We start from the raw sequence: 57,361 nt of genomic DNA, 5'->3' as shown, positions 1-57,361 counted from the left end.
TTTCAGAACTTTTCTCTTGAATTTTCAAGGTTGTCACTGTTCAATTATCAAGGTTCATCTTTTCGTTTGTGCCGTTCGCTACTCGCGTCGGCTTTTTTATTTTAGCACATCTCTTTGTGCTTGTCAAGTACTTTTTTAAACTTTTTTCGAAGCTCTTTCGAACTTCTTAAGTCGTACCAGACCGTGTTGCTTTGTCTCTTCCGCAGCAACTCTGATATTTTATCAAAGTCTTTCCGGTTTGTCAAGTACTTTTTTCATCTTTTTAATTCCGTCCCCGGATCGTCTGGATGATTCCCTGACTGCCTGTATCTCTCAGGCCCCGTCGTTTCTGCGTTTCCGCCGCAACAGTTGGTATGATACCACTGTTGTGCGGATCTGTCAACAGTTTTTTTCAAAATTTTTAAAGTTTTTTCTTAGAAGTCAAAACTTTCGTGTTTATTACTTTTATATCTATAATTCAAGCAATATGTTCAATCCAATCTTGTCCCTATATAAAAAACAAGAGCATACGGAAAACACGGTTTCCAATACACTCTTGCTGTCTGAACTTTATTTTTTCGCTATTATCTAATTATATGTAGAAATCTTTTCTGAATCTCTATTTTGTTTTAAGCATATATTTCTGTGACCACTTGCCATAAACTGTTTTTTTGCCAGATTTCTTATATGCCCGAACCTGAACATAATACCTCTTTCTTCTGGACAGTTTGCTGATTGTCTTCTTATACTTACGCTGTCCTTTAACAGTCATCACTTTTACACCGCTCTTCATAGATTTTTTCTTACAGTAACGAATCTGATAACCTGATGCATCCGATATTGTATACCACCGAAGATAGATTTTTCCCTTTCCACTACTTGAATACCAAGAAGAAATGCTTCCCTGATCCAGTTGTCTTTTCGCAACATAATCATCCTTATATTTCTTACCACACTTCTCACATGTATAGAGACGGTATCCTTTCTCAAAATAAGTAGCATCTACCCATTTGCTGCTGTAATCATGATTACAATTTGCCTGACTCAAAGAAGAAACAGAGAAAACATATTTTCCGGTGGATTTATCCCAGTCATAAACCCGATATCCATTAATCTGAAGATAATATTTTCCGGCACTCAGGACAACATTCTGCGAGTCTTTACGATATCCGACATTACTGTTCCATTCGTTATAATGTGTGTCCCAGATTTCTTTTCCATCCGCATCAAAGATTTTTATACTGTAATATTGCATATATGATGTTATATCAATTGCTACCGTCTGATCTTTCGAAACGTTGAAAATATAGTTATCAAAATCATCATTTTCCGAAATCTGACCTACATATGTCTTATTCCATGATATCTGCTTTGCAGTTCTGAAATCATTATCATCTCTATCAAACGATACGCCTGATGCTGTAAAGGAAGTATTGCATACATATCTGCCAGTAGCTTTATCCCAGTCATAAACCCGATATCCATCAACCTGAAGATAATATGTTCCCTTTTCCAGATATAAATCATACGTGTCGCTGCGATAGCCAACCGTTTCATTCCATTCATTCTGATTACTATACCAAACTTGTTCTCCATCTGAATTAAAAAGTTTTATACCATAGTATTTCATATAGGATGTCATTTCAAGTTTGACGCAGCCAACCTGCGATAATGTAAACTTATATGTATCAAAATCATCATTTACAGATATCTGCCCTACAATTTTATCTCCAATCGTAATATTATTTGCATCCGCAAACGAATTATCATCCTCTCGATTTGTCACTCCAGATGAGGTAAAGGATGTACGACAAGTATACTCTCCGGTAACTTTATCATAATCCTCTCTTCTGTACCCATTGATCTGTATATAATACGTTCCTTTTTCAAGATAAATATTATACTCATCACGGCGGTAACCAACTGTTTCATTCCATTCATTAGAATCTGTATACCAGATCTCTGTACCATCCGTCTCATAAATTCTGATACAATAATATCGCATATATGCTGTCATATTAAGAGTAATACATCCGGCACTGTCCAGCTGGAGCTGATAATTATTATAATCTTTGGTTTCTGTAATACTGCCATTCAACGTATCACCCATGTTGATCCTGCTTGCAGTAGCAAACGTATTATCGGATGTCGCACGCGGAACATCCAATGCTGATGCATGACTTGTATACGGCACTGTACTCATTGCACAAAAAGCTGCCGCAAGTACAAAAGCTTTAAAAAATCTTTTCCCTTTTCTCATGTTTTCCTCCTTTATTTGTTGTCCTTTCAGTTTATTTTTATGCCGAAATTTTCAGCACATTTATACAAAATATGATAGCATATACGCATTTCTTATTCAATTCTTTTCTGAATTTTTATAATGCTTTATCATCAAAGATTTTAAATGTGCAAATAAACGTCATAAAAATAGTTTTGTAAAAAAAGTGTGTTCATAGAAGTGTTATATTTTATTTGAGAGCAAAAAAGACCGACTCACAGTGACGGCAACAAATTTCCATCACTATGATTCGATCTCTTTCGGTTTCACATTTTGTATTCTGGCCGGAAACGCATTTCCGCTTAAGAGACCCCTGGCAAGCCAGGAGCTTTTGGCAATGTGCAAAATGAACAATTCCCAAGAAGGCACTTTCACGTGCCCTTTGGGGAATTCGTTCATTTGCACACACAATAATACTATTCACTTGCAAACAGCATCTTAATAAAACATGCGATATTTCCATTCCTTACATCCGCCGGGAAACTACCGGTAATTCTCTATTTTTTCTTGTATTTAATCTTCTTCCCTGCACTCTTCATTGCTTTTTTCAGCTTGCCAAAATTCTTTGCCGTCATTTTCTTCGGAACGGTCACTTTTGCAGTTACTTTGATTCCTTTGAATGCCTGCGAGCCAATCTTAACTGCATTTTTGTTCTTGAAGGTGATACTCTTCAGTTTGCTGTTTTTATAGAAGCTCTTTGTTCCGATCTTGCTGATATTTGTTCCGAGAATCAGCGTCGTCAATTTTTTATTGTTCTGGAATGCTTTTGCTGCAATTTCCGTTACTTTAAAGGTATAGCCATCTTTCGTAACGGTTGCCGGAATGGTGATCTTATTTCTTTTTTTCCTGGTTCCGGTTACTGCAACCGTTCCTTTTTTTGCATCGGATTTGGTCACTTTATAGCTGATTCCTTTTCCGTCGGTAAATACCATTCCCTTTTTCGGTACCGTTTTGACAGTATCCGGTGCCGGATTTGGATTTGGTGTCGGCGTTGGATCTGGTTTTTGCTGTTCTGCTTTTTCCGTCAGAGCTTTTCTTGCCTCTTCCAGTTCTTTCTTTGCTGCGTCCAACTCTTCCGGTTGTGCATCTGCTCGATCCAGCATCTCTTTCGCCCGTTTCAGTGCTTCCTGATATTTGGCTGCACTTTCAGAAGTGTATTTTGAAAGATCGATTTTTTCAGACACCTTTATCTCTTCCGTCAGAGTTTCTTTGCATCCTGTAACTTTTTTCAGGTAAGCATTCTGTGCACTTTCCAGCTCAGCTTTTGCCGCATCCAGTTCTTCCTGACCAGCCATGACATCACCGTATACCGCTTTTGCTCTCACAGACGCATTCCATAATTCTGCCAGTTCATCTGTGTTTGCAGATGCATAAGCAAAATCAGCTTTTGTATTTTTCAAGATCGTTTTTGCTTCCTCATATGCATTTTTCAGGGCACTTCTGTCAACGCTCTGGTATACTTTCATTTCACAGATTGCATATTCACTTGCTTTTCGCTGTACACCCTTCATTCTGACATAGCGTGCGGATGTTTCTGTAAAGCTGTCCTCAGTCCATGCTTTTTCATTTCCGCTGACGGATTTTACTGTGCTCCAGTCGGCACCATCGTTTGACACCTGAATGTCGTATGCTGTCGCATAACGTCCTGCTGCCCAGTCGATCACAACCTTGGATACCTTTCTTTCTCTTCCAAGGTCAATCATCAGGAAATCATCATTTCGGTCAGAAGAGCACCATCTGGATTCGTAAGAGGTACTTACTCCGCTTGTTCCTGTTACATGTCCGTCTCCGTCGGTTGCCTTCCATGCCGGATAGAGACGCATCTCATCCCCTTTGTAGCCTTTGTTGCCAAGATCGGCATATGCTCCCCGGTTTCTCGCCACATCCACAAGCGTTGCACCAACATTTTCTGCTGCCAGTTCTTCTGTGGACAGTGCTTTGTTATATGCTTTGATATTTCCAAGGTAACCGGAGAAATTCTTTCCGATCTCATTTAACGGGAACACAAAGGTGCTGCGGTAATTGTTGTCTGCATCTGTCCAGGTACTTGCACCGAGTGCACCATTGTTCTCCGGATCGCTGGCTGCCGCATAAAGAATCTTTTTAAACACACCGTCTACATACAGTTTTGTTGTCTGATACGTTCCTACGACCGTGATCCGGTGCTTTTTATTCTTTTCTACCTGATACTCAAAGGACTGATTAAAATAATCGCGGTTCAGGCTCAGGGAACCATTGATACCCGCAAGCTGCAGTCTTCCGTCATAACCGGAGAACAGAGAGGATTCTTTCGTATTCTTTTCTGTACCGTCCAGATATACATCAAAACTCATCGTATATGGATAACCAAGTGTCGTCAGTGGTGTACGGATAACCGTATTGCCATCAAATTTCAGATAGGTTTCGCCGTCTTTTTCTGCTTTTTCTCCACCGCTCACCTGTCCGTTGTAAGCATTCCCGCTGGCATCATAAATGATTTCTCCATCCGCGGATAAGTTTGCAAAATCATAGTCCAGCACTACATCTGAAACACTTTCCATATCATAGGAAATAGCAGTTCCAGGTCCCTCGCGTAATGCATCAAAGGTCTGCTCATAGTTTACAAAGCTTGTTTCTTTATTGCTGCCCCAGGTTTTCTGTGATACCATGGCTACCGCACGCAGATAACGCTCATTCAGATCGGCTTCTGTGATACCCTCGCGGTTCTCATCGCCCCAGAGTGCTGTCTTGGCTCCAAGTACCTGCGGATCACCTTTATCCGTCTTCACTCCGCCGCTGAACACAGACGGATCCCAGTTATAGAAAAGATTATTTTCCTGGATCATATCTTTGTGATAACGTCCAGGTGTATTATAAAGATATGTCTGCGGTACATTGATAAGACGGAAGCCTTCTGCCAGTCTCGCACTCGGACTGTCCTCTGTAGCAGACCACATATTCAGGATAATATTATTATTTACCTTTGTATTTCCCTTTAAGACTTCCATCGCTCCCCACATTTCCACTTCGACATCATACTTATCATGCAGATAGCTGTACATTTCATTCATGTAACGGCGGAAAGCTTCTTTATTTGCATCGGTTCTGTCCCAGTATTCATCAACACCTGCGTTGACATTTTTCGCATCAAAAACCGCATCAATTCCGTCAATTCCTCCGAGATATTCATCAAACAGTGCTTTCATAAAGATTCTTGCATTGATCGCATTCTGTCTGATCTGTGCATTGCTGCTCTGATCATCCAGTGCCAGGAGTTCCCAGTTTCCAGGGTTGTGAATGTAGAAAGAAGCTCCCTGTTTTACATTTCCGTCTGCGTTCAGATAATCTGCCGCCTTCAGATAGCCGTATTTTACAAGTGATTTGATCACTTCTTCCTGATGGTCATGAACATATTTGGTGTAAGCTGCGGAATGTCCCGGTGTATCTAACTCCGCTACAACCTGAATACCGCATGCCTTTGCTTCTTCGTTCATCTTGCGGAATTCTTCTTTTGTATAGTAAAGCTCACCGCTTTTACCGGTATGTACATTATAATAGTAGTCATAGCGATCCTCACTGTCTCCTGTTTTTACAAATTTGGACTTTTGTGTTGCAAGAGACGGAAAAAGTTCTGATTCCAGTCTGTGAGAAGCCTCGGTATCTGCCCAATCCTCATATTTTGCAGAATACGCTGGATCTGACCACTGATTATCATTGATATGAAGCTGCATCTCATTCAGTTTGTACCATTTCATGATTTTTGTATAATCATTCAGGAATGATATTCTTGTAGGGATACGGGCAATGTCAAACATCACGCCTCGCATCTCATATGCCGGATAATCACGAATCACACCTTTTGGCACATTTGCATGTTCACTGTCCTGATAAAGGATCTGTTCTACGGTCACAGTACCGTAAAGAAGTCCTGTTTTGGTGGAAGAATAAATTTTCAGTCCAGCATCGCCATTAACCATCAGATAACCTTCTTTTCCGACATCATAGACATCTTCTGTCTGTGATTCCAGATAAATATCGTTTGTGCCGGCGCTTGTTCCTTTTACAATCTCCAGATCTAGACCACAGATATCGTGGATATCACTCTGCATTTCTTTTGCCGCTTCTTCCGCATCAACCCCAGCCGCATCATTTACCACGATCCTGGACTGCTCTGTCAGTTTAAAATTGCCTTCGTAGCCATACCATTCCTGAATGGTCGGCAGGACTTTTGGCATTGGATTTGGATTGCTCACTTTTTTGAACAGTTCCGGATACTTGTCCGTGTTGCCTTTGACAGTTACCGTCACATTTTTCTTTGCTGTATTCTGCGGGTCATTTTTATTGGTCGCTTTTAAAATAACATTAAAAGAGCGGTCACCAATTCTCATTGCAGATGCTTTTCCATCTTCCGTGAGCAACTGATCCAGCTCACTTCCATATATGGAAATATCATACTGTTCAGAAGTATTTGGAATCACCAGTTCTTCCTCATTTGCTTCCACAGTCAAGCTGGACAGGTTCTTCAATACAGAAGCTGCCGTCTCAATCATTCCGGACTGTGTTCCCATGATCTCGATCTCACGCACGGAAATACATTTCCAGCCATTGATATTTCCTTTTTTAAAATAGAAACGTACATATCGTTTTAATTCTGCCTTACTCAGATCCGAGGCATTGATCACATCCGGATCGTTTCTCTGTACATTTGCACTGTCACGCGACAGTTCATAAACCGTTTCCCAGTTGGCATCTGCCCCGTTGGAATCACTGGTCTGGATCTGATATTCTGTACTCCATGCCTTCAAATTAAAATAAATATTGATCGATTCAACGTTTGTTGTCGCTGCGGAAAGATCGATCACCAGCCACTGTGGATTGTCACGGTTTGTACCCATATCACCGGAAGACCATCTTCCGGAGTCTGATGTTTTATCGCCGTCAACGGCTTTGTCTGCACTCCATGTTGCTGATTCATTTGCAGAAGAAGTAACTTCTTTATTGAGTGCTACGTTTGCTGCCGCTGCCTGCACTTTCAAAAGACCGGCTCCCATTCCGGCAAGATTCGGTGTAAACAGACTTTCACACAACAGAAATGCTGCCAGAGCACCTGCTGCTATACATTTTTTCTTTTTCATTCTGTCTCCTTTCTTATTTCCTCTCTGTTTTTTTATAACGATACCGTATTATTATATCTGATTTTGTCTATTTTGTACATGGTTTTCGCTGGTTTTCTAAAAAGCAGAAACAAAATGCTTGTTCCCCATTTCCACACTCGACGTTTTTTTGCAAACACAAAGGCTCCCATTCCATCCAAGGAACAGGAGCCTGCATCTCTTTTCATTTCTATTCTTCTTCCAGATCTTCCACGTAGCTTTCAATCAGCAACGATATCAGATCTTTGCACTTAATACACTGCTTTCCGACACCAAGCCTTGCTTTCACATCATCAAATGTTCGATCTCCCTGCTGTACCGCCTGTTCGATCTGTCCGGCCGTCGTGCCGGTACATTCACATACTACATAATTACGGTTCATTCTGCTCGGTTTTCTCCCCTTTCACTTCCACTGGTTTTGCAAATTCTTCTGTCATCTCACTTTTCATTTCTCTGCCATTGTCTGCTTCCAGTTCAAACCAGAATTCTACGCCATTGTCATAATTTTTCACGCCAAATTTCTGATGCATGGAGTCCATGATCGCCTTGACAATAGAAAGACCGATTCCGCTTCCGCCGTATTCTCGCGTCCTTGCCTTGTCAACCTTGTAAAATTTGATCCAGATTTTATCGATATCTGCCTCCGGAATCGGTACACCGGTATTAAACACACTGGTGTGCACTTTTCCGTTTTCTTTTTTTATTTTGATCTCGATCACTTTATCAAAATCCACATGATTGATTGCATTGGATACAAAATTTGTCACAACTTCTTCGGTCTTAAATTCATCTGCCCATACATAATGGCTTTCCGTCTCTTCAAACAGAATTTTAGCACCTTTCTGATCAGCCAGAAGTTCCGCTGAATGTACAACCGTCCGAACCAGTTTTGTCAGATCAAAACGTTCAAATACAATGGCATCTTTTCCGGATTCCAGATGATTGAGTGTCAGCAGTTTTTTAACCATATTGTTCATCTTCGCCGCCTCATCCATAATGACCTCACAATAGAAATCACGGCTTTCTGCATCGTCATTGATACATTCTTTCAGTCCTTCTGCATATCCCTGGATCAGTGCGATCGGCGTTTTCAGCTCATGCGAGACATTGGAAAGAAATTCTTTTCGCATCTCGTCGATCTGGATCTTTTCTTCGATATCATTCTGCAGCTGATTATTCGCTGTTTTCAGCTCCGAAATCGTCCTTTCCAGCGTCTCTGACATCTGGTTGAAATGCTCGCCCAGCTGACCGATCTCATTCTGACCACCGCTGGTATATTTCGCATCAAAATCCAGGTCTGCCATGCGTTTGGAAAGCTCCGTCAGCTCTTGAAGCGGTGTCGTGATCTTGCGTGACATCCAGGAGATCAGGATCATGCTGACTACAAGACCGATCACAATAAAATAGCCAAGGAATTCATTGGAAGTCCGCACACTGTCACGGATGCTCTCCATCGGGATCCGCATCATAAAATAATAGCCGGTGTTAAAGGCTCCCCAGATTTCCAGATAATCCACTTTGTCTTTAAAATCCTGGGTTTTCTGAATAACATAATTATCATTTTCTTTAAGTACTTCCGTCTCAGACTTGTCAATCCCCATCAGATAGCCCCAGAGCCGTCCCTGAAGTTCCTGTTTCTGATAATTTTCGGTTCCATAAAGAAGCGGCACAAACTCATCCGTCAGAATAATCGCACTCAAATTATAGCGTGTACAGTATTCGGAAAGGGTGTTTTCGAAATCATCCATCAGGTAATCATCTACATCTTCTACTTTATTCATATTATCATAAATACGCTGAAGTGCCGCTTCCTTTTTTGCCACATAATAACGCTCCAGCAAAAAATTATTGGTACACCAGTTTGCCAGAAACACAAATCCAATCAGGCCGATAAAAAGTACCGCGATCTGCGTTTTCAGCGATTTTCTCATGGTTCATCCACCTCAAATTTATATCCCATACCCCAGATGGTCTTGATATAGTCTGCATTTTTTCCAAGTTTGCTTCTCAGCTTTTTCACATGCGTATCGATGGTTCTCGCATCACCGAAATAGTCATAATTCCACACACTATTCAGAATCTTTTCTCTGGAAAGTGCGATGCCCTGGTTTTCCATAAAATAGCTCAGAAGTTCAAATTCTTTGTAACTCAACTCCACACTCTTTCCGTCTACCAGAACCTGATGTGCTGCTTTGTTTACCTCGATCACGCCGGCTTTTAAGATTTCTTCTGCTGCCAGTGTGTTGGTTCTTCGAAGAATTGCCTCTACTCTTGCAACCAGAATCTTCGGGCTGAACGGTTTGGATATGTACTCATCGACACCCAGTTCGAATCCCAGCAGCTCATCTCTCTCATCTGATCTTGCTGTCAGCATAATGATCGGCACTTTTGAATACTGCCGGATCTCACGGCATACCTGCCATCCATCCATTTTCGGCATCATAACATCCAGAATCACCAGTGCAATATCTTTTTTCGAAAAGAAAACATCGATCGCATCTGCCCCATTTTCTGCCTCCAGGACTTCAAAGTTTCGCTTTACCAGGAAGTCTTTGACCAGTTTTCTCATCCTGCTTTCATCATCTACTACTAAAATCTTCAATTTGTCCATTGTTTTCTCCCACCTGTCACTTTTTCTTTCATCGTAGCAGAGAATTATGTCCGTTTTGTGAATATCCATCTCAAAACCAGAAGAACTTCCACTGAATGCGACTGCATCTGCATACAGAAAATGCAGACAGAATTATCTGCCTGCATTTTCTGCTTTCCTATTTTTAATATGGTATTACAATGTCTTTCCTTTTAATTACTACTTTCTTTCCTGCACTCTTAAGCGCTTTCTTGATCTTATTCAGATTCTTCTTACTGATCTTATAAGGAACCGTTACTTTTGCATTTGCTTTGATTCCCTTGAATGCATTTTTTCCTGCTTTCACTGCCTTATTGCCTTTGAAGGTAATATTTTTCAGTTTTGCATCTTTGTAGAATGCTTTCGCATCAATCTTGGTAACATTTGCACCGATCACAACCTTGGTCAGTCTTGCTTTCTTCTGGAATGCTTTCGCAGCAATCTGTGTTACTTTGAACGTATATCCATCTTTGGTTACCGTTGCCGGAATGGTTACTTTCTTGACATTTTTCTTTGCAGCTGTCAGACCCGTTACCTTTACTGTACCATTCTTTGCATCCGATTTCGTCACTTTGTATACAAGTCCGCTCTTCTGATCGGTAATCTTGCTTCCCTTGGCCGGTACTTTTGCTGTATCATCTTTACCCGGTGTAGGATTTGGGGTAGGGGTCGGATTTGGTGTCGGGGTCGGATCTGGCGTTGGAGTTGTCTTCTTAACCAGAGCATCGGCTGCCTGTTTCAGAGTATTAACTGCCGCATCGACTTCGGCCTGTGTTGCGTAAGTATCTTCCAGTACCGTTTTTGCTGCTGTCAGAGCCTGTTCAAAGCTTTTTACGCTGTCATCGGTGTAATCCGCTTTGTTTACTTTTTCTGCCTCAGCAACTGCTGCTGTCAGTTTTGTCTTGTCTGATTTTGCCGGTTCTTCCGTGCTCAGTGCTGCTTTTGCTTTTTTCAGGTTCTCCAGTGCTCTGGCAAAATCTGCTCCTGTTGCACCTTCTTTTTTCAGCAGTTCTTCTGCTTCTTTTACCTGTTTCTGATAGTTTGCAATGCTTCCTTCGCTGTATCCTGTGGTATCAAAGTTCTGATATCCGGTAAGGACTCTTGTCAGCTTGTCTTTTGTTGTTTCCAGCTGTGCTGCAACATTGGTCAGGTTTGTGTATGCCTGGGAATATGCTGCTGCAGTGCTGTCTGCGTTATCCAGTACCTTTTTTGCATTTGCCAGGGCATCTGCAAAGAATGTCCAGGTTTTGCCGGTGTAGTCTTCACTCTTGTAGTTTACATAAGTATTATATGCTTTCTGTACATCTGCTTTTCCATAAGCAGCATACAGATTCAGTTCTGCGATAGTTCCGTGTTTTCCGGCATTATCACTTCCTGCATCTTTAATGACGAGTTTCACTTTCTTTGCTTCAATCGGATCAAAGTCTGCAAATTTTTCAGATGCATCATTTGCCCAGGTACCGTCTGTTGCAACGGTTATCTCGGTTCCGTCTGCTTTTGTAACAACGATGTCATATTTGAAGATACGGCCGTTTGCACTATTCTGTCTTGGCAGACAGGAAAGTCTGCTGATCGTCTGAACTTCCGGCAGTGTTACTTCAAAGTAATGATTGTGTGTACCGGAAATGACATCCGGTGTACGCCAGTTTGTATGCCAGAATGTAGTGTCATCTCCGTCGATTGCATTCTGTGCCGATCCTTCGGAACTCTCCTGGCTGCAGGCAGATACTGTCCAGCCCGCTCTGGAAAGAGCATTTCCGCTTTCGGATACGGTGGTCGGATCTGCACTTACCGTCAGTTCGTCTACCAGACCTTTGAAACTATTGGTCTTGCTTCCGATGTACTCAACCGGAAGTACCAGTGTGGCAACTTTCGAACCGCTTGTCTTTGTCTCGTTGTCCAGAGCTGCGGATGATACATATTTATTATTTACATAAAGCTCTGCTTTGTCTTTGTAACCATTGATGGTCAGGTATACCCATTCATCTTTTGGCAGTTTATAGTTAAAGGAATAATCATATCCTTCTCTTGAGAATCCGACTTTTCCGGTATTCTTCTGGACTGCTTTGATCGCATAGGTGTTGAATTTTGTGTTGGTCTCGCAGAGAACCTGCTCACTGTTGTCGCTGGCTGCATCTCTCTTGACCCACATGGAAATGCTGCTGCCGGCTGTCTTTCCGCTTGTCGGTCCGACCATGTCAACCGGAGTCTCTACGTAGCTCTCGCCGCCGTTCAGTTTCAGTGCATTTCCGCTCTTGCCTGCTACTTCTTCTACGTTCTTCTCGCTTACAGAATCATTGTTGTTTCCGGATTCATCGTAAACTTTTTCATCATCGAAGGAGTAATCGATCACATCATTTCCTACAGAATCTGCTTCGTAGTATGGATTTGTGTTCGGTGCAGTATCCACTTTTTCTGCAACGGCACGCATCTCACTGTAAGTCCTGTCGGTTCCTTCGCCCCACATCTTCTCACTTAAGGACGGCAGCGGCTGGAAGAAACGATCAAAGTCATCGTATTCTGTGATACCGTTTCCGCGTGTACCGATCTGGTCATTCCAGATTGCATAAGTACCGCCGAGTACCTGTTTGTCTCCGGCTCTTAAAACAGTACCGCTGAAATTATTCGGTACCCAGTTGTTGTAAAGGTTCTGGGAATTCAGGTAGTCTGAATAATATCCTGCAGAAGGTACAATGTAAAGACTTCCTTCCAGAGTATTGATCAGGTCATATCCCAGGTCATACATATTCTTCGGATTTGCATATCCGGTGTTCCAGATGTTCAGCTGTACATCTTTGGATGCAACCGGAGTTTTACCGTTTTTGTTGGAAAGGCTTCCCCACATACGGACGTCACGTCCTGTTCCCTGGATGTACTTGATCATGGAATCAGAGAAGCTTCTGAAATATTCATTTCCGCCGTTTCCGTGGAATTCATCGGTTCCGATATGTACCGTGGTGTCTTTGTCAAATACCGGATCATCACCTTCGAAGTACTGTGCCCATACGGATTTGGCTGCATCCAGTGCACCATCTTTTCGGATGTCCAGTTCTTCGATCAGGTATCTGTGGTTTCCGCCTGCCTCTTTGGTCATAAGGTTCGGGAAGGCTCTTGTGATCGCCAGGGCATGTGCCGGCATATCAAATTCCGGAATGATGTTGACACCCATGGTTCTGCTGTCTTTAATGAAAGAACGGAACTCCTCTTTTGTATAGTATGTATCTTCTGATGTCAGATTTGGAATTTCAGATTCCAGACGGAAACCTGCATATGCATTCTCTACCGCTTCATCAATCGTAGCGTAATCTTCCAGGAAGATCAGGTTGTCGGACAGGTGCAGATGGAAGTTATTCATCTTGTACCATGCCATGTTCTTTGCAAATTCCTTTACGGTATTGAAATCAAAAGCTTTTCTTCCGACATCGAGCATAAACCCACGCACTTCGTACTTCGGATAATCTCTTGTGATACCTTTCGGAATCGTTGTTTTGTTCTGTTTTAAAATCTGCAGTGCACTGATCACGCCCCAGTATGCACCGGTTGCTTTTTCTGCTTCGATCTTTACGCTGTCACCGATCGTCATGATATAGCCTTCTTCGTCAAGACCCTGGTCTGTGCTGTTCAGTGTCAGATAAAAATCACCTTTTTTGGCATCGGATTCGCTGCCTTTTACGGTCTGGATATCGTTTCCTGTGATATCTTTGTAATCTTCTGCAAACTGTTTTGCCGTTGCTTCCAGTCCGTCTGCATAAACAATCTTACTGCTGCTCTGGATCACGAAATCACCGGTCTCGCCATGCCACTCCTGCAGTGCCGGGATGACATCCGGTTTTGCATTGGCTCCTTCTGCATCTGTATAACGTCCCGGAACCGTAATGGTAAACTCTGCGGACTGTGCTTTATCTGTGCCGTCTGCATTGCTGATCTGGTAAAATCCTTTTACGGTCTTGGTCTGCAGCGGTTTGTAAACGGTGCCGTCACTTCCGATGATCTGCTCATAATCTGCATCAAACTCTACCGTATATCCTTCCGGAACGGTCGGCATCGGAATCTTTGTCGTATCTGCTGTAACGGTCGGAGCAGTCATAGAATCCGCAATCTTTGCAGCCTGTGTTCTGGTATCTGGAATATCACCTTCGTATACCTGCAGTTCCCATACAGAAATTGCATTCCAGGTAACTCCTGCATTGGTCGGTTCAATCTTTGTAACATTTAACCGCAGGAATTTTCCGGTAACTGCAGTATCCAGTGTAATCTTGTCCGTTGTCGTTGCCGGTGCCTGTGTTGCAGTGTATACATCTCTCCATGTCTGACCATCATCAGATACCTGCAGTGTATAATTAACTGCATTGTTTCGCTGCCAGTTGATAACAAAACTCTTCATGGTTTTGCTCTCAGCCCAGGCAAGCTGTGCCCATGAAGTATTACTCTGATCATGTGACCATCTGGTGTTCATATTACCGTCATTGATCTTTGCGATTTCGTTTCCGCCTTCTGAGTTGGATGCTGTTGCCGTTGCACTCAATGCCAGGTTGGTATTCTCTGCTGCATTTGCTGCAAGCGGCGGGAGCTGTACAGAAGCAAGGATCATGCTCGCTGCCATGGCCATAGCACCGATCTGTTTCATTTTTTTCTTAAACATAAACTTCCTCCTTTTAGTTATGTTGTCAAATGTTGCTAAAAACATATCTAATTTTAACATGATTTTTTAAAAAAGTCCACACATCTTATCTAAAACGCATACAAAATACAGCGCAGTTAAAAAAGATAACAAAAAAAGCCCGATAAAATCGAGCTTTTCAGGATGGACCTGAGGGGAATCGAACCCCTGTCCGAAAGCCTATTCATCAAGGCATCTCCCATCACAGTCATTATTTTAACGTTCCCTCAACGGTGCACCTAATGACAGGTTCACAGCCTCAGTAGCTTCATAAGTTCTTCTGCCGCCGCAAAGCTTTGGCCACAGAGTGCCTCACAGGATTTGATGCCGGTTGGGGAAGCTGTGAGCAACCTCCTGCCGACAAGCAGCCCTTAGGCTGCTAACGCGTAATTATCTTCTGCGTTTATATTTAGTTTCCGGTTTACTGTGCGGTCCCGGCCCGCAGATGGCTTCCCTGACTGCAAAACCCCCGTCGAAACCAGTACAAGCCCTGGTTTGTTTGAAGATAATCTTACAGTACAGTTTATTTTACACCTGAAATTCATTTTTGTAAAGTGTCTTTTTAAAATTTTCACTTTTTATTTTTCTTTGCATCTTTTTATCTCTGTGCGTTTTCCATCTTTACAGATTACGCACCTTAAATTCACGCTCTGCTTCTCTTCGCATATCTTTCTTTGCGATATCCTGTCGTTTGTCGTACAGTTTTTTACCTTTTGCAAGACCGATAGAGACTTTTACCAGACTGCCTTTAAAATATACTTTCAGGGGAACCAGTGTGTATCCTTTTTCTGCGATCTTTCCTTCGATCTTATTGATCTCATAGCGATGCATCAGCAGTTTTTTTACACGCATCGGATCTTTATTAAAAATATTTCCCTTTTCATATGGGCTGATGTGCATACCATAAATAAACACTTCGCCGTTTTCAATACGGACAAAGGATTCTTTTACGCTGCATTTTCCCATTCGCAGGGATTTAACCTCTGTTCCGTGAAGAGAAATCCCTGCCTCATACGTGTCTTCGATAAAATAATCATGATATGCTTTTTTGTTGTTTGCAATCAGTTTTATGGATTCTGCTCCCATATCTTTCCTCCCGTCTCTGACTTATCCCCAAATAGCTGCAGGCACAAAATCAATTGTTGCATTTTCTTTATCAGCATCAAGCACACGTACACGGATGCTCTGACCGAGTTTGTAAACCTTTCCAAGATCTGAGCCAACCATCTCATGGGTATTTTCATTATAATAATACCTGTCATCGTAAAGATTTGCAACATGTATCAGTCCCTCGATGGTATTTGGAAGTTCTACATACATGCCCCAGGATGTAATACTTGAGATTACGCCTTCATATTCTTCACCGATATGCTGCTGCATGTATTCTGCTTTTTTCATTTTATCGGTATCACGCTCTGCCTCATCTGCCCTTCGCTCCGTCTTACTGGAATGTTCTGCCACTTCCGGCAGGATCTCCTGATAATGTGCGATCCGCTCTGCATTTAATCTGCCACGCAGATTTTCCTTGATGATCCGGTGAATCTGCAGATCCGGATACCGACGGATCGGAGAAGTGAAATGCGTGTAATACTTCGCTGCCAGTCCAAAATGTCCGGTACATTCTGTCGAATACCTCGCCTGTTTCATGGAACGCAGGGTCAAACGACTGATCAGTGCCTCTTCCGGTGAATCTGCAACTCTGGAGAGGAGTTTCTGCAGTTCTTTTGGATGGACTTCGTCTTGGACACCTTTCAGTCCATATCCGAAATTGCGGATAAATTCTGCAAGTGCCTGGATTTTTTCCGGATCCGGTGTATCGTGGACACGGTATAAAAACGGAATTTCCTGCCAGAAATATTCGGATGCTACTGTCTCATTTGCAAGCAGCATAAAATCTTCGATAATCTTTGTCGCTGTATTTGCCTCGTATGGTCTGATATCAACCGGTTTTCCTTTTTTATCCAGGATAATCTTTGCTTCCGGAAAATCAAAGTCGATTGAACCGCGTGCACGGCGGTTTTTGCGAAGCAGTTCTGACAGTTCTCTCATCTTTTCAAACATCGGGACAAATTCCTGATATTTTTCGATTTCTTCTGCGTCCTGATCCTCCAGAATCTTCTTCACGCTGGTGTAGGTCATTCGCTGATCCACACAGATCACCGTCTCCGCAATCTGGCTGCCGATCACTTTGCCCTTCTCATCGATGTCCATCAGGCAGCTCAGTGCCAGCCGGTCGCATCCTGCATTTAAAGAACAGATGCCATTTGAGAGCCTTCTCGGAAGCATCGGGATCACCCGATCCACAAGATACACACTTGTTCCGCGTTTCTTTGCCTCCCAGTCCAGTGCACTGTTCTCCTGCACATAATTTGTGACATCTGCGATATGCACGCCCAGATGCCAGATATCTCCATCTTTTTCCAGTGATACAGCATCATCCAGATCCTTGGCATCTTCACCATCGATCGTGACCATCGGTACCTTTCTAAGATCCAGTCTGCCCTGCATATCTGCCTCACTGACCTCATCTTTCACTCGTTCTGCCTGATTGAGCACCTTTTCCGGAAATTCAAACGGAAGATCTTTTGCATAAACAATGGAAAGTACATCCGTCCCCGGATCACTGATATGGCCGATGATCTTTGTGATCCTGCCCTCCGGCTTTTTCTTGCTGCTGCCGTAAGAAGTAATCTCTGCGATCACCTTATGGCCGTTTACCGCACCTTTGGCACACTCCTGCGGGATAAAAATATCCTGAAGGATTTTCTGGTTGTCCGGAATCACAAAGCCAAAATGTTTGCTCTGTTCATAGATGCCAACCACTTCCGTGACCGTATGGGAGATGACCTGTGTGATGCGTCCTTCCTGACGTCTCCCGGTCGTCCCGGAGATCAGAGTCGCCTGAACCACATCTCCGTAAAAAGCATTGCCGATGTTTTCTTCTGAAACATAAATATCATCGTCTCTGCCTTCCACTTCAATAAAACCAAAGCCTTTCGGATGCGTTACAAAGGTTCCGGTAACCGTCTTTTCTTTTGCAATTTTATACTTACCTCTTTTGGAGATTTCAATCTTGCCCTCTGCCAGAAGTTCATTCAGGATCAGCTCCAGATCCGGCCGTTCTTCTTTTGACACCTGGAGGATGATAGCAAGCTCCTTGATCTTCATCGGTACATATATTTTATCGTTCATCAGGTCTAAAAGAACCTTTTTTCTTTTTTCTAACTGTTTGCTGTCCATGTTACCCTCCTTGTTCATCATGCGGGGAATCGGTGTGCTGTTTTTTCTGACCGGTAACGCTAAAAAACACCCTTGCAGTTACCAACCACAAGAGTGTTTTAACGTGTCATGCGTTCAAAAGAACCTGCCTGTGACAATTCTGCAGGTTTCTTAGAAATTCAGATTCAGAACTATGGAAATTACGATAAATGCGATTGCAAGAAACTTTGTGGATTTCACAAGTGTTCCTTCCATAGAACGGCCTTTGTTCTTTCCCCAGTAAGTATCTGCTGCACCTGCAATAGCTCCCAGCCCTGCGGACTTTCCTTCCTGCATCAATACGATAACGGTCAGTGCGATACAATCCAAAATAAAGAGTATATTGATAACTGTTCTCAAGATTTCCACATTAACACCTCCTATACCAAACAAAAACAGTTTAGCATAGTTTGTATTTCTTTGTCAACTTAAATATGCTCTTCAATACGCAATAATTGGTTATATTTTGCAATTCTTTCGCTGCGGCACGGAGCTCCTGTTTTGATCTGTCCGGCTCCTGTGGCAACTGCGATATCTGCAATCATCGTATCCTCTGTTTCACCGGAACGATGCGAGATGATCGCAGCGTACCCGCTCCGTTTTGCAAGTTCGATCGCTTCAAACGCTTCCGTCAGTGTTCCTATCTGATTTACTTTGACTAGGATCGCATTGGCAGCCCCGAGTTTTATGCCTTTTCGCAGACGTCTGGTATTTGTCACAAACAGATCATCACCCACCAGCTGTACTTTCTGCCCCAGTTCTTCCGTCAGGTGTTTCCATCCAATCCAGTCATCTTCAAACAATCCGTCCTCGATAGAAAAAATCGGATATTTTTCAGTCAGTCTCTTATAATATGCGATCATCTCTTCTGTGGTGCGTTCTTTTCCTTCTCCTTCAAACCGGTAGATTCCCTGTCTTTCATCGTAAAGTTCACTAGCCGCCGCATCCAGTGCGATCATAATATCTTTTTTCATCTGATAACCGCTCTTCTCAACCGCTTCCACAATGACATCCAGAACTTCTTCTGAATTTTTCAGGTTCGGGGCAAATCCGCCCTCATCTCCAACTCCGGTTGATAACCCCCGGACATCCAGAATCTTTTTCAGTGTGTGGTAAATCTCTGCACACATCTGAAGTCCTTTTGAAAAATTCTCTGCCCCAAACGGCATGATCATAAATTCCTGGAGATCGACGGTATTGGATGCATGACGTCCTCCATTTAAAATATTCATCATTGGCACCGGCATCTGATGGGCAAACGTTCCGCCAAGATACTGATACAGCGGCAGATGCAGTGCCTTTGCCGCCGTCTGAGCTACTGCCATTGATATGCCAAGAATTGCATTTGCCCCCAGATTTTCTTTGTTCTCTGTTCCATCTATATGACAGAGTTTTTCATCAATTTTCCGCTGTTCCAGTACATTATCACCAATCACACAATCTGCCAGGATCGTGTTGACATGTTCTGCGGCACGCCGCACGCCAAGTCCATTGTAACGTCTTTCCTGATCACGGAGTTCTACCGCCTCAAACTGCCCGGTCGAAGCTCCGGACGGCACAGCCGCTCTCCCAACAATATCTCCCTCAGCCAGTACTTCCACTTCTATCGTAGGATTCCCTCTGGAATCCAGAATTTCCCTTGCGTACACATCTTTGATTGCAATGAATTTCTGCATAAAAAAGACACACCTCCTTGTGGATAGTGTGTCCTTTTTGTTTTTCTTTATACATCGCTTTGCATATACAAAGACTGATCTTCAGAAATTATTTGCGTACCAGCAGAGATTTTCCTGTCATTTCAGCCGGCTGCTGCATACCCATCATCTCGATCAGAGTCGGAGCGATATCTGCCAGGCATCCGCCTTCACGCAGTGTATAGTTCTCGTCATAATTTACCAGAATGAACGGAACCGGGTTGGTTGTATGTGCGGTAAACGGTGCACCTGTTTCGTAGTCGATCAGCTGCTCTGCATTTCCGTGATCCGCACAGATAAACATCTGTCCGCCAACTTCTTTCAAAGCTTCTACGGTCTTGCCTACACATTCATCGACTGCTTCCACTGCTGCGATCGCTGCTGCCTGGATACCGGTATGTCCTACCATATCCGGGTTTGCGAAGTTGATGATGATCACATCATATTTTTCAGAACGGATGGCTCCGGTCAGCTTGTCGCATACTTCATATGCACTCATCTCCGGTTTCAGATCGTAAGTAGCTACTTTCGGGGATTTTACCAGGATGCGGTCTTCGCCTTTGTTCGGTTCTTCTACTCCGCCGTTGAAGAAGAAGGTAACGTGTGCATATTTCTCTGTTTCGGCGATTCTTGCCTGTGTCATGTTATGTGCTGCCAGGAATTCACCGAAGGTATTTGTGATAGAAACTTTGTGGAATGCTACTTCTTTATTCGGAATCGTCTCATCGTACTCTGTGAAGCATACATAAGTCAGATCCAGTCTCTTTTCTCTTGCGAATCCGTCAAACTCATCTGCACAGAATGCACGGGTGATCTCTCTTGCACGGTCCGGACGGAAATTGAAGAAGATTACAGAATCTTTGTCTTTGATTGTTGCAACCGGTGCTCCGTCTTTCTTAACAACAGCCGGAACTACGAACTCATCGTTCTTTCCGTTGTCGTAAGAATTCTGTACTGCACAGATGCCGCATGCTGCTTCTGCACCTTCGCCTTTTACCATAGCATTGTAAGCCAGCTCTACACGATCCCAGCGGTTGTCACGATCCATTGCATAGTAACGTCCCATAACAGTTGCAACCTGTCCGACGCCGATCTCTTTCATTTTATCAACGAGCTGTTCTACATAGCCTTTGCCTGATGCAGGTGGTGTGTCACGTCCATCCAGGAAGCAGTGTACATAAACATTTTCCAGACCTTCTCTTTTTGCCAGCTCAAGCAGTGCGTACAGGTGTGTATTGTGGCTGTGTACACCGCCGTCAGAGAGCAGACCGAACAGATGCAGGGCACTTCCGTTTTCTTTTGCACTCTTTACTGCATGCAGCAGTGCTTCGTTTTTGAAGAAATCTCCATCCTGGATTTCTTTTGTGATTCTGGTCAGTTCCTGGTATACGATACGTCCGGCGCCCATGTTCAGATGTCCGACTTCAGAGTTACCCATCTGTCCATCCGGCAGACCTACTGCCAGACCACTTGCATTGCCTTTTACGAAAGGACACTCAGCCATCAGCTTGTCCATAACCGGAGTTTTCGCCTGTGCTACTGCGTTGCCTTCTACCTTATCATTCAGTCCATATCCATCAAGAATCATCAAAACGGTTGGCTTTTTGCTCATTTTTCCATTTCTCCTTTATATTATAATGATGATGCCGGAGCTTAAAAACCCCGGATTCTTTAACCATATTTGCTTCGCATTTATTCTACATGATTTTCAGGTAGCCGTCAATTCTTAAATCAACGATAACCTGACCTCAGTTTTGTTATTTTCTGCAAAAAATAACAAAAAAACCTCTGGTATGGCAGTACCAGAGGTTTTCTGTGTTTTAATGAATCTTTATTTTCCCATTTTATCGCCCGAACAGCATTATAGCATATAACATTTTAATTTTCAATATTACTTTTTAATTTTTATTATTTAGTTATATCTTTACTGACGGTTTTCACTCATCTTCTTTCTCTTTAATTACATTCAAACTTGATTACTTTTGCATTATTTTTTTCTTATAAAGTAATACTTTTAGATGCATATTGAACTACATTAGGATCGTGTGTTACAATTACTATAGTTTTCCTCATTTTGTTCAAATCACAAGGTATTTTCATAACTATTTCCCTATTCGTTTTACAGTTATCATTCTATTTTCATATCGTTTCTACCATAATTAATGCAAAAATTTCTGAAATTTCTTTCAATCTCCCTACTCTCCGTACACGCGGATCACAGATGACACTTTTTTCACTGCTGTCATCTCTTCAAATGCTTTCAGAGAGTCTTTTACATGGCGTTCTTTTACTTTTTCGGTGATGACTACGATCTCTGCCAGCTCTCCGATCTTCTTTTTCTGGATGATCTGCTCGATGCTGACTTTGCGGTCGCCGAACACGGCGGTTACGGCTGCCAGGACACCCGGCTCGTTTTCTACCAGCATACGCAGGAAGTATTTAGAACAGATGTCATCCATTGCTTTGATCGGCAGCTGTTTGTAGCAGGTGCAGCTGATCCTGCCGCAGCACTCATATTGGAGGTTTCTGGCAATATCAAAGATATCTCCGACCACCGCACTTGCCGTTGGAAGTTCTCCGGCTCCGCGGCCGTAGAACATGGCATCATCCACGGCATCACCATGTACAAAAACGGCGTTGAAAGAATCATTGACGGATGCCAGTGGATGTCTTTCCGGGATCAGCATCGGATGGACGCGTACTTCGATTCCTTCCGGTGTGTTGCGTGCCACGCCGAGAAGTTTGATCACGCTGCCGGTTTCTTTTGCATAGCGGATATCGGATGCGGTGATCTTTGTAATCCCTTCGGTATAAACATCGTCAAAGGTCACACGGGAATTGAAAGCGATCGACGCCATGATCGCTACTTTTCGTCCGGCATCCAGACCTTCGATGTCCGCGGTCGGATCGGCCTCTGCATAGCCAAGCTCTGTCGCCAGTGCCAGGGCTTCTTCGAATTCCATGCCGTCCTGTGCCATTTTTGTCAGGATAAAGTTCGTGGTTCCATTGACAATTCCCATGATTTCACTCAAATGATTTCCGGCAAGGCACTGTTTGAGCGGTCGGATGATCGGGATCGCACCGGCAACCGCTGCTTCAAACAGCAGATCGCATCCGCTTTTCTTCGCCTGATCCATCAGTTCTTTTCCATCGGCTGCGATCAGGTCTTTATTTGCCGTCACGACCTGTTTTCCTGCCTGCATCGCTTCCATGATATACGTTCTTGCCGGCTCCATGCCGCCCATTACTTCGATCACGATCTGAATCTCGTCATCGTTTACAATCTCCTGCCAGCTGTCTGTCAGCACAGAGGCATCTTCGATTTTCCCGGCTGCTTTTTCCAGATTTCGCACCAGGATTTTCTTGATCTTGATCTCGGTACCGATCTTATGCTGCATTTCTTCTTTCTGCATCTGCAATACTTTATATACGCCGAGTCCGACGGTTCCAAGTCCTAAAAGTGCCACCTGGATTTCTTTGTATTCTTTCATTATGATTTGCACCTTTCTGCTTTGTATTTTGTTTTATTTCTGCATTTTATTTTATTTTGTGATCGCATTTTTCTTTGCGGACCACTTGCTGTAGTAAGTCTTTTTGCCGACTGTCATATAGGTTCGGATCTGTAAATAATATTTTTTCTTTGCCTGCAGTTTTCTGATCTTGGCAGAGCTCTTTTTATAACCTTTTACCCGAACCATTTTAGACTGCTTCATGCTGCTCTTTAAGGAATAGCGGATCTGATAACCGTTAATTCGATTCTCCGGCATTTTTGCTGTCTGCTTTTTCCATTTTACGGTCAGTGCCTTTTTCGCCCTGCCGACTTTTGTAAGATTTGTCCCTTTCGGAAGAATCTTAAATGTCAGTGTTTTGATTCCATATTTTTTATATGCACCGCGGAACGTGATTTTATAAGTATATGTTCCGACATTCTTTCTTCCGGATGCTTTTTTCACCGTAAAGGCAGTGTCCGGCAGCTGATCTCCATGCTTGCCGTAGATCCGTACTTCCGGTGTCTTCACTTTTCCATTGTATACATACTGTTCTTTCGAAAGTTCATACATTTTCGGTGCGATCACTTTTTCTGTTCCATCGCTGTTATCAGCATTTCCTTTGCTGTCATCAGCAGCAAAAGAAGAATTATCAACCGGACGGTCTGCATAATCCGGCGTCGGTTTTGCTTTATTGGAGATCAAAAATTCTATACTCCCATTTGAGACATAATATCTGCCATCCGTCGAGACAACATCATAGTAAATCGTTACATAACCCTCTTGTTTGGTTGTGATCGTTCCGTCTTCGCTGACATCTACCAGACTGCTGTCATAATCGCGAAATACAATTTTGGCATTTTCATTTTTATGGATCGCATATTTCTGAATGGAACGATCTGCAAGAATCTGACCGCTGATCCCGGTCGGAACCGTCAGAACCCCATCAGTCATGGAGTACTGACCCGGTGACATATTCAGTCTGAATGCATGACCGGTCTGTCCAAAATAATACATTGTTCCATCAATATTCTCAAGCGTGTAATTGTAAAGAACGCCGTCTTTTCCGGCGTAAGAATCCCATACCGGATCTTCTTCCCCTTCTTCCGGCGGATACCCAAACCAGCCATTTATATAAAGTCTGGAATTTTCCGGTCTTGGCCTTCCGTCTTTATAATATTGTCCGGATGTTCCTCGAAGCAGCTGACCATTGATATCTTCCTGATAGCCTTCTGCAAACACCGGATAAAAGCGATCATCTGCCCGGATTGAGGACCATCCAACACCCGTCTCATCTTCTCTTATAAATTCTCCGTCGTCGTCTGTCCAGTATGCACGTTTATAAGCATTGATCGGCATGCCATATTGCAGAAGCAGCCATTCCCCATTCTGATAAACCTGTGCCCAGGCATCCAGAGAAATGGATGCAAAGGAAGAATCCACACCCTTTCCAATAAGATAAATCCCCTCCACACCGGAAGAATAATAACCCTTTGCAGCAACTGCTGACGGATCGGTCATGTTATAGTTGCCCCAGAGACCGTCATACATTCTCCACTGTCCGTCTGCATAAATATAATTCCAGGCATGTCCTGTGATATCCGATAACTCTTCGATCGTCCATCTGGTCAGATCTGCTTTCCATCCCTCTGCGACAGCCGCACGCAGACCGCAAAGTCTGGCAAGATCCGCAATCAGCATGGTATCTCCGTAACAGTCACCGGTTCTTGTGTAGAATACCTGCGGAGAATAACTGGATGCACTGGTATCGTACTTGATATTTCTTCCTACCCAGCGAACGATCGCATCGGCTTTCTGCGTTTCTGTCGTGCATCCTTCCGTGATCTTCTGTGCCAGTTTTTTCAGTACATTTTTATCCGTCTGATCCATATGTCCAACATAAAGTCCGCGGTCTGTATTCTTATAAACTGCGTTCAGATATTCTATCACTGCCTGAGCCTGAGCATTTGCAACGGTGCTGGCTTTTGTATTGCTGCGTACCGTCCCGGCATGCTCTTTGTTTTCCTCATAATAATGTTCTTCTGTTTTTTTAATAGAAAGCTCATAGGAAGTGGCATCCTGCCAGGAAGTACAGCGGACATAAAGGATATCACCCTTTTTGAAGTCCTGATAGTTCCGGTTAAAATCCAGTACCAAACCGCCCAAATCCGTCAAACGTCCGTCCCGCAGCTTATAAATATCCACACGTGCCATATTTTTTGCATCCGCAAACCGGATTTTATACCTTCCATCTTCCGGAACGGTATACTGTATCCATTTTAATTCTTCTTTGCCTGAAACAGAAACTTCTGTTTTTCCATCTGCCCCGGATACAGTCACATCGCTTGGAACTTCCGGTCTTGTAATTTCAAGTGTCCAGCTGACATCCAGTCGAAATGTTTCTTTGCTGTCTGAAACAATCTGAATATAATAATCCACGTCCTTGTTCCAGCAGATACTGACGCTCGTACTTCCCTGAACCTGATGTGCCACATCTCCGATCTGCCCTGCCAGTTCGTATCCGCCATCTGCTTTCTTCCAGACTGCTACATAGTAGTCTGTGAAATAATCCTCCGAATTGCTCACTAACAAGTCTTTCCATACATCTTTCGTCGGCTGATAATGATACCAGCCGGCCGGAACCCTCCAGTAAGCACCATCATAATATGCTCTGGTTTCTTTTACCGTTTCCGTACCCCACGGAGCCGCACTCTGTATCTGTGCGGATGCTGACAACTGTGTCTGTGCAGATACCGGCAGAATATTAACCCACACCAGAAACAGGCACAATGGGAGCAGGCAGCATATGATCCGCCGGAACTGTTTTTCTCTTTTCTCTTCCATAAAATTCTTTCCTTTCCTTTTTTCTTCATTATAGCAAGGCCATCTGCCATTCTCAACAAATTTTTATCGTTTTGCCCGGTATTTTTTACGGAGATATCGACCTGCCTATGACAGGTCTTTTTTCTTCCAGTTTCCTGTTTTACTGCTTCCCGGAGCCAATAAGGCACTGGACTCGTTTTTGTTTGTCAAACTCCAGCAGAAATAGCTCATATTTGTCTGATCCAGCCTTTTCAGCCATTTCCCGGTATTTATCGTACTGATCTGACCATTGCCACTCGCATCCGACATGCTCATTATGGCTCCATTCATTTGCATAAAAATGCAGAGAATACATGATATTTTTATAATCCTTGATCGGACTGTCCGCCACTTCGTTGTGCGTTCCGTCCGATCCAAGCTGCGACCATGTCGGCGTGCCTGTTTTTACATTCTCATATGAAACAATAATAAAAACATTTATATAACTATCACTTTTTTAAATGGCAAGGTTTTAAACGATTAAAAGTGATCGTTGAAGGTGATAGTTGCAATATTAAAAAACACCCCCAAACGCAATTCAATTAGTAATATTTACTAATTTTCTTTGCATTTGGGGGCGTTTTATTCTTTCTTGTTTGGACTATTTAGCCAAAAATGGCTGATTATTTATAATTTACGATCTGACCGAACTCTTCTTTCAGAGATGCTCCTCCAACCAGTCCGCCATCGATGTCTGCCTGAGCAAACAGATCTGCTGCTGTCTTGGAGTTTACAGATCCGCCGTACTGGATACGGATCTCTGCTGCTGTAGCGTCATCGTATACTTCAGCGATACACTCACGAATCTTGCTGCATACTTCCTGAGCCTGCTCTGTTGTAGCAGTCTTGCCGGTTCCGATAGCCCAGATCGGCTCGTAAGCGATAACGGCTGCTTTTGCCTGATCTGCTGTCAGTCCCTGGAATCCGATCTTAACCTGCTGACGGATGAAGTCCATGGTTACGCCCTGCTCTCTCTGTTCCAGAGATTCGCCGCAGCACATGATCGGTGTCAGGCCATGCTCAAATGCTTTGTGCATTTTTTTGTTGATATCTGCATCTGTTTCTCCGAAGTATCCTCTTCTCTCGGAATGTCCCAGAACAACGTATTTAACGCCTGCATCTACCAGCATGTTCGGGGAGATTTCTCCTGTGTAGGCACCTTTCTCTTCGAAGTACATATTTTCAGCACCCACCTGGATGTTTGTTCCTTTTGCAGCTTCTACTACAGGAACGATGTCGATAGCCGGTACGCAGAATACTACATCAACTTCATCATTTTTTACCAGTGGTTTCAGAGTTTCAACTAATTTTACTGCCTCACTCGGAGTCATGTTCATTTTCCAGTTACCAGCAATAATTTTCTTTCTTGCCATGATCTTATCCTCTTTTCACATATTGTAAAACATCGCCTTTGGCTCGTTTTCGTTAAGTGCAAACGGGATGTTCGCCTGCCTCTAACCTCATGTTTCGCTTCGCTCCCATTCGCTAAGAGCGGCGAACTAAGTAAACACTAAAACTCAAACGTCGACTTCGGCTTGTTTTCGTTAAGTGTTTACTTATCGTTAGCTGCTGCTACGCCCGGCAGTTCTTTTCCTTCCAGGAATTCCAGAGATGCTCCACCGCCTGTGGAGATGTGGCTCATCTTGTCACCAAATCCAAGCTGGTTTACTGCTGCTGCAGAATCGCCGCCGCCGATGATGGTTGTTGCATCGGTATCTGCCAGAGCTTTTGCTACTGCGATCGTACCTGCTGCCAGTGTCGGGTTTTCGAATACACCCATCGGTCCGTTCCAAACAACTGTTTTTGCTGTTTTTACTGCATCTGCATACAGTGCTGCTGTTTCTTTTCCGATATCCATAGCTTCTTTGTCAACCGGGATATTATCTACAGATACGTTCTCTACTTCGATCGGAGCATCGATCGGGTTCGGGAAATCTGCGGAAACAACTGCATCTACCGGAAGCAGAAGTTTTTTGCCAAGCTTCTCAGCTTTTGCCATCATCTCATTGCAGTAGTCGATCTTGCTGTCGTCTACCAGAGATTTACCAATCTCTTTGCCCTGAGCTTTCAGGAAAGTATAAGCCATACCGCCGCCGATGATCAGAGTATCGCATTTCTCAAGCAGGTTGGAGATAACATTCAGTTTGTCTGCTACTTTTGCACCACCCAGGATTGCAACGAACGGGCGAACTGGATTTTCTACTGCATTGCCCAGGAAATCAATCTCTTTCTGCATCAGATATCCAACAACTGCGGTATCTACATATTCGGTAACACCTACGTTAGAGCAGTGTGCTCTGTGAGCAGTACCAAATGCATCGTTTACGAACACATCACACAGAGATGCCAGATCTTTACTGAATGCTTCGCCATTTTTGGTTTCTTCAGCACGGTAACGAGTGTTTTCAAGCAGAACAACTTCACCGTCTTTCATAGCTTCTACAGCTGCTTTTGCGTTCGGTCCTACAACTTCCGGATCAGCTGCAAATTTTACTTCCTGACCAAGCAGTTCAGAGAGACGTACTGCTACCGGTGCCAGAGAGAGTTCCGGTTTCGGTTCTCCCTTTGGTTTGCCCAGATGAGAGCAAAGGATTACTTTTCCGCCGTCCGCGATCAGTTTTTTGATAGTTGGCAGAGCTGCTACGAGACGGTTTTCGTCTGTGATCTTGCCATCTTTCAGAGGTACGTTAAAGTCACAGCGAACCAGGACTCTTTTGCCTTTTACGTTGATATCATCAACTGACTTTTTATTAAGCATTCTTATTTCCTCCTTGTATCATACATACGGATTTTCTAATGTGCATCCTTGCGGAGCCACTTATTTAGCCGCAGAGTCTTCTCCGACTAAGATAAAAAGGGCCCGGTCCAAAAGACCGGACCCAGATAGGTCTTCTTTGTCTGATTTAACAGATTATGCTAATTCAGAGAAGTATTTGATTGTTCTTACCATCTGAGATGTGTAAGAGTTTTCGTTGTCATACCAAGAAACAACCTGTACTTCTGTTGTACCGTTGTCCAGAGGCAGAACCATTGTCTGAGTAGCATCAAACAGAGAACCATATCTCATACCAACGATATCGCTGGATACGATTTCGTCTTCGTTGTATCCGTAAGATTCTGTAGTAGATGCTTTCATCTTAGCGTTGATTTCGTCTACAGTTACTGTTCCTTCAACAACTGCTGTCAGGATTGTAGTAGAACCTGTAGGGGTCGGTACACGCTGTGCAGAACCGATCAGTTTGCCGTTCAGTTCCGGAATAACCAGACCGATAGCTTTTGCAGCACCTGTGCTGTTCGGAACGATGTTTACTGCTGCTGCACGGGATCTTCTCAGATCGCCTTTTCTCTGAGGTCCGTCCAGAGTCATCTGATCACCTGTGTAAGCATGGATTGTTACCATGATACCGGATTTGATCGGAGCCAGTTCGTTCAGAGCTTTAGCCATTGGTGCCAGACAGTTTGTTGTACAAGAAGCTGCAGAAATGATCTGATCCTCAGCTTTCAGTGTCTCATGGTTTACATTGTAAACGATAGTCGGAAGGTCATTGCCTGCTGGTGCAGAGATAACAACTTTACGAGCACCTGCATTGATATGAGCCTGAGCCTTTTCTTTGGATGTGTAGAATCCAGAGCACTCCAGAACTACGTCAACACCCAGCTCGCCCCATGGGCAGTTGTTTGCATCCGGGAAAGCGTAGATCTTGATCTCTTTTCCGTCAACTGTGATGGAATCTTCACCTGCTGATACTGTGTCTGCCAGTGCATATTTACCCTGTGATGAATCGTATTTTAACAGGTGTGCCAGCATTTTTGGGGAAGTCAGATCGTTGATAGCTACTACTTCATATCCTTCTGCGCCAAACATCTGTCTGAATGCAAGACGTCCGATACGTCCAAAACCATTAATTGCTACTTTTACTGCCATGATTAATTTCCTCCTATTATGTTAAATAGTATGATTGCGGTCTTTATTGTTAAAGATTCCACAACTTTCTTCTATTCTACCTAATTTCTGTAAAAAGTTCAAGTATAATTTCAACGAATTTCTCTAGACATTTGTGTTTTATTCTCATAAACTTGTAACAGAGAGAAAAATCAGGTGTTTTTTCCTGAATTTTGCCGTATTTTGAAAGGAGTTTTTATTTTATGAGATCCGATTTTCATCTTCATTCCTCTTTTTCCGCCGATTCCGACGCCCCGATGCGGGATATGGTCGAAAAGGGTATCTCTCTTGGACTGTCTGCCATGTGTTTCACAGAGCACATGGACTATGACTATATTGACGAAGGGATGGTCTTCGAAGCTGATATTCCTTCTTATTGCAAGACGCTTACCTCCCTCAAAGAAGAGTATGAGCACAAGATTGAATTATTATTCGGCCTCGAACTCGGTCTGCAGCCTTATCTGAAGGAGCGCTGCGAATCTCTTGTGAAGAATTGGGATTTTGATTTTGTGATTGGATCATCCCATGTGGTAAACGGACAGGATCCCTACTATCCTGCTTTTTTTGAGGGACGCACCGAAAAAGAGTCTTATATTTCTTATTTTGAATCGATCATTGAGAATCTGCATACCATGTCCTGCTTTGATGTCTACGGCCATATTGATTATGTCGTCCGCTACGGTCCAAATAGAAATCAGTTCTATTCTTATAAAGAATACAGTGACTGGCTGGATGAGATCATCCGTCTTCTGATCGATAAAGGACTTGGCATGGAGATCAATACCGGAGGCTATGCAGCCGGACTTGGACACCCGAACCCGCACGAAGATATCCTGAAACGTTACCGCGAACTTGGCGGCGAGATCGTCACCATCGGATCAGATGCACATGCCCCAGAACGTATTGCGGCTGATTTTGACCGTGCCTGTTCGATATTAAAAAAATGCGGCTTCCGTTATCATGCGATATTCCGCAAACGAAAGCCGACTTTTGAACTTATATAATCGTACCGCCGCCCAGCACGTATCCGTCTTCATAGAGCACCACTGCCTGTCCCGGCGTGATTGCGTGCTGTGGTTCTTCAAAGGTACAGGTAATCTCATCTTCTCCGGTCCGCTTTACATGACAGTATGCCCCTTTGTGATTGTAGCGGATCTTTGCAAATACATGATCTTCTTCCTGAATATCTTCCCTTGCCATGAAATTTAAATGGTTGGCACGAAGAACCGTCTGACAGGCCTGGGCACGGTTTCCGATCACCACTTCGTTTGTCTGTGGTCGGATCTCTGTGACAAAAGCCCTCTCTCCAAGTGAAATTCCCAGACCTTTTCGCTGTCCGACCGTATAATGAATGATCCCTTTGTGTCTTCCTAGGATTTTCCCGTCCGGTGTCACAAAATTGCCTTCCGGAACGGTCTTTCCGGTATATTCTTCGATAAAGGAAGCGTAATCGCCATTCGGTACGAAACAGATATCCTGGCTGTCCGCCTTGTGTGCCACCGGCAGATAAGCTTCTTCTGCCAGTTTGCGGATCTGTGGTTTCTCATAATCACCAACCGGCATGAGTGTGTGGGCAAGCTGTCTCTGTGTCAGGTTATAAAGAGCATAGGTCTGGTCTTTTGCCGCTGTCACAGAATTGCGGATCGCATAACGCCCATTTGGCAGCTTTTCGATCCTTGCATAATGACCGGTTGCAATATAATCTGCCCCAATCTGAAGACTCCGCTCCAGAAGTGCTTCCCACTTAACATAGCGGTTGCAGGCGATACATGGATTCGGTGTCTGTCCATTCAGATAAGAATCCGCAAAATAATCCATGACATTTTTCCGAAAATCGTCTTTAAAATTCATCACATAATATGGTATACCGATCGTCTCTGCCACTCTTCTTGCATCATCCACCGCACTCAACCCGCAGCATCCACCGTTTTCCTGCTGGACTTCCTCGGCTTCATCCTGCCAGATCTGCATCGTCACACCGACTACATCATAGCCCTGCTGTTTCAGCAGCATCGCTGCCACAGATGAATCGACTCCGCCCGACATTCCAACCACTACTTTTTTACTCATAATCTTTTCCGCCTTACTCCTTTGATCATAAAATCTGCACGCTGTATGCTGATCTTAGTACTCCTCTTCCTCTTCTTCTTCGCCTTCATGGATATCAGACTTCGGCTTTTTCAGTCCTTCGATCTTGATGTGGTGTTTCTCTGCGTAATCCCACAGTGCTGCATGGATGGCTTCTTCTGCAAGCAGAGAACAGTGTACTTTTACAGGAGGCAGTCCGTCCAGAGCTTCCATAACGGCTTTGTTGGTAACCTGCATTGCTTCCTGGATATTTTTGCCTTTTACCAGTTCGGTTGCCATGCTGCTGGTTGCAACGGCTGCTCCGCATCCAAAGGTTTTAAATTTTACATCGCGGATGATCCCGTCATCGTCAATGTCCAGATAAATACGCATGATATCGCCGCATTTTGCATTGCCGACGGTTCCGACACCACTTGCATTTTCGATTTCGCCTACATTACGCGGATGATTAAAATGATCCATAACTTTTTCGCTGTACATAAAAATTTCCTCCAATTTTCTGTTTTGTTTTTCTATCTTTATTCTGGCTTATTTTCTGACTATTTCTGTGCTCTGTACAATCTGATCCTGTCTTTTACTGCCGGATTATTTCTGATTCTTTTTCACGAAATCTTCGTAGAGTGGAGACATGCTTCGCAGTCTTTCGATAATCTGTTTGATACAGTCTACAACGAAATCAATGTCCTCCATGGTAGTCTCTGCGGACAGTGTCAGACGCAGGGAACCGTGTGCGATCTCGTGTGGCAGGCCGATCGCCAGCAGTACATGGGACGGGTCCAGAGAACCGGATGTACAGGCAGATCCGCTGGAAGCACAGATACCGTTGTTGTCCAGCAGGATCAGAAGGGACTCACCTTCTACAAACTGAAAACTGAAGTTTGCATTGTTCGGCAGACGGTTGGTTCTGTGTCCGTTCAATCTGGTATAAGGAACTTCCGCCAAAACACGGTCGATCAGATGATCTCTCAGTTCGATCTCTTTTGCGGTACGCTCTTTCATGGTCTTTGCTGCGATTTCTGCTGCCTTGCCGTACCCCACAATACCCGGAACATTTTCCGTACCGGCACGACGTTTACGCTCCTGTGCTCCGCCGTGTACGAAAGAACGGATCTTAACGCCTTTGCGGATGTAAAGGAAACCGATTCCCTTCGGACCGTTCAGTTTGTGTCCGCTGGAACTTAACATATCGATGTGAAGCTCGTCAACATTGATCGGCAGCTGACCGTATGCCTGAACCGCATCGGTATGGAACAGAACGCCGTGTTTCTTTGCGATCTCACCGATCTCTTTGATCGGCTGAATGGTTCCGATCTCATTGTTTGCAAACATAACGGAGATCAGGATCGTATCCGGACGGATTGCTTTTTCCAGTTCATCCACTTTTACGACACCGTTTTCATCCACACCGATGTAAGTGATCTCAAAACCACGTTTTTCCAGATATTCTGCGGTATGCAGGATCGCATGATGCTCGATCTTGGTCGTGATGATGTGTTTTCCTTTGCTCTGATAAGCTTCTGCCGTTGCTTTCAGTGCCCAGTTATCTGCCTCGGAACCACCGGCTGTGAAATAAATCTCATTTTCCTGTGCTCCCAGAGTCTCTGCAATCGTTCTTCTTGCATTTGAAACTGCTTTTTTGCTCTCGCTTGCAAACTCGTAAACACTGGACGGGTTTCCGTAGTATTCTGTAAAGTACGGCAGCATAGCTGCTACTACCTCTTCTGAAGTCTTTGTTGTTGCTGCATTGTCCAAATAGATCAATTTCTTCATATTTACCTCCTGATGCCGCCTGCGGCACAATCTCAACACTTTCTCTTTGTGTCTGCTTTATCCTGCGAATTTATATACTGACCGGACTGCTCCATCTCTCGTTTCCGCTCCTGGCTTTTCTTTGCTTCTGCCATCAGCTCCTCAAGCGTAATCTCATCTACTGCTTTCGCAATGCTGTCGTTGATCCTCTGCCAGACCAGTTTCGTCACGCAGAAATCAGAACTTTCACATCCGCCCTCAGGCTTCAGTCCCTGACAGTCCACCGCTCCAAGCTCTCCTTCCAGAGCCCGCAGTATATCTCCGACTGAAATCTCGGCCGCAGGTTTCGCCAGACGGTAACCGCCCTGGGCACCTCTCGTGCTCTTGATCAACCCTGCTTTTTTTAATTTTCCCGCAAGCTGTTCCAGATAGCTCTCAGATATGTTCTCACGCTGTGCAATGCAGCTGATGGATACGGATTCTTTCTCACTGTATACCGCCAGGTCAACCATCGCCCGCAGTCCATATCTTCCTTTTGTAGATAATTTCATGCTGCCCTCCCATATTGTTTCATGCCGGAATCCGAAATTCTTCTGATCGCGGCACCATTTTCTGGATTAATTCCGAGTGTTTCGCTGGGATTTGTTTCGAATATAGCACCGCATTTCCGTTCTGTCAAGTACTTCCTCCGAATATATATAAGAAAAAATGGAATTTTGTGCTTATGATCCAGAAACATCCGCTCCTGAAAAGCACCGCCATCCTGACCTGTGCCGGTATGGTCAGCCGCATCATCGGTTTCTTCTATAGAATATTCTTATCCAAGACAATCGGTGCGGAAGGAATCGGCATCTATCTTCTTCTTTTTCCGATCCAGACCCTGCTGTTTTCCCTGACCTCATCCGGAATCCAGACTGCCATTTCCCGCTTTGTCTCTGCAAGGCTTGCATCGAACGACAAAAAAGGAGCCAGAGACATCCTTCTTTGCGGTATGATGCTCTCTGTCCTGTTTTCCGGGATTGCTTCTTTTTTTCTTTATCAGAATGCGAATTTTATTGCCGTCTCTCTGCTGCATGAGGCACGCTGCAGCTCCCTTCTGAAAATTTTAAGCTTTGCACTGCCTTTTGCCGGTGTGCATGCCTGCATCATCGGATATTATACCGGGCTGAAAAAAGCCGCCGTCCCTGCCATCTCCCAGCTGGTCGAACAGACCGCCCGCGTTGCCTCTTCGTTCCTGTTCTGGCAGATCATGGTGGAAAAAGGAATCCAGGTAACCCCTGTGCTTGCCATGTATGGTATGCTGACCTCGGAAATCATCGTGGTTCTGTATACCGGAACCCGGTTTCTGCTCCACCATCCGTCTTCTTTTGAAAAAGCATGTCCGTTTTCCGCACACAGTATCCGGGAAATCCTTACTTTTTCGCTGCCCTTAAGTACAAACCGTGTCTGTTTAAGTCTTCTGCAAAGTGCTGAATCCATCTGTATCCCGCTGCGACTGCAGGCTTTTGGCCTTGCAAGATCTGCAGCACTTTCTTCTTACGGAACACTGACCGGAATGGCTCTGCCGCTTGTTCTTTTTCCTTCGGCAGTCACAAACGCCCTCTCTGTTATGCTGCTGCCGGCTGTCTCCGAATCGCAGGCTGGAAAAGACCGCAAAGCGATCGCAAGACTTTCTGTCCGCACCGTCCAGAGCTGCCTGCTGCTTGGCATCCTCTGTACCATTTTCTTTCTGGTCTTTGGAAATCTGTGCGGAATCCTGCTTTTTGACAGCAACGAGGCCGGAACTTACATCCAGATTCTCTCCTGGCTCTGTCCGTTCCTCTATCTTGGCACAACGCTTGCCAGTATTTTAAACGGACTTGGAAAGACCTTTCTTGTCTTCCTGTCAAATATGGCTGCACTTTTTATAAGATTTTCATTCGTCTGGTTTGTCATTCCTTTTTCCGGTATCAAAGGCTATCTGCTCGGACTGCTTTTTTCACAGCTTCTGCACAGCCTGCTGTTGCTTTTCTGCCTGAACCGCAGTTTATCCTGAAATGCTGCCAGGTTTCTGTAGTCTGCTTTTTGTATAAAAAAACATTTCCCGGACATACTAACTTCCGAGGCACAAAAACATCTGCATTTGAAATGCGACCCATCCAAGGAGGAATCGAAATGAACGAATTATCGGAACTTGACCTGCAGAACCTCCGCCATCTGATCGGCGGGTTTGACACCACACACTGTAAAATGACCGCCTACGCACAGGAAGCAGGCGATCCGGCTGTGAAACAGTTTTTCCAGAAATCTGCACAGTCCGCGATGCAGTGCAAACAGCAGCTGATGACATTTCTGCAGTAACAGGAGGTAAGAAAAGATGTTAGATGAAAAGACAATGGTAGCCGACACATTAGCCGGCATCAACGGAGAACTGGTCCGCTATGGCGAAATGATCCCACAGACCGAAAATATGCAGCTGAAACAGGTTTTAAAGCAGTTCCGCAACCAGTGTGAAACTTCTCAGGAAGAGATCTATCAGCTTGCCCGCAGCAAACAGTACTATGTACCGGCCGCAAAGGCGACCGCCGAAGAAATCCAGCACGTTCGCTCCGTCCTTTCCCAGGGTTAGGAAACATGCGTCTGTCATAAGTTTTTCTTAATTTTAAAAACTCTTCCTTGTCAGAATTCGGATTCTATGGGATACTGTTGTAGTAATAACCTGTTGCAGTCAGGAAGTGGGAGTCTTCTTCGGCTGAAAAAAATTTCTGAATTTTACAAGGAGGGGTTTTTTTGAAACTTCACAATTTAAAACATACCTGCATCATCCCGGTCCTCTGTGCGGCTCTGCTGATTCCGTCATACACCGTCCACGCCGACTGGGAGTACAATGCAGAAGAAAATACACTGCGTTACAAGACAAAAGACGGCACCTATCTTACTTCTGTATTTCGTAAAATCAAAGGCTATACTTACTATTTTAATGCCGACGGAACGGTCCACACCGGATGGCTGGATTTAAAAGGCGATCGCTACTTCTTCTCGGAGAGCGGTGCCATGCTGACAAGCCAGTGGATCGGTGACAAATACCTGATGAAAAATGGCAAGATGGCCAGAAGCCGCTGGGTGGACAACCACAATGTCTATGTCAACAAAAACGGTTCCCGCGTGGCAGTCGGCAAAAAATACAAAGCGAAATTTATCAAGACCGCCCAGGGCACGAAATACCGGAATGTGGATGGCACCTACTCTGCAAAGACCTGGCAGAGCATCAAAGGATACTGGTACTACTTTTATTCGACCGGATACATGGCAACAAATGCCCAGCTTGGCGAGTATTACGTCGATAAGAGCGGTCATATGGTCAAAAATAAGATCGTAAAGATCGGCAAATATTATTACCGCTATGGTGCGGATGGAAGATTTGTAAAACGTTCCAAGACAAGGTCCAAACTGATTCCAAAAAAGAAACATTCCAAAAGGCACCTCTCTGATTAAAACAGAAGAAAGGCATAAAAAAGCTTCTTCGATCTATTTCGTTTCGAAGAAGCTTTTCTTTTATTTGATTCTTAAGATCGTTTTCCAATCTCTTACATCCTTTTTGTTCAGCATCCAAGCATCCAGTTGTACATTTCTTCGTACTGTTTTGCGGAACTTGCCCAGGAGAAATCAGCTGCCATTGCACGGTCTACCATCTTGTTCCACTCACGCTTTTTCTCATAATAAATGTACTGTGCATACTTCAGTGTGTTGAACATCTCATGTGCATTATAATTTGCAAAGCTGAATCCCGTTCCGGTTCCCTCATACTCATTGTACGGAATCACAGTGTCTTTCAGACCGCCTGTCTCACGCACGATTGGCAGTGTGCCGTAACGAAGACTCATCAGCTGGCTGAGGCCGCACGGCTCAAACAGGGACGGCATCAGGAATGCATCGCAAGATGCATATATCTTATGAGACATTGCTTCAGAATAGAATATGTTCGCAGATACTTTGCCCTGATATTTCCATGCGAAATGGCGGAACATATTCTCATACTTCTCTTCGCCGGTTCCAAGGATCACAAACTGGACATCCTGCTGGCACATCTCATCCATCATATAGGCGATCAGGTCGAATCCTTTCTGGTCTGTCAGTCGTGATACGATACCAATCATAAACTTCTTGTCGTCTTTTTCCAGACCAAGCTCTTCCTGAAGTGCTCTCTTATTCTTTACTTTTTCTTTGCGGAAATTCTTTGCGTTATAATTTTTTACTATATATCTATCCGTCTCCGGATTGTATTCATCATAATCAATGCCGTTTACAATACCACGCAGGTCATGTGCCCTTGCATTGAGCAGTCCGTCAAGATGCTCGCCGTAGAACGGTGTCTTGATCTCCTCTGCATAGGTACGGCTGACGGTCGTGATCGCATCTGCGTAAACCAGTCCGCCTTTCAGGTAATTGGCATCGCCGTAAGCTTCCAGTTTGTCCGGTGTAAAATAGTAGGATGGAAGTCCGGTGATATCCTTTACGGTCTTCATATCCCACACACCCTGGAATTTCAGGTTGTGGATCGTCATGATCGATTTCATGTTGCAGAAGAACTCGCCCTCGTGGAACTTGTCCTTCAGAAATACCGGGATCAGACCGGTCTGCCAGTCGTGGCAGTGTACGATATCCGGTTTAAATCCGATCAGCGGCAGTGCTGAGAGTGCTGCCTTTGAGAAAAAGGCAAACTTCTCGATATCTTCGTAAATATTTCCATATGGTCTTGGTCCTGCCAGGTAGTATTCATTATCAATGAAATAATAATGGATGCCCTCATACATCATATGAAGCACACCTACATACTGGCTTCGCCAGGACAGATCCATATAGAAATGCGTTATGTACTCTAACTGATTTTTATATTCCTCTTTCATACACATATACTTCGGTATGATCACGCGTACGTCAAACTCGTCTTTATTAAAACATTTCGGCAGCGATCCCACTACATCTGCCAGTCCGCCTGTCTTAATAAAAGGTACACATTCTGATGCTACAAATAACACATTTTTCATAAACTTTTCCTCCTAATCGGTACCGCTTTTTTTCATTATAACGCATTTTTTCTCTATTGAAAAGTGTTATCTGTATATTTTGCACAATTTTTATATTTTTTCTCTGATAAAGCTTCCATCTTGTCCCATCTGTGTTTTCATCGATTCTTGTATTCCAGGCGGATCTTATCCGCGATCAGAGCAATAAACTCCGAGTTGGTCGGCTTGCCTTTGCCGTTGCTGACCGTATAACCAAATAATTCTTCGATCGTATCCATCTTACCTCTGCTCCACGCTACCTCGATCGCATGACGGATCGCCCGCTCCACACGGCTTGGCGTGGTCTGGTGTTTTTTTGCGATCGTCGGATAGAGGATCTTTGTGATGGAATTGAGCATTTCCATATCACTCACCGACATGATGATCGAATCACGCAAATACTGATAACCTTTGATATGTGCCGGTACGCCGATTTCATGGATGATGTTGGTCACATCCGTCTCCAGGTTGCGTTCCATGTATTCTTTCTTGCTCTCGTAGGCATTTACCTTCTGTACTTTTGCGAAATTACGGTCTTTCTTTACTCTTGTGTGCTTGATTCGGTTGATAACCATCTCATTGTCAAATGGTTTCAGAATATAGTAATCTGCTCCGAGGTCAAATGCATCTTCCGTGATCTTCTCCTGGCCGACGGCTGTAATGACGATGAATGCCGGATGTTTGCGGATTTCCTGATCTTTGTTCACCCGCTCCATGACAGTCAGCCCATCGACTTTGGGCATGACCAGATCCAGAAGTACGACATCCGGCTCCTGCTTTTTGATAATATCATACAGATCTTCGCCATTTCCTGCTTTTCCGACTACATTCAGTTCTTCATCACTGCTCACGATTTTATCCAGAAGCTGTAAAACCTTCGCGTTGTCATCTGCAATCGCTATATTCAGCTTATCCATAAAAGCACCTCCATTTAGTTACAAATATGCCAAAAACTACTTGTATTATAAGCAGAACTTTTGGTGGACGCAAGCAGTTCCTGTCGCATTTTTCTCCCTTTTTTCGACAAACTGCCTTCCATTAAGCTTAAAAGAACAACCTTTCTGTCGTATATGGGCGAAAACCGGATGCATACCTCCCCGCTTACTTCTCCAGCATATTTTCTGCAAAAATTGCATAGCCACGGGATGGATCTGCCACAAAGACATGGGTGACTGCTCCGATCAGCTTTCCGTCCTGAAGGATTGGACTTCCGCTCATGCCCTGGACGATGCCGCCGGTCTTTTCAAGAAGATCCTGATCCTTCACCCGGATCACCATGCTTTTGTTTATATCGCGGTGACTCAGGTTGATTTTTTCTATCTCCACCGTATATTCTTTTACGCTGCCGTCAATCGAGCAGTAGATCGAAGCATTTCCCGTATGCACTTCCTGGCGGTACGCTGTCTGTACAAACGAATGGCCGGACAGTTCCTGCGGCATGGCATATAACATTCCTTTGATCCCGGTCTCGGAATTGGAGGTGATCGTCCCGAGAATCTGGTCATCCCGGTAATAGATCGTCCCGGAGAGTTCGCCCGGATTGCCTTTTTCTCCTTTCTTTACCGCTCCCACGCTTGCCCGGTACAGTTTTCCGTCCCGGATCTGCATCAGAAGCCCGGTGTCCACATCACTGATCCCGTGTCCTAATGCTCCATACTGTTTCTGCCCGTCCACATAGGTCATCGTGCCAAGTCCCTGTGTGTCATCCCGCACCCACACACCCAGTTTGCATCTGCCATTCTGCATGCAGACCGGCAAAATCTGACATTCTTTTTCGAATCCATTTCTTATAATAGTGAGTCTGATCCTTTTTCCCTGACTTTTTTCGACGATTTCCAGAATTTCTTCTTTTGTGGAAATTTCTTTTCCATCTGCTTTTACGATATAATCCCCCGATTTCAGTATTCCAAGGGAAGGTTCTCTTTCCATGCCATCTGCATCTGTCACGCTCCCGGTCCCGACAACCAAAATCCCTTTTGTTTTCATAAAAATACCGATCGTATTGCCGCCCGGGAGTACCTGCGGCAGCTCTTTTTGCTGTATTTCAACCGTTTTGAGCGGAACGAATCCCAGAAAAGAACACTGAATCTTGATCTTTTCTTCCGGGATTTTTGTATTTTCCGCAGAAACGGATGCATAGACAACCTCATCTTTTACCATACTTTGAAAAGGGAGCTTTATCGTATCGACATCCTCATAAGATGCCACATTCAGCTGATCTGGGATGCTGCTTTTCAGATACCAGAATCCGCCCGTCACAAGAAAAAAGAACAACAGCAAAAACATCGCCAGCGTGCGATAGATTGCCCTTGTTCTTTCTGTTATTTTTTTCTTTTTCACACACGGTCACCTCATCTTTCCCTGCCTCTGCGGCTGATTTTTGATTTGGTTCTAGTATGTGAAACTCAGATTCTTTTACTCTGGCTCATTCTGGAATCCGTGTCCTCTGGCATTTTTTGCCAGCTGACGCATCTCTTTTGCACTGTCAAGCACCATCTGCGTGATCTTTGCTCCGCCGAGGATCCTTGCCAGTTCGTCGATACTCTCTTTCTCATCCAGCTGCCGGATCGAGGTCTGGGTCTCGTTTTCGATAACCTTCTTTTCGATCATAAAATGCACATCTGCCATCGCTGCGATCTGTGCCAGATGCGTGATACAGATCACCTGATGGTTTCCGGCGATCAGTGCCAGCTTTTCGGATACCATCTGTGCAGTGCGTCCGCTGATACCGCTGTCGATCTCATCAAAGATCAGCGTCTCAACCTTCTCCTGGTCTGCCATCACGGATTTGACCGCCAGCATGATCCTAGAAAGCTCACCTCCGGATGCCGTATCCTGCACCGGACGCAGCGGCTGACCCGGATTGGTGGAAATCATAAAACACACTTCGTCCTGCCCAGATACCATATAATCTTCCAGCAGACGGAAATCGAGTTCAAACTGTACATCCAGAAAATTCAGATCCATCAGAGCCTGCTTCACCTGTTCTGTAAAACGCTGTGCCGCTTCCTTTCGGATGACAGTGAGGTTTTCTGCTTCTTTTTGCAGCTGTTTTTTGCAGGCGGCAAAACGGCTTTTTCGCTCCGCCAGGTATCCTTCGTAGTTTTCAAGTACTGCAAAACGCTGCTTCTTTTCTTCACAGTATGCCTGGATCTTCTCGATCGTATCACCGTATTTCGTCTTCAGATGGTTGATCAGATCAAGCCGCTCCTCTGTCTTTTTCAGCGTTTCTTCATCGACATCCAGCTCATCTGCATATCCGGAGATTTCCCGGTTAAAATCATTTAAAAGGCTGTCCACATCCATCAGTTGGTCATAAAGTGCCTTCAGATCCGAATCGTACTCTGACACGGATGCAAGGCTTCGAAGAGCACGCCCGATCGCTTCTGATGCTCCGCCGGATGCACAGAGCTGATGTGCCTCCAGGACCGATTCCAGGATCTCTTTTCCGTTTGCCAGTCTCTTATAATCGTCCTCCAGTGCCTCATCTTCCCCTTTTTGCAGGGCAGCTTCTTCGATCTCACCAATCTCAAAGCTTAAAAAATCCATCTCTTTTGCTCTGGTGGCATTGTCCAGCTGTGCCTGCTGCAGTTCCTTTTTCAGTTCGCCGTATTCCTGATAGCGGGCTTTATATTTTTCTTTTGCCAGAGCCAGCTTTTCTCCTGCAAAATCATCGAGCAGTTCCAGATGTTTGCGAATATGTAAAAGAGACTGATTCTCATGCTGACCATGGATGTCGATCAGCAGTGTACCGGCTTTTCTGACCATGGAAACCGGAACAGTCTCTCCATTGATCTTGCTGGTCGTCCGCCCCTTTGACAGCCGCCGGCTGATGATCACCTCACCATCTTCCACCGGGATCTCCAGCTCCAGAAGTGCCTGTCGCTGTTCTTCATTTTCAATCACAAAAACAAGCTCCGAAAGTGCATAATCTGCATCTTCCCTTGCAAACCCCTTAAAATTCTGCAAACCAAGGGCAACGGCGATCGAGCCGAGCAGAATGGATTTTCCCGCTCCTGTCTCACCGCTTAAGATATTCAGTCCCTTTCCGAGACTGATATCTGCCTCTTTGATCAGTGCCATGTTCTTCACATGAATATTTGCCAGCATATTACACTCCCATTTCTTTTAATTATGCAGCGGCGTACCGGCTGCAATGATCTTTTTTATCTTATCCATGACGATCAGTGTCTCATCTACGCTGCGGACAGCACACATGATTGTATCGTCCCCTGCGATACAGCCTGCGATCTCCGGCCATTTCATGGCATCAAGTGCCGCTGCCACTGCCATCGCCATACCTGCCACCGTCTTTACGACCAGTATATTCTGTGCCATATCCATCGCCACAAAGCCATCCCGCAGGATACGGAGATATTTTTCATTCATGCCCGTCTCGGTACCCTGCATCACTTTGTAAACCTGGCGGCCTCTGTCGTTGGTTACTTTTGTCAGCTTCATTTCCCGGATATCACGGGAAACGGTTGCCTGCGTCACCGGAAAGCCCTCTGCGTTGAGCTTTTCTGCCAGCTCTTCCTGTGTCTCTATGTCATCTCTGCTGATCAGATCCAGGATCTTTGCGTGTCTGTTGATCTTCACCCTTCATTTCCTCCTACTGGTCATTCATCTTGTTTCTCAGGACTTCAAGAAAACTGATGTTGTTTATCTTTATCAGTCGTGTCATACGGCTGGAACGGTAAATGCGGATACAGTCACCGATTCCCAGTTTGACACAGGTATCTCCGTCAAACGATGCGGCTGCCTCATCCCAGCCCGCGGTATGTCCGTGCAGCAGCTCCACCGTGATCTCCGCATCTGCCGGAAGCACGATGCTTCGTGTGTTAAGCGTGTGCGGTGCGATTGGCGTAAGCAGGATCAGAGAAGCCTCCGGGGAAACGATCGGTCCACCTGCCGAGAGGCTGTATCCGGTTGATCCGGTTGGCGTGGAGATGATGATGCCGTCCGCACTGTAAGAACGTAAAAACTCGCCATTGACATAAATATTAAAGTCAATGATCTGAAGCCTTCCGCTTCTTGCGATCACGATATCATTGAGTGCAAAATCCTGCAGCAGCTTTTTCTTGTGGCTGTAGGCACAGCCTTCGAGCATCATCCGGTCTTCGATCACCACGTTGTCATCGATCAGCCGGTCCAGTGCCTCTTCCATATTGTCACCGTCCACCTCTGCCAGATAGCCGAGTGTCCCTTTATTGACTCCGAGAAGCGGGATATTCCGCTCGATCATGTCTCTGGCCGCCTGTAAAAGCGTGCCGTCCCCGCCAACCACCAGAATACATTCGGTGTCATCCGGGATCAGATTCGCATTCGTATATTTATAAGAACGCAAGCTTTCTTTTCCCTGGCGTTCCTGTATGATGCACTGTTTTCCTCTGAAATTCAGATAGGCTTTGATCTCTTTTGCGATCTTTCCTTCCGGATCTTTCATACTGTTTGATATTACATAAAATCTGTCCATTCTTTATCCAGCCTTATTTATCAAGCGTTCCGTGTGCCTGTCCAACGACTGCATCCACATCCATGTCACCGTCTGTCATCTCGGTCCCTTCCGGCTTTTTCTGCAGATAGAGCAGATACTCAATGTTTCCTTCCGGTCCTTTGATCGGTGAAAAATCAAGTGCCAGCGGCTGCAGATACTGCTCTTTTGCAAAAACAATGACTTTTTCGATCACTTCTTTGTGAACGGCCGGATCACGCACCACGCCTTTTTTGCCGACTTTTTCTCTGCCTGCCTCAAACTGTGGTTTGATCAGACAGACGATCTGCCCATCCTGGCTTAAAAGATTCCGAACCGGAAGCAGTACCTTGGTCAGAGAAATAAAAGACACATCGATCGATGAAAAATCAACCGGCTCTTCGATATCTTCCGGTGTCACATAGCGGATGTTGGTCTTTTCCATGCAGACCACACGCTCATCGTTGCGAAGTTTCCAGTCCAGCTGTCCATGTCCGACATCCACAGAGTAGACTTTTACCGCTCCGTTCTGAAGCATACAGTCCGTAAATCCGCCTGTCGATGCACCAACATCCATGCAGACCTTTCCTTCCAGTTCCACGCCGAAATTTTTCATGGCTTTTTCCAGTTTCAGACCGCCACGGCTGACATAACGCAGTGTATTTCCACGCACTTCAATCTCTGCCGCACAGTCAAACATCGATCCGGCCTTGTCTTCTTTCTGTCCATTGACATAGACACAGCCTGCCATGATCACCGCTTTTGCTTTCTCTCTTGAAGCCGCATGCCCTCTCTGGACAAGCAGCACATCCAGTCTTTCTTTCATCTGTGCTCCTTTTTTGCAGCCGCTTTTAAAGTCCCATGGCTGCCGCAATTATTTTCTTTTCTATCGTTTCTGCATCAATACCGCATTCTTTTTTAAGGATTTCTACGTTTCCATGCTCGATATAAGCATCCGGCAGGGCAATGTTCATCACCTGCACATCGCTTCCAATCTCCTCGTAAAATTCTGATACATGCTCGCCGAATCCACCTTCCAGGACATTCTCTTCCAGTGTCACGATCAGCTTATGCTCTTTCGTCAGTGCAAGCAGACGCTCCTCGTCAAGCGGTTTTACAAAGCGTGCGTTGATCAGAGTACACTCAAAACCTTTGCGTTTCAGATTCTGACGCACTTCATGTGCTGTCTTTACCATGCTGCCGACTGCGATCAGGGCAATGCATTCTTCATCATAGAGCAATTCGCTTTTGCCGTATACGATCTTAGCACGATGCTCAGAAAGCCCGTCATAGGCTTCGCCCCTTGGATAACGCAGGGCGATTGGACCGTCAGAGGAAATTGCAAATTTCAGCATATCGGACAGCTCCCATTTGTTTTTTGGTGCCATCACGCACATATTCGGGATCAGAGATAAATAGGAGAGATCAAAAATCCCCTGATGCGTCTCTCCGTCACTGCCAACCAGACCTGCACGGTCAACTGCAAAGATCACATGCAGGTTCTGGATACAGACATCGTGCACGATCTGGTCAAAAGCACGCTGTAAAAAGGATGAATACACCGCCACGACCGGGATCATGCCGCCCGCTGCCAGACCGGCCGCAAAGGTCACTGCATGCTGTTCTGCGATCCCCACATCAAAGAAACGCTCCGGAAAGACATTTTTAAACCGTTTCAGTCCGGTTCCGTCCGGCATTGCTGCCGTGATTGCCACAAGATTCTCCTGCCTCTCCCCCATTTTTCGCATAACGGTCGCAAACACATCCGTATAGTTGGCTTTTGTCCGCTTATGGAGCGGAAGTCCGGTGGCAATGTCAAACGGCTCTGCCCCATGGAATCTCGCCGGATGACGTTCCGCTGGTGCATATCCTCTGCCTTTCTGCGTCAGTATATGAAGAAGCACCGGTCCGTTCACCTTGCGTGCCTCCTTAAAAGCACGCACCAGTCTGCCGATATCGTGTCCATCGATCGGCCCTAAGTAAGTCAGCCCCATCTCTTCAAACCACATCCCCGGAATAAACAGCTGTTTAATCCCGCTTTTTGTCTTTTTGATCCTGCGGACCACGCGGTCGCCGTAAACCGGGATTTTTTTTAATGTATCCGAAACGCCCTGTTTTAATTCCTGATAGGCATCGTTTGTGCGAAGTTTGCCGAGATAGTCCGACATTCCGCCGACGTTCTCCGAAATCGACATATTGTTGTCATTTAATACAATGATAAAATTGCTTTTCAGCCTGGCAGCATTGTTCATCGCCTCGTATGCCATGCCGCCGGTCAGAGATCCATCTCCGATCACCGAGATCACGGAATAATCTTCTCCCTGCAGATCTCTTGCCGCCACATACCCAAGCCCTGCCGATATGGAGGTCGAGCTGTGTCCTGTATCAAAACTGTCACAGCTGCTCTCACAGCGTTTCGGGAAACCGCTCATCCCCCCGAATTTACGCAGATTTGCAAAATTCTCTCTGCGGCCAGTCAGCAGTTTATGTGTGTAAGCCTGGTGTCCGACATCCCATATCATCTTATCTTTTGGAAGATCAAACACCAGATGCATCGCCATGGTAAGTTCCACCACACCAAGGTTCGATGCCAGATGTCCTCCGCTCTCACTGATCGTGCGGATCAGGAACTCTCGGATCTCATCTGCAAGCAGTGGCAGCTCTTCCTTTTTCAGATTTTTGATATCATTCGGATGATTTATCTTCTCTAATACCATAGTCAATCGCTCCTTATTTTTTCCGGTTGACCAGCATCAGCACCAGCTCTTCCAGAAAATCATTTTTTCGGCCAAGCGACTGTAAGGCAGAAACTGCACGTTTTGAAATCTCTTCCACATCGCTCTTTGCTTTTTCGATCCCTTCGATCGTCACGTAAGTAGTCTTGTCATTTTTCTCATCGCTGAATACCGGCTTGCCAAGCTCGTCCGTCGTGCTTGTGACATCTAAAATGTCATCCCGGATCTGAAATGCCAGCCCGATATCTCTTGCGGAATCTTCGATCACTTTTATTTCTGCCTCCGATGCCCCGGCCAGTGCCGCACCGACCATCATGGACGCTTCGATCAGAGCACTTGTTTTCAGACGGTAAATAAAATCCAGTTTCTCTCTGGAAATCTCTCTGCCTGCAGCTTCCACATCCACGCACTGACCGCCAAGCATCCCGTAAATCCCTGTCTTTTTCGTCAGAATCTGCAGTGCTTTCCCGATCGCCGGATTGCCCGGTTCGATCTCAAAGGCACGCACTGCCGTCTCATAGGCATAATTGAGCAGTGCATCGCCTGCCAGGATTGCCATCGCTTCCCCATATACAATGTGCGTTGTCCTGCGGCCTCTGCGGTACTCGTCGTTATCCAGTGCCGGGAGATCATCGTGGATCAGTGAGTGGGTATGTATCATCTCCATCGCTGCCATAAAAGGCTCGATGATCTGCCCTTCTCCGCCAAACATCCGGTAAGTCTCCAGCATCAGAAGCGGCCGGAGGCGTTTGCCTCCCGCACGCATACTGTAATTCATCGCCTCAAGAACCGTTTTCTGAAATCCTTCTTCTTTCGGAAGATAGTATTCCAGAATCCCGGTGATCTTTTCCTGGCGTTTTTCCATCTCCAGATTAAAATTCATCTGCTTCTCCCTCTTCATTCAAAACAAGAATTTTCTTTTCTACGGTATCAATCTGCTGATTGCAGAACTTTATAAGCTCTATGCCTTCCTGATATCCCAGAAAAGAATCCTCCAGTGTTGTATCTTTCTTCTCCAGTTTCTGGATGATCTCATCCAGACGCAGAAATGCTTCTTCCAGTGTCCGTTCTTTTTCTTTCTTTTCTGTACTTTCTGTCTGTTTTGCCATCTTTACACCTCACCTGCATCCTGCTTGTCTTTCTGAATATCCGTTACCTTCGCCTGCAGCCGTCCGTCCGATACATACACACAGATCGTGTCCCCCTTTTTGACCTGCCCGGTCTGTGTGATCTTCCTGCCGTGTACGTCCGCAGTATAAGAATAGCCCTGCCCCAGCTTTTCAAGCGGAGACAGTCCCTTTAACTTTTCGATATAAATCTGCATCCGGTGCCTGCTGTCCCTGTATTTTTCCCGCATCAGCACCTGCAGACGCTGCCTGTCATACTCCATCTCCTGTCTGGACAACGCAAGCTTCTGCTGCATGGCCTCCGCCAGATCTTCCTGTGCCCTTGCAAGACGCATTTTCTGATCCTGAAGCTTCTCCTGCGGTCCTAAAAGGGAGAGGATTTTCTCTCTTCTTGCCAGCTCATCCCTTTTATCCTGCACTTTTCTGGTTACAGCCTCAAAGAGCCGGCTCTTCTGGCGGTATAACTCGCCCTGGAGGGCTGAAATATCCGCAACTGCAAGCTCAGCTGCCGCCGATGGCGTCGGAGCACGCAAATCTGCCACATAATCTGCGATTGTAGTGTCCGTCTCATGACCTACCGCTGAGATCACCGGGGTATTGCAGGAAAAGATCGCTCTTGCCGTTTCTTCTTCATTAAATGCCCAGAGATCCTCGATCGAGCCACCGCCACGCCCGGCGATAATCACATCAACGCCATACGCATCCAGCATGGCAATGCCTTTTGCCACACTTTCTGCGGCACCTTCGCCCTGCACCAGTGCCGGATAGAGGATGATCTGAATACCCGGATTGCGTCTTCTGGAAATCTGAATGATATCCCGCACAGCGGCACCGGTCGGTGCTGTCACAACTCCCAGTTTCTTCACAAAGGGCGGAATTGGTTTCTTATAAACGGGATCAAACATCCCCATCTCTTCTAATTCTGCTTTCAGTGCCTCAAACTTCTCATAGAGAAGTCCGGCACCGTCTAACAGAATCCTGGATGCATAGAGCTGATATGTGCCGTCTCTTTCATAAACACTGATGTTGCCAAGCACAAGAACCTGCTGACCGTTTTTCATGCCAAAAGCCAGTCCCTTTCTGGCACTGGCAAACATGACACAGGAAATCGTTCCGCTCTCATCTTTCAGCGAAAAATAGATGTGTCCCGATGTATGATATTTACAGTTTGAGACTTCTCCTTTCATGTAAATGCTCCGCAGCACCACATCCTGTGTAAACATGGACTTGATGTAGGCATTTACCTGTCTCACAGTATAGACATTCTGCACGCACCCACCTCTTTTGTCATCCGGCAGTCAAGGGCTCTTTATACCAGTTTAGCCAGAACGCCGTTAATAAATGCAGAAGAGGTATCGCCTCCGAAAATTTTGGCAAGCTCAACTGCTTCGTTGATCGCAACTCCCTGTGGGATATCGTCATCATACTTCATCTCATAGACTGCAAGACGCAGCAGAGTAAGCTCTACTTTCCCCATACGGTCTGTTCTCCAGCCCTTTGCCGCTTCATTGATCTGCCCGTCAATCTGTTCCAGATTTTCTTTGATCTTCTCATATTTTTTTCTGATATAAGTAAGGTCTTCCTGTTTTGCATCGGAAATCCCTTCGTAATACATCATTTCCTGCTGTTCAAGCTCCTCTTCCTTATAGAACTCTGTCAGAAAGAGTAATTTAAAAATATGTTCTCGTTCCTCTCGTCTAGTCACTTTTTCCTCCGCTGTCTTTAAAAGAAAACGTAAAAAATCCGATCACCATCCGGAGTTTAAGTACGCCTTGGGAACGGACTTTTACGCTGCTTTTAAGCTGTTTTATTTTTCTTTTGATATGCTTACATTTGCAATCTGGATATCAACCTTCTCTACTTCAAGACCGGTCATATTCTCGATCGCTGCTTTTACCTTTTCCTGAACCTTTTTGCAGGTCTTCGGTACGCTGTATCCATATGCAATGTTGAGTGCCACATTTACATTTACAATACCGTCTTCTACCTTTACACGGATCCCTTTTGACAGGCTCTTCTTGCCCAGTTTGCTGACCAGTTCGTTTGTGATATTGCCTGCCATGCTGGCAACGCCCTCTACTTCTGTGGCAGCCAGTCCTGCGATGATCGCCACAACTTCATCTGCGATCTGAACCTGTCCCATGTTTCCGTTTTCCAGTGTATATCCGGTCTGATTTTCATCTTTTTCCATGATGTAAACCCTCCTGTCTTAGAATTCTTTGCATCTATCGCTATTATAACACCCGAAAGGTATTTTGAAAAGCTTTTTTAGTTTCTTCCAAACTCGGTCAGCACCAGACCTTCGTTTCGATCCAGTGTCATTCCGATGCTCCAGGAATTTACCCACAGAAGCAGCGGATTGCCCTTTAAGTCTTTGATCTTCTTCATATCGGATGTTCCGACCAGCTTGTTGAGGTCGATATCCTTGTTCTCGATCCAGCGGATGTACTCATACGGAAGGGTTTCCATACGGATCTCCACGTTGTATTCATTCTCCAGGCGGTACTTCAGCACCTCAAACTGCAGCACGCCGACAACGCCGACGATGATCTCTTCCATACCGGTATTGTACTCCTGGAAGATCTGGATCGCTCCTTCCTGTGCGATCTGCGTGATCCCTTTGACGAACTGTTTTCTCTTCATCGTATCGACCTGACGCACTCTCGCAAAATGCTCCGGTGCAAACGTCGGAATGCCCTCGTAGGCAAATTTTTTGCCCGGCATACAGATCGTATCTCCGATGGAAAAGATGCCCGGATCAAACACACCGATGATGTCACCTGCATAGGCCTTGTCCACGATATGACGCTCCTGTGCCATCATCTGCTGCGGCTGGGAAAGACGCTGCTTACGGTTTCCCTGCACATGGTAAACTTCCATACCGGCATCAAATTCTCCGGAACAGATTCGCATAAATGCAATACGGTCACGGTGAGCCTTGTTCATATTTGCCTGGATCTTAAATACAAAAGCAGAAAAATCCTCTTTGATCGGATCGATCACGCCGATATCTGCCGTTCTCGGAAGCGGCGAAGTTGTCATCTTCAGGAAATGTTTCAGGAAAATCTCCACTCCGAAGTTTGTCAGGGCAGAACCGAAAAACACCGGGGAGAGTTCTCCTTTGCTGACCAGCTCCTGGTCAAATTCTGCACTTGCACCGTCCAGAAGCTCGATCTCTTCGAGCAGCTGTGCTTTCTGATCACTTGTCACGATCTCATCGATCTCCGGAGAATCCAGCGGGATCTCTCTTGTCTCACCCTCTTTGGTACCCTTCTCTGTATCGGTAAAGACGGTGATCTTCTGGCTTCCACGCTCATAGACACCTTTGAAATTCTTTCCGGAACCGATCGGCCAGTTGATCGGGCAGGTCGCAATGCCAAGCTCCTTTTCGATATCATCGAGCAGATCGAAGGTATCATTGGCATCACGGTCCATTTTATTGATAAAAGTAAAAATCGGAATATGACGCATCACACAGACTTTAAACAGCTTTCTGGTCTGTGCCTCTACACCCTTGGAAGCATCAATGACCATGACTGCAGAATCTGCTGCCATCAGCGTACGGTACGTATCCTCTGAGAAGTCCTGATGACCCGGTGTGTCCAGGATGTTGATACAAAAACCATCATAATTAAACTGCAGCACGGAGGAAGTTACCGAAATACCTCTTTCTTTTTCAATTTCCATCCAGTCTGAGACTGCATGGCGTGCCGTTGCCTTTCCCTTTACAGAACCTGCCAGATTGATGGCACCTCCGTACAGCAGGAATTTCTCTGTCAACGTTGTTTTTCCGGCATCCGGATGCGAAATGATCGCAAAAGTTCTTCTTCTTTTAATTTCACTTGCTATATCAGCCACTGTGCTTCCTCCATGTTCTTTGTTCTATTGATCTGTTTTATCCTATAAGATTGCTTATTTCAGTAAATCTGAAACTTACAATCCACTTTCACTGCCTGCTCACGAATGCAGCTGCTTCACGAGCTGTATTCAAACAATCGCTATTTTAACAAGCAAGTTTCAAGCTGTCAAGCAAGCGGCCATACTTTTCCCATTTCCTGTGCAATCTCTTTTATCTTCTCCAGAGAATAACCGGTATACCGCATGATTTTATCGGTCGGTTCCGCTTCCCGGATCATCATCTGTGCAAGGTTATGGCTCTTCTGTTCTATTCCAGACTCGATTCCACGCTCTATTCCCTGCTCTATTCCACGTTCTATTACCAAGTCTGATAAATTACACATAAGGTTCATCTCCTTTTAGCTCATTGATATTCCTTTTCAGGTCTTTTTCTATCTGACATATCATTTCTTTTGCTTCTTCCCGGCTGATCTGTTTCTTGTCAAAATCCTGATATCTTGCATAAATTTTCTGAAATGGATATGCTTTTTCATTGAGATGTATTCCTACTGGGATCAGATAATCGTACTTACACAGTTCTTCTATCGGAGAAGAACACTGGTAGCGTGTGATGTCATCTTCTTGCATCAGAATATCCAGTACCCACTTCTCGATTTTTCCGGAAGGATGCAATCCTGCGGAACGGACATACATTTCTGTTTCTTCTTCTCCCATATATTCAAGAAGTTGTGTAACTCCACTGTTTTTTCGATCCAGAAGCAGTATCTTGATTGGTTCTTTTTTCTGGATGTATTTTTTAATATCTTCTTTCTGATATTCATATTCCAGGCTGTCAATCGCTTTTTCCAGTCCGGCATTAATTTCTTCCTGGTTGAAAACAGTTCTCATATCCTTAGCAATCTGAATCGCAGCTGCTTTTACATAATAATCATTGCTATGCTCTAACATATAGAAAAGACGATCAAATCCTTTCTTCCCTCTTGCCAGAATTTTATTTTCCTCATAAAACAGTCTTACCCAGGTCTTTTTTTCTTCTGCCTCCATTGTTTCTGCAAAACGAAGATACGCGTTCATACTTCTTTCGTTCCATGAAAAACAATTTACCCATACATCAAAAAAACTTAAGACGGCATATCCCCGCACCAATATCCTTTCATCTTCCATCAAATCACGCAGACGGTTCAGACTTCCCCTAGTTCTTCCAATACAGAGGGAATCAACTGCATGAACACATACCAATTCAGCCTTATCATAAGTCATACGATACAGCAGGCTTTCATTTTCGATACTATACCATCCTACCAGAATTTTCACTGCTGTCCACCGGACATCCTGTTTTCTGCTTTGGAGACATTTCCGCAAAAAACCCATCTCTTTTTCATTCAAGATCAGATATTTATCATCCAATTCTTCGATTCTTTTTATTTTTGTTTTTATCACGGTATCCCCCTATTCCCATCTGTCGTTTATGATTTTATTATCCCTTTTTCCTTCATCTCCAAAGGAAATACCGGATACATGATCAATTTTTCGTCTGCTTTTGTCAGCCATTCTTTCATTTCCGGGCTATAGATCAAGATTCTTCTTGCATGTCCACAAGTATATTCATATGTTGCGTTGATATGTCCCCAGTTTCCCAGTTTTTCCGTATCCAGATAAATATTATGAAATCCCCGGTCTGGTTCTTTTTGAACCCGCACTTTTTTACAGCGGCTGCATGCTTCTGTTGTCCGGTAGCTTTCACATTGAAATGCTCCCTTTTCCAGTACATTTTCTGCTGTAAACTGATACCCTGCAACTTTTTTCAAAATTCCGCTATAATATGCCGGAATAAAATTCTTCTCGGAAATTCCTTTTTCTACAAGATATTCATACATTGGAATAGTAGCAAACATATCCAACTGTCCTGGTCGGGTAAATACTGCCTTTCTTCTGTTCAGATCCTCCAGTTGCTTTTTCTTTTTAAAGGTATATTCTCTGTTCTGGAAAAAAGTTTCACACTCCGGACACAGACTTTCATATTCCTTTTTCTCATTTTCTTCAAATTCATATCCTGCCAGATCAATATAATATCCGATTGCATTTTTCTCTTCTTCCGGTGTATACTCCGGCATATAAGAGCACCAGATATCCGGTTCTATGATATCCAGTAATTCATCGTCATCTTCTTCGGAATCTTCATCGTACTGAAATACCTGGTCAATTTCTTTCTGTAATTCCACAAGTTCTCTGTAGATGGCTTCCTCAATGTCCACGGTAAACGCATATCTTTCCATGGAACTGTACAGTTTCTCTGCCTTACATCCCAGCTTTTGCATCAAATCTATTACTTTCTGCGTGTAAATGGATTCATCTTCCTTATCAATATCAATTCTGAATTTTGCGTATACTTTCATTTGTTTTTTCTCCTCTAACATTTTTCATGAAACTGTAAATGATTCGCTTTTCTTTTCCAGATCTGCTTCTATCTGGCATATCATCTCTTTTGCTTCTTCCCGGCTGACCTGTTTCTTATCAAAATCCTGATATCCTGTATAAATTCTCTGAAATGGATATGCTTTTTCATCGAGATGGATTCCTATCGGAACGAGGTAATCATACTTACACAATTCTTCTATCGGTGAGGAACACTGGTAACGTGTGATGTCATCTTCTTTCAGCAGAATGTCCAGTACCCACTTCTCAATTTTTCCAGAAGGCTGTAATCCTGCGGAACGGACATACATGTCTGTCTCTTCCTCTCCCATGTATTCCAGAAGCTGGGTGACTCCACTGTTTTCCTGATCCAGAAGCAGTATCTTGATCGGTTCTTTTGTCTGGATGTATTTTTTAATATCTTCTTTCTGATACTCATACTCCAGGCTGTCAATCGCTTTTTCCAGTCCGGCATTGATTTCTTCTTGATTAAAAATGCTTCTCATATCCTTCGCAATCTGAATTGCAGATGCTTTTACATAATAATCACTGCTGTGCTCTAATATATAAAAAAGCTTTTCAAATCCTTTCTTTCCTCTTGCCTGAATCTTATTTTTCTCATAAAACAACCTTACCCAGGTCTTTTTTTCTTCTGATTCCATTGTTTCTGCAAAACGCAGATACGCTTTCATGCTTCTTTCGTTCCACGAAAAACAGTTCACCCACACCTGAAAAAAACTCAAAACGGCATACCCCCGCACCCGACTCCTTTTATCTGCCATCAGATCACGCAGACGGCTCAGACTTCTCCTTGTTCTCCCTATACAAAGAGAATCTGTTGCATCAACACATACCAATTCTGCTTTGTCATATGTCAGGTTATAGAGAAGCCGTTCATTCTCCGGTGTATACCAGCCAACCAGAATTTCTGCTGCCGTCCACCGGACATCCTGTTTTCTGCTTTTAAGGCATTTCCGCAAAAACTTCATCTCTTTTTCATTCAGGATCAGATATTTATCATTTAATTCTTCGATTCTTTTTATTTTTGTTTTTCTCACGGTGCTTTTCTCACATTTCCGTATATGATTTATTTTTACTTGTATACAATCTAATTTCTTCTCACATTACCACTAGAAATGATTTTCCTTTTCCAGATCTGCTTCTATCCTGCATATCATTTCTTTTGCTTCTTCCCGGCTAATCTGTTTCTTATCAAAATCCTGATATCCTGTATAAATTCTCTGAAATGGATATGCCTTTTCATCGAGATGAATTCCTACCGGAACAAGGTAATCATACTTACACAGTTCTTCTATCGGAGAGGAACACTGGTAACGTGTGATGTCATCTTCTTTCAGTAGGATATCCAGTACCCACTTCTCAATCTTTCCGGAAGGATGCAGTCCTGCAGAACGGACATACATTTCTGTCTCTTCCTCTCCCATGTATTCCAGAAGCTGTGTGACTCCGCTGTTTGTCTGATCCAGAAGCAGGATTTTGATTGGTTCTTTTGTCTGAATGTATTTTTTAATATCTTCTTTCTGATACTCATATTCCAGGCTGTCAATCGCTTTTTCCAGTCCGGCATTGATTTCTTCCTGATTAAAAATGCTTCTCATATCCTTAGCGATCTGAATTGCGGATGCTTTTACGTAATGATTGCTTCCATGCTTTAATATATAAAAAAGTTTTTCAAATCCTTTCTTTCCTCTCGCACGGATTTTATTTTGCTCATAGAAAAGTTTTACCCAGGTCTTGTTTTCTTCCGCCTCCATGGTTTCTTCAAAACACAGATACGCTCTCATACTCTTTTCATTCCATGAAAAACAGTTCACCCATACCTGAAAAAAACTTGCAACTGCATATCCCCGCACCAATGTCCTTTCATCTTCCATCAGGTCACGCAGACGGCTCAGGCTTCTTCTGGTTCTTCCTATGCAGAGTGCATCTGCTGCCTCAACACATACCAGTTCTGCTTTATCATACGTCAGATTATAAAGAAGCCGTTCATTTTCCGGTGTATACCATCCAACCAGAATTTCTGCTGCCGTCCACCGGACATCCTGTTTTCTGCTTTTGAGACATTTCCGCAAAAACTTCATCTCTTTTTCATTCATGATCAGGTATTTATCATTTAATTCTTCAATTCTTTTTATTTTTGTTTTTATCACTGTGTCCCCTATTCCCACATATAGTTATGATTCTATTATTCCTATGATGCCTTCTATTATTTTTTATAGGACTACAAAAATCAAAAATCTTCGTAGCCCCATATTTTTAAATCAAACGGCAGTATTCTCTCTCTACCTTGCCTTCATCTGAAGTAACATATTGCAAGATACCACCTTTTTCATTGAAAATCATGCTAAAATCCAACTCTTCAAGATACTTTTCTACATACACGGCTAATGTTTTCATTTCTCCTGCATAAAAGCAATCTTTAAACCAGCCATTACTTCCAATCATATAACCCTGAACTTTGTTGTCTGCTTTTTTCAACTCATTCTTAAATTCTTTTTCAGATATCGCTTTTACTGTATTTTTGTTTAATATTTCCGGTCTTTTCGCCAAAAATTCCCAAAAAGCTTCTTTTTCATTTTTACGATATCCCTGCTTTAATTTTTTCCTGCATCGTTCCTGATATTGGGAAATTATATACCTTTGAAGTACAAATTTCTCTGCTTCCTCATCCCTAATACAAAGCAAAACTTCACCCTCTTTTATCCATTTTTCCAGAGGATATCCACAATAAAACAGTGCCAGCATTTCTTCACTGTTTTTACAGAAATAATCTTTATCAACATGAAGCATGTAGCATTTTTTCTTTTCAATCCACGTAATGCTTATTTCATATAATTTTGTTTTTCCGTAAATCAAGCCTGCAAATAAAAAGTCAAGGCTAAATTGAAGAACATTGAAAATTTTATACAGGTTGAAAATTAGGTATC

At 44.3% G+C, this 57,361-nt stretch carries 45 protein-coding genes, 1 other RNA gene and 1 pseudogene; 5 read left to right on the top strand and 42 right to left on the bottom strand.

The window, feature by feature from the left end:
• Positions 1 to 598: 598 nt before the first annotated feature.
• The 18 genes from GPK60_RS02400 to gap form a co-directional block, all read right to left on the bottom strand.
• On the bottom strand, positions 599 to 2,239 hold the full coding sequence (locus GPK60_RS02400) for a fibronectin type III domain-containing protein (protein WP_215658778.1): 1,641 nt from the start codon (positions 2,237 to 2,239) through the stop codon (positions 599 to 601).
• 515 nt (positions 2,240 to 2,754) lie between these two features.
• Positions 2,755 to 7,371 (bottom strand): discoidin domain-containing protein, encoded by a 4,617-nt coding sequence (locus GPK60_RS02395; protein WP_215658777.1) that lies wholly within the window; start codon positions 7,369 to 7,371, stop codon positions 2,755 to 2,757.
• 208 nt (positions 7,372 to 7,579) lie between these two features.
• A complete protein-coding gene (locus tag GPK60_RS02390) occupies positions 7,580 to 7,771 on the bottom strand; it encodes a (2Fe-2S)-binding protein (RefSeq protein ID WP_215658776.1) in 192 nt (63 codons plus the stop codon).
• Positions 7,761 to 9,320: a HAMP domain-containing sensor histidine kinase gene (locus GPK60_RS02385; protein WP_215658775.1), complete on the bottom strand. Its 1,560-nt coding sequence runs from the start codon at positions 9,318 to 9,320 to the stop codon at positions 7,761 to 7,763. The genes GPK60_RS02390 and GPK60_RS02385 overlap by 11 nt, the downstream gene beginning before the upstream one ends.
• Positions 9,317 to 10,000 (bottom strand): response regulator transcription factor, encoded by a 684-nt coding sequence (locus tag GPK60_RS02380; protein WP_173866438.1) that lies wholly within the window; start codon positions 9,998 to 10,000, stop codon positions 9,317 to 9,319. Before GPK60_RS02380 ends, GPK60_RS02385 begins: the two co-directional genes overlap by 4 nt.
• Positions 10,001 to 10,163: 163 nt before the next feature.
• Positions 10,164 to 14,660 (bottom strand): family 20 glycosylhydrolase, encoded by a 4,497-nt coding sequence (locus tag GPK60_RS02375; protein ID WP_215658774.1) that lies wholly within the window; start codon positions 14,658 to 14,660, stop codon positions 10,164 to 10,166.
• A gap of 160 nt (positions 14,661 to 14,820) precedes the next feature.
• Positions 14,821 to 15,169, bottom strand: a transfer-messenger RNA (tmRNA) gene (gene ssrA / locus GPK60_RS02370).
• A gap of 130 nt (positions 15,170 to 15,299) precedes the next feature.
• Entirely contained in the window at positions 15,300 to 15,764 is a 465-nt protein-coding gene (gene smpB / locus GPK60_RS02365; protein ID WP_022119464.1) for an SsrA-binding protein SmpB, read from the bottom strand.
• 21 nt (positions 15,765 to 15,785) lie between these two features.
• Positions 15,786 to 17,918, bottom strand: a complete 2,133-nt coding sequence (rnr, locus tag GPK60_RS02360; RefSeq protein ID WP_215658773.1) for a ribonuclease R — start codon at positions 17,916 to 17,918, stop codon at positions 15,786 to 15,788.
• Positions 17,919 to 18,068: 150 nt separating this feature from the next.
• A complete protein-coding gene (gene secG, locus GPK60_RS02355) occupies positions 18,069 to 18,305 on the bottom strand; it encodes a preprotein translocase subunit SecG (protein WP_173895508.1) in 237 nt (78 codons plus the stop codon).
• A 59-nt stretch (positions 18,306 to 18,364) separates the two neighbouring features.
• Positions 18,365 to 19,612 carry a phosphopyruvate hydratase gene (gene eno, locus GPK60_RS02350; RefSeq protein WP_147631806.1) on the bottom strand — a complete coding sequence of 416 codons (1,248 nt, stop codon included), beginning with the start codon at positions 19,610 to 19,612 and terminating at the stop codon, positions 18,365 to 18,367.
• Between the two features lie 88 nt (positions 19,613 to 19,700).
• The gene (gene gpmI, locus GPK60_RS02345; RefSeq protein WP_022119469.1) at positions 19,701 to 21,242 is read right to left on the bottom strand and encodes a 2,3-bisphosphoglycerate-independent phosphoglycerate mutase; all 1,542 of its coding nucleotides are present in this window, start codon (positions 21,240 to 21,242) and stop codon (positions 19,701 to 19,703) included.
• A gap of 583 nt (positions 21,243 to 21,825) precedes the next feature.
• Positions 21,826 to 23,121, bottom strand: coding sequence for a homoserine dehydrogenase (locus GPK60_RS02340; RefSeq protein ID WP_147631804.1), 1,296 nt, complete (start codon positions 23,119 to 23,121; stop codon positions 21,826 to 21,828).
• A 51-nt stretch (positions 23,122 to 23,172) separates the two neighbouring features.
• Positions 23,173 to 25,962, bottom strand: a complete 2,790-nt coding sequence (locus GPK60_RS02335) for a transglutaminase domain-containing protein (RefSeq protein WP_215658772.1) — start codon at positions 25,960 to 25,962, stop codon at positions 23,173 to 23,175.
• A gap of 105 nt (positions 25,963 to 26,067) precedes the next feature.
• Positions 26,068 to 26,271 (bottom strand): hypothetical protein, encoded by a 204-nt coding sequence (locus GPK60_RS15200; protein ID WP_252191265.1) that lies wholly within the window; start codon positions 26,269 to 26,271, stop codon positions 26,068 to 26,070.
• 332 nt (positions 26,272 to 26,603) lie between these two features.
• Positions 26,604 to 27,353 (bottom strand): triose-phosphate isomerase, encoded by a 750-nt coding sequence (gene tpiA, locus GPK60_RS02325; RefSeq protein ID WP_147631802.1) that lies wholly within the window; start codon positions 27,351 to 27,353, stop codon positions 26,604 to 26,606.
• A gap of 179 nt (positions 27,354 to 27,532) precedes the next feature.
• The gene (locus tag GPK60_RS02320) at positions 27,533 to 28,738 is read right to left on the bottom strand and encodes a phosphoglycerate kinase (protein WP_173866427.1); all 1,206 of its coding nucleotides are present in this window, start codon (positions 28,736 to 28,738) and stop codon (positions 27,533 to 27,535) included.
• A gap of 153 nt (positions 28,739 to 28,891) precedes the next feature.
• Complete coding sequence (gene gap / locus GPK60_RS02315; RefSeq protein ID WP_173897438.1) at positions 28,892 to 29,905, bottom strand: type I glyceraldehyde-3-phosphate dehydrogenase; 1,014 nt, start codon at positions 29,903 to 29,905, stop codon at positions 28,892 to 28,894.
• Positions 29,906 to 30,126: 221 nt separating this feature from the next.
• On the opposite strand from gap, the gene GPK60_RS02310 reads away from it, so the two are divergent.
• On the top strand, positions 30,127 to 30,927 hold the full coding sequence (locus GPK60_RS02310; RefSeq protein WP_215658771.1) for a histidinol-phosphatase HisJ family protein: 801 nt from the start codon (positions 30,127 to 30,129) through the stop codon (positions 30,925 to 30,927).
• Here the strand turns inward: GPK60_RS02310 and mnmA are convergent.
• The 4 genes and pseudogenes from mnmA to GPK60_RS02290 form a co-directional block, all read right to left on the bottom strand.
• A pseudogene (mnmA, locus tag GPK60_RS02305) lies at positions 30,920 to 31,999 on the bottom strand (tRNA 2-thiouridine(34) synthase MnmA); the annotation flags it as partial. The gene GPK60_RS02310 and the pseudogene mnmA sit on opposite strands and share 8 nt — an antisense overlap.
• Before the next feature lie 48 nt (positions 32,000 to 32,047).
• A complete protein-coding gene (nifU, locus tag GPK60_RS02300) occupies positions 32,048 to 32,491 on the bottom strand; it encodes a Fe-S cluster assembly scaffold protein NifU (RefSeq protein WP_215658770.1) in 444 nt (147 codons plus the stop codon).
• 105 nt (positions 32,492 to 32,596) lie between these two features.
• Entirely contained in the window at positions 32,597 to 33,781 is a 1,185-nt protein-coding gene (gene nifS, locus GPK60_RS02295; protein WP_022119932.1) for a cysteine desulfurase NifS, read from the bottom strand.
• A gap of 32 nt (positions 33,782 to 33,813) precedes the next feature.
• Positions 33,814 to 34,311, bottom strand: a complete 498-nt coding sequence (locus GPK60_RS02290; RefSeq protein WP_147631797.1) for an Rrf2 family transcriptional regulator — start codon at positions 34,309 to 34,311, stop codon at positions 33,814 to 33,816.
• A 173-nt stretch (positions 34,312 to 34,484) separates the two neighbouring features.
• Between GPK60_RS02290 and GPK60_RS02285 the strand changes: the two genes are divergently transcribed.
• From GPK60_RS02285 to GPK60_RS02270, 4 genes are all read left to right on the top strand, one after another.
• Entirely contained in the window at positions 34,485 to 35,795 is a 1,311-nt protein-coding gene (locus tag GPK60_RS02285; protein WP_215658769.1) for a polysaccharide biosynthesis protein, read from the top strand.
• A gap of 119 nt (positions 35,796 to 35,914) precedes the next feature.
• Entirely contained in the window at positions 35,915 to 36,100 is a 186-nt protein-coding gene (locus tag GPK60_RS02280; protein ID WP_022119929.1) for a hypothetical protein, read from the top strand.
• A 16-nt stretch (positions 36,101 to 36,116) separates the two neighbouring features.
• Complete coding sequence (locus GPK60_RS02275; RefSeq protein WP_022119928.1) at positions 36,117 to 36,368, top strand: spore coat protein; 252 nt, start codon at positions 36,117 to 36,119, stop codon at positions 36,366 to 36,368.
• A gap of 161 nt (positions 36,369 to 36,529) precedes the next feature.
• Positions 36,530 to 37,234, top strand: coding sequence for a hypothetical protein (locus GPK60_RS02270; RefSeq protein ID WP_173895517.1), 705 nt, complete (start codon positions 36,530 to 36,532; stop codon positions 37,232 to 37,234).
• A 107-nt stretch (positions 37,235 to 37,341) separates the two neighbouring features.
• Here GPK60_RS02270 and glgA read toward each other — a convergent pair whose 3' ends face one another.
• The 20 genes from glgA to GPK60_RS02170 form a co-directional block, all read right to left on the bottom strand.
• Positions 37,342 to 38,787: a glycogen synthase GlgA gene (gene glgA, locus GPK60_RS02265; RefSeq protein WP_215658768.1), complete on the bottom strand. Its 1,446-nt coding sequence runs from the start codon at positions 38,785 to 38,787 to the stop codon at positions 37,342 to 37,344.
• Positions 38,788 to 38,924: 137 nt separating this feature from the next.
• Entirely contained in the window at positions 38,925 to 39,722 is a 798-nt protein-coding gene (gene spo0A / locus GPK60_RS02260) for a sporulation transcription factor Spo0A (RefSeq protein ID WP_022119925.1), read from the bottom strand.
• 184 nt (positions 39,723 to 39,906) lie between these two features.
• Entirely contained in the window at positions 39,907 to 41,145 is a 1,239-nt protein-coding gene (gene spoIVB / locus GPK60_RS02255) for a SpoIVB peptidase (protein ID WP_215658767.1), read from the bottom strand.
• A gap of 75 nt (positions 41,146 to 41,220) precedes the next feature.
• The gene (recN, locus tag GPK60_RS02250; RefSeq protein ID WP_215658766.1) at positions 41,221 to 42,915 is read right to left on the bottom strand and encodes a DNA repair protein RecN; all 1,695 of its coding nucleotides are present in this window, start codon (positions 42,913 to 42,915) and stop codon (positions 41,221 to 41,223) included.
• An 18-nt stretch (positions 42,916 to 42,933) separates the two neighbouring features.
• Positions 42,934 to 43,404 carry an arginine repressor gene (gene argR, locus GPK60_RS02245; RefSeq protein ID WP_022119922.1) on the bottom strand — a complete coding sequence of 157 codons (471 nt, stop codon included), beginning with the start codon at positions 43,402 to 43,404 and terminating at the stop codon, positions 42,934 to 42,936.
• A 13-nt stretch (positions 43,405 to 43,417) separates the two neighbouring features.
• Positions 43,418 to 44,281: an NAD(+)/NADH kinase gene (locus GPK60_RS02240; protein WP_022119921.1), complete on the bottom strand. Its 864-nt coding sequence runs from the start codon at positions 44,279 to 44,281 to the stop codon at positions 43,418 to 43,420.
• A 13-nt stretch (positions 44,282 to 44,294) separates the two neighbouring features.
• Complete coding sequence (locus GPK60_RS02235; RefSeq protein ID WP_022119920.1) at positions 44,295 to 45,104, bottom strand: TlyA family RNA methyltransferase; 810 nt, start codon at positions 45,102 to 45,104, stop codon at positions 44,295 to 44,297.
• A gap of 25 nt (positions 45,105 to 45,129) precedes the next feature.
• Positions 45,130 to 46,995 (bottom strand): 1-deoxy-D-xylulose-5-phosphate synthase, encoded by a 1,866-nt coding sequence (dxs, locus tag GPK60_RS02230; protein ID WP_147631791.1) that lies wholly within the window; start codon positions 46,993 to 46,995, stop codon positions 45,130 to 45,132.
• A gap of 13 nt (positions 46,996 to 47,008) precedes the next feature.
• Positions 47,009 to 47,896, bottom strand: a complete 888-nt coding sequence (locus tag GPK60_RS02225) for a polyprenyl synthetase family protein (protein ID WP_022119918.1) — start codon at positions 47,894 to 47,896, stop codon at positions 47,009 to 47,011.
• The gene (gene xseB, locus GPK60_RS02220) at positions 47,886 to 48,122 is read right to left on the bottom strand and encodes an exodeoxyribonuclease VII small subunit (protein ID WP_022119917.1); all 237 of its coding nucleotides are present in this window, start codon (positions 48,120 to 48,122) and stop codon (positions 47,886 to 47,888) included. The genes GPK60_RS02225 and xseB overlap by 11 nt, the downstream gene beginning before the upstream one ends.
• A 2-nt stretch (positions 48,123 to 48,124) precedes the next feature.
• Complete coding sequence (gene xseA / locus GPK60_RS02215; protein WP_330593561.1) at positions 48,125 to 49,393, bottom strand: exodeoxyribonuclease VII large subunit; 1,269 nt, start codon at positions 49,391 to 49,393, stop codon at positions 48,125 to 48,127.
• 56 nt (positions 49,394 to 49,449) lie between these two features.
• Positions 49,450 to 49,845, bottom strand: a complete 396-nt coding sequence (nusB, locus tag GPK60_RS02210; RefSeq protein ID WP_147631790.1) for a transcription antitermination factor NusB — start codon at positions 49,843 to 49,845, stop codon at positions 49,450 to 49,452.
• A 102-nt stretch (positions 49,846 to 49,947) separates the two neighbouring features.
• Positions 49,948 to 50,331 (bottom strand): Asp23/Gls24 family envelope stress response protein, encoded by a 384-nt coding sequence (locus tag GPK60_RS02205; protein WP_022119914.1) that lies wholly within the window; start codon positions 50,329 to 50,331, stop codon positions 49,948 to 49,950.
• A gap of 77 nt (positions 50,332 to 50,408) precedes the next feature.
• Complete coding sequence (locus GPK60_RS02200; protein WP_215658765.1) at positions 50,409 to 51,998, bottom strand: peptide chain release factor 3; 1,590 nt, start codon at positions 51,996 to 51,998, stop codon at positions 50,409 to 50,411.
• Between the two features lie 167 nt (positions 51,999 to 52,165).
• Positions 52,166 to 52,381 (bottom strand): hypothetical protein, encoded by a 216-nt coding sequence (locus tag GPK60_RS02195; protein WP_215658764.1) that lies wholly within the window; start codon positions 52,379 to 52,381, stop codon positions 52,166 to 52,168.
• Positions 52,374 to 53,438, bottom strand: a complete 1,065-nt coding sequence (locus GPK60_RS02190) for a hypothetical protein (protein ID WP_215658763.1) — start codon at positions 53,436 to 53,438, stop codon at positions 52,374 to 52,376. Before GPK60_RS02190 ends, GPK60_RS02195 begins: the two co-directional genes overlap by 8 nt.
• Before the next feature lie 26 nt (positions 53,439 to 53,464).
• On the bottom strand, positions 53,465 to 54,394 hold the full coding sequence (locus GPK60_RS02185; protein ID WP_215658762.1) for a hypothetical protein: 930 nt from the start codon (positions 54,392 to 54,394) through the stop codon (positions 53,465 to 53,467).
• Positions 54,395 to 54,418: 24 nt separating this feature from the next.
• Entirely contained in the window at positions 54,419 to 55,471 is a 1,053-nt protein-coding gene (locus tag GPK60_RS02180) for a hypothetical protein (RefSeq protein ID WP_215658761.1), read from the bottom strand.
• A gap of 72 nt (positions 55,472 to 55,543) precedes the next feature.
• Positions 55,544 to 56,584 (bottom strand): HEAT repeat domain-containing protein, encoded by a 1,041-nt coding sequence (locus tag GPK60_RS02175; RefSeq protein WP_173866552.1) that lies wholly within the window; start codon positions 56,582 to 56,584, stop codon positions 55,544 to 55,546.
• A 106-nt stretch (positions 56,585 to 56,690) separates the two neighbouring features.
• Positions 56,691 to 57,361, bottom strand: a 671-nt coding sequence (locus GPK60_RS02170; RefSeq protein ID WP_215658760.1) for a hypothetical protein, incomplete at its 5' end; no start/stop codon positions are given.

Origin of the sequence: Ruminococcus sp. MCC718, from assembly GCF_018783905.1 — a bacterium.
Classification (GTDB): domain Bacteria; phylum Bacillota; class Clostridia; order Lachnospirales; family Lachnospiraceae; genus Hominisplanchenecus; species Hominisplanchenecus faecis.
This window is presented reverse-complemented; position numbering and strand designations above follow the sequence as displayed.

Excerpts from the sequence above, each read along its gene's own strand:
- GPK60_RS02240 (WP_022119921.1), bottom strand. The coding sequence starts at position 44,281 with ATGGACAGATTTTATGTAATATCAAACAGTATGAAAGATCCGGAAGGA.
- GPK60_RS02280 (WP_022119929.1), top strand. The coding sequence starts at position 35,915 with ATGAACGAATTATCGGAACTTGACCTGCAGAACCTCCGCCATCTGATC.
- GPK60_RS02395 (WP_215658777.1), bottom strand. The coding sequence starts at position 7,371 with ATGAAAAAGAAAAAATGTATAGCAGCAGGTGCTCTGGCAGCATTTCTG.
- nifS (WP_022119932.1), bottom strand. The coding sequence starts at position 33,781 with ATGAAGAAATTGATCTATTTGGACAATGCAGCAACAACAAAGACTTCA.
- GPK60_RS02375 (WP_215658774.1), bottom strand. The coding sequence starts at position 14,660 with ATGTTTAAGAAAAAAATGAAACAGATCGGTGCTATGGCCATGGCAGCG.
- GPK60_RS02275 (WP_022119928.1), top strand. The coding sequence starts at position 36,117 with ATGTTAGATGAAAAGACAATGGTAGCCGACACATTAGCCGGCATCAAC.
- GPK60_RS15200 (WP_252191265.1), bottom strand. The coding sequence starts at position 26,271 with ATGAATGGAGCCATAATGAGCATGTCGGATGCGAGTGGCAATGGTCAG.
- recN (WP_215658766.1), bottom strand. The coding sequence starts at position 42,915 with ATGCTGGCAAATATTCATGTGAAGAACATGGCACTGATCAAAGAGGCA.
- GPK60_RS02390 (WP_215658776.1), bottom strand. The coding sequence starts at position 7,771 with ATGAACCGTAATTATGTAGTATGTGAATGTACCGGCACGACGGCCGGA.
- GPK60_RS02320 (WP_173866427.1), bottom strand. The coding sequence starts at position 28,738 with ATGCTTAATAAAAAGTCAGTTGATGATATCAACGTAAAAGGCAAAAGA.
- spo0A (WP_022119925.1), bottom strand. The coding sequence starts at position 39,722 with ATGGATAAGCTGAATATAGCGATTGCAGATGACAACGCGAAGGTTTTA.
- gap (WP_173897438.1), bottom strand. The coding sequence starts at position 29,905 with ATGGCAGTAAAAGTAGCAATTAATGGTTTTGGACGTATCGGACGTCTT.
- tpiA (WP_147631802.1), bottom strand. The coding sequence starts at position 27,353 with ATGGCAAGAAAGAAAATTATTGCTGGTAACTGGAAAATGAACATGACT.
- rnr (WP_215658773.1), bottom strand. The coding sequence starts at position 17,918 with ATGGACAGCAAACAGTTAGAAAAAAGAAAAAAGGTTCTTTTAGACCTG.
- glgA (WP_215658768.1), bottom strand. The coding sequence starts at position 38,787 with ATGAAAAATGTGTTATTTGTAGCATCAGAATGTGTACCTTTTATTAAG.
- smpB (WP_022119464.1), bottom strand. The coding sequence starts at position 15,764 with ATGGGAGCAGAATCCATAAAACTGATTGCAAACAACAAAAAAGCATAT.
- GPK60_RS02195 (WP_215658764.1), bottom strand. The coding sequence starts at position 52,381 with ATGTGTAATTTATCAGACTTGGTAATAGAACGTGGAATAGAGCAGGGA.
- GPK60_RS02335 (WP_215658772.1), bottom strand. The coding sequence starts at position 25,962 with ATGGAAGAGAAAAGAGAAAAACAGTTCCGGCGGATCATATGCTGCCTG.
- GPK60_RS02235 (WP_022119920.1), bottom strand. The coding sequence starts at position 45,104 with ATGAAAGAAAGACTGGATGTGCTGCTTGTCCAGAGAGGGCATGCGGCT.
- dxs (WP_147631791.1), bottom strand. The coding sequence starts at position 46,995 with ATGGTATTAGAGAAGATAAATCATCCGAATGATATCAAAAATCTGAAA.
- GPK60_RS02205 (WP_022119914.1), bottom strand. The coding sequence starts at position 50,331 with ATGGAAAAAGATGAAAATCAGACCGGATATACACTGGAAAACGGAAAC.
- gpmI (WP_022119469.1), bottom strand. The coding sequence starts at position 21,242 with ATGAGCAAAAAGCCAACCGTTTTGATGATTCTTGATGGATATGGACTG.
- GPK60_RS02310 (WP_215658771.1), top strand. The coding sequence starts at position 30,127 with ATGAGATCCGATTTTCATCTTCATTCCTCTTTTTCCGCCGATTCCGAC.
- GPK60_RS02400 (WP_215658778.1), bottom strand. The coding sequence starts at position 2,239 with ATGAGAAAAGGGAAAAGATTTTTTAAAGCTTTTGTACTTGCGGCAGCT.
- GPK60_RS02185 (WP_215658762.1), bottom strand. The coding sequence starts at position 54,394 with ATGAAAGTATACGCAAAATTCAGAATTGATATTGATAAGGAAGATGAA.
- GPK60_RS02285 (WP_215658769.1), top strand. The coding sequence starts at position 34,485 with ATGATCCAGAAACATCCGCTCCTGAAAAGCACCGCCATCCTGACCTGT.
- GPK60_RS02290 (WP_147631797.1), bottom strand. The coding sequence starts at position 34,311 with ATGAAATTATCTACAAAAGGAAGATATGGACTGCGGGCGATGGTTGAC.
- GPK60_RS02380 (WP_173866438.1), bottom strand. The coding sequence starts at position 10,000 with ATGGACAAATTGAAGATTTTAGTAGTAGATGATGAAAGCAGGATGAGA.
- GPK60_RS02385 (WP_215658775.1), bottom strand. The coding sequence starts at position 9,320 with ATGAGAAAATCGCTGAAAACGCAGATCGCGGTACTTTTTATCGGCCTG.
- GPK60_RS02225 (WP_022119918.1), bottom strand. The coding sequence starts at position 47,896 with ATGAATTTTAATCTGGAGATGGAAAAACGCCAGGAAAAGATCACCGGG.
- nifU (WP_215658770.1), bottom strand. The coding sequence starts at position 32,491 with ATGTACAGCGAAAAAGTTATGGATCATTTTAATCATCCGCGTAATGTA.
- GPK60_RS02340 (WP_147631804.1), bottom strand. The coding sequence starts at position 23,121 with ATGAAAGAATACAAAGAAATCCAGGTGGCACTTTTAGGACTTGGAACC.
- xseB (WP_022119917.1), bottom strand. The coding sequence starts at position 48,122 with ATGGCAAAACAGACAGAAAGTACAGAAAAGAAAGAAAAAGAACGGACA.
- eno (WP_147631806.1), bottom strand. The coding sequence starts at position 19,612 with ATGCAGAAATTCATTGCAATCAAAGATGTGTACGCAAGGGAAATTCTG.